53 protein-coding genes and 2 pseudogenes (1 of these 55 running past the window's edge) are annotated in these 56,300 nt (G+C 60.6%); 31 read left to right on the forward strand and 24 right to left on the reverse strand.

All coding sequences use genetic code 11. The features are described 5' to 3' along the window. Positions 1–1,317: pseudogene (locus AC1RO0_RS28265) on the forward strand (hypothetical protein); the annotation flags it as partial. A 135-nt stretch (positions 1,318–1,452) separates the two neighbouring features. Here AC1RO0_RS28265 and AC1RO0_RS28270 read toward each other — a convergent pair. After that, positions 1,453–2,169 (reverse strand): annotated as a pseudogene (locus AC1RO0_RS28270) (IS6 family transposase). 368 nt (positions 2,170–2,537) lie between these two features. Between AC1RO0_RS28270 and AC1RO0_RS28275 the strand changes: the two are divergent. Further along, positions 2,538–3,617, forward strand: a complete 1,080-nt coding sequence (locus tag AC1RO0_RS28275) for a LacI family DNA-binding transcriptional regulator (protein WP_498595870.1) — start codon at positions 2,538–2,540, stop codon at positions 3,615–3,617. Between the two features lie 70 nt (positions 3,618–3,687). Here AC1RO0_RS28275 and AC1RO0_RS28280 read toward each other — a convergent pair whose 3' ends face one another. Next, on the reverse strand, positions 3,688–3,939 hold the full coding sequence (locus AC1RO0_RS28280) for a DUF1127 domain-containing protein (RefSeq protein WP_498595871.1): 252 nt from the start codon (positions 3,937–3,939) through the stop codon (positions 3,688–3,690). Positions 3,940–4,456: 517 nt separating this feature from the next. On the opposite strand from AC1RO0_RS28280, the gene AC1RO0_RS28285 reads away from it, so the two are divergent. After that, a complete protein-coding gene (locus AC1RO0_RS28285; protein WP_498595872.1) occupies positions 4,457–5,347 on the forward strand; it encodes a DUF6528 family protein in 891 nt (296 codons plus the stop codon). A gap of 25 nt (positions 5,348–5,372) precedes the next feature. Here AC1RO0_RS28285 and AC1RO0_RS28290 read toward each other — a convergent pair whose 3' ends face one another. Together AC1RO0_RS28290 and alr are read right to left on the reverse strand one after the other, a co-directional pair. After that, positions 5,373–6,623: a D-amino acid dehydrogenase gene (locus AC1RO0_RS28290; RefSeq protein ID WP_498595873.1), complete on the reverse strand. Its 1,251-nt coding sequence runs from the start codon at positions 6,621–6,623 to the stop codon at positions 5,373–5,375. Between the two features lie 28 nt (positions 6,624–6,651). After that, positions 6,652–7,785: an alanine racemase gene (alr, locus tag AC1RO0_RS28295; protein ID WP_498595874.1), complete on the reverse strand. Its 1,134-nt coding sequence runs from the start codon at positions 7,783–7,785 to the stop codon at positions 6,652–6,654. Positions 7,786–7,918: 133 nt separating this feature from the next. Here alr and AC1RO0_RS28300 point away from each other — a divergent pair, with 133 nt between their 5' ends. Further along, the gene (locus tag AC1RO0_RS28300) at positions 7,919–8,383 is read left to right on the forward strand and encodes an Lrp/AsnC family transcriptional regulator (RefSeq protein WP_153368418.1); all 465 of its coding nucleotides are present in this window, start codon (positions 7,919–7,921) and stop codon (positions 8,381–8,383) included. Between the two features lie 149 nt (positions 8,384–8,532). On the opposite strand, the gene aptA is transcribed toward AC1RO0_RS28300, so the two are convergent. Beyond that, positions 8,533–9,867: an omega-aminotransferase AptA gene (aptA, locus tag AC1RO0_RS28305; RefSeq protein ID WP_498595875.1), complete on the reverse strand. Its 1,335-nt coding sequence runs from the start codon at positions 9,865–9,867 to the stop codon at positions 8,533–8,535. Between the two features lie 146 nt (positions 9,868–10,013). On the opposite strand from aptA, the gene AC1RO0_RS28310 reads away from it, so the two are divergent. Continuing rightward, positions 10,014–10,562: a cupin domain-containing protein gene (locus AC1RO0_RS28310; protein ID WP_007698406.1), complete on the forward strand. Its 549-nt coding sequence runs from the start codon at positions 10,014–10,016 to the stop codon at positions 10,560–10,562. A 94-nt stretch (positions 10,563–10,656) separates the two neighbouring features. Here the strand turns inward: AC1RO0_RS28310 and AC1RO0_RS28315 are convergent, their stop codons facing one another. The 4 genes from AC1RO0_RS28315 to AC1RO0_RS28330 all read right to left on the reverse strand — a co-directional run bounded on the left by AC1RO0_RS28315 (position 10,657) and on the right by AC1RO0_RS28330 (position 15,587). After that, positions 10,657–11,736, reverse strand: coding sequence for a porin (locus tag AC1RO0_RS28315; RefSeq protein WP_498595876.1), 1,080 nt, complete (start codon positions 11,734–11,736; stop codon positions 10,657–10,659). Between the two features lie 603 nt (positions 11,737–12,339). Continuing rightward, positions 12,340–13,875, reverse strand: a complete 1,536-nt coding sequence (locus tag AC1RO0_RS28320) for an ArnT family glycosyltransferase (RefSeq protein ID WP_498595877.1) — start codon at positions 13,873–13,875, stop codon at positions 12,340–12,342. Positions 13,876–13,975: 100 nt separating this feature from the next. After that, a complete protein-coding gene (locus AC1RO0_RS28325) occupies positions 13,976–14,953 on the reverse strand; it encodes a glycosyltransferase (protein ID WP_498595878.1) in 978 nt (325 codons plus the stop codon). Positions 14,954–15,146: 193 nt separating this feature from the next. Beyond that, positions 15,147–15,587: an SDR family NAD(P)-dependent oxidoreductase gene (locus AC1RO0_RS28330; protein WP_498595879.1), complete on the reverse strand. Its 441-nt coding sequence runs from the start codon at positions 15,585–15,587 to the stop codon at positions 15,147–15,149. A gap of 3 nt (positions 15,588–15,590) precedes the next feature. Here AC1RO0_RS28330 and AC1RO0_RS28335 point away from each other — a divergent pair, with 3 nt between their 5' ends. The 5 genes from AC1RO0_RS28335 (at position 15,591) to AC1RO0_RS28355 (ending at position 20,135) form a co-directional block, all read left to right on the forward strand. Continuing rightward, positions 15,591–16,280 carry a LysR substrate-binding domain-containing protein gene (locus AC1RO0_RS28335; protein ID WP_498595880.1) on the forward strand — a complete coding sequence of 230 codons (690 nt, stop codon included), beginning with the start codon at positions 15,591–15,593 and terminating at the stop codon, positions 16,278–16,280. Positions 16,281–16,670: 390 nt separating this feature from the next. Further along, positions 16,671–17,600, forward strand: a complete 930-nt coding sequence (locus AC1RO0_RS28340) for a metal ABC transporter substrate-binding protein (RefSeq protein ID WP_498595881.1) — start codon at positions 16,671–16,673, stop codon at positions 17,598–17,600. Next, positions 17,597–18,436, forward strand: coding sequence for a manganese/iron ABC transporter ATP-binding protein (locus AC1RO0_RS28345; protein WP_498595882.1), 840 nt, complete (start codon positions 17,597–17,599; stop codon positions 18,434–18,436). Before AC1RO0_RS28340 ends, AC1RO0_RS28345 begins: the two co-directional genes overlap by 4 nt. Next, positions 18,433–19,293: a metal ABC transporter permease gene (locus tag AC1RO0_RS28350; RefSeq protein WP_498595957.1), complete on the forward strand. Its 861-nt coding sequence runs from the start codon at positions 18,433–18,435 to the stop codon at positions 19,291–19,293. The genes AC1RO0_RS28345 and AC1RO0_RS28350 overlap by 4 nt, the downstream gene beginning before the upstream one ends. Then, positions 19,290–20,135 (forward strand): metal ABC transporter permease, encoded by an 846-nt coding sequence (locus AC1RO0_RS28355; protein WP_498595883.1) that lies wholly within the window; start codon positions 19,290–19,292, stop codon positions 20,133–20,135. The genes AC1RO0_RS28350 and AC1RO0_RS28355 overlap by 4 nt, the downstream gene beginning before the upstream one ends. A 35-nt stretch (positions 20,136–20,170) precedes the next feature. On the opposite strand, the gene AC1RO0_RS28360 is transcribed toward AC1RO0_RS28355, so the two are convergent. Further along, entirely contained in the window at positions 20,171–20,620 is a 450-nt protein-coding gene (locus AC1RO0_RS28360; protein ID WP_498595884.1) for a Fur family transcriptional regulator, read from the reverse strand. Positions 20,621–20,936: 316 nt separating this feature from the next. Between AC1RO0_RS28360 and AC1RO0_RS28365 the strand changes: the two genes are divergently transcribed. The 4 genes from AC1RO0_RS28365 to AC1RO0_RS28380 are packed head-to-tail and all read left to right on the forward strand — an operon-like array spanning position 20,937 to position 25,610. Further along, complete coding sequence (locus AC1RO0_RS28365) at positions 20,937–22,460, forward strand: ABC transporter substrate-binding protein (protein ID WP_498595885.1); 1,524 nt, start codon at positions 20,937–20,939, stop codon at positions 22,458–22,460. Next, on the forward strand, positions 22,457–23,392 hold the full coding sequence (locus AC1RO0_RS28370) for an ABC transporter permease (RefSeq protein ID WP_498595886.1): 936 nt from the start codon (positions 22,457–22,459) through the stop codon (positions 23,390–23,392). The genes AC1RO0_RS28365 and AC1RO0_RS28370 overlap by 4 nt, the downstream gene beginning before the upstream one ends. Next, the gene (locus AC1RO0_RS28375; protein WP_498595887.1) at positions 23,389–24,207 is read left to right on the forward strand and encodes an ABC transporter permease; all 819 of its coding nucleotides are present in this window, start codon (positions 23,389–23,391) and stop codon (positions 24,205–24,207) included. Before AC1RO0_RS28370 ends, AC1RO0_RS28375 begins: the two co-directional genes overlap by 4 nt. Then, complete coding sequence (locus AC1RO0_RS28380) at positions 24,204–25,610, forward strand: ABC transporter ATP-binding protein (protein ID WP_498595888.1); 1,407 nt, start codon at positions 24,204–24,206, stop codon at positions 25,608–25,610. Before AC1RO0_RS28375 ends, AC1RO0_RS28380 begins: the two co-directional genes overlap by 4 nt. 16 nt (positions 25,611–25,626) lie before the next feature. Here the strand turns inward: AC1RO0_RS28380 and AC1RO0_RS28385 are convergent, their stop codons facing one another. Genes AC1RO0_RS28385 through AC1RO0_RS28400 form a run of 4 tightly spaced genes read right to left on the reverse strand, consistent with a single transcriptional unit; the run spans position 25,627 to position 30,654 of the window. After that, the gene (locus AC1RO0_RS28385) at positions 25,627–26,190 is read right to left on the reverse strand and encodes a sarcosine oxidase subunit gamma (protein WP_498595889.1); all 564 of its coding nucleotides are present in this window, start codon (positions 26,188–26,190) and stop codon (positions 25,627–25,629) included. Next, positions 26,183–29,116, reverse strand: a complete 2,934-nt coding sequence (locus AC1RO0_RS28390) for a sarcosine oxidase subunit alpha family protein (RefSeq protein ID WP_498595890.1) — start codon at positions 29,114–29,116, stop codon at positions 26,183–26,185. The genes AC1RO0_RS28385 and AC1RO0_RS28390 overlap by 8 nt, the downstream gene beginning before the upstream one ends. After that, positions 29,113–29,391, reverse strand: a complete 279-nt coding sequence (locus tag AC1RO0_RS28395) for a sarcosine oxidase subunit delta (protein WP_498595891.1) — start codon at positions 29,389–29,391, stop codon at positions 29,113–29,115. The genes AC1RO0_RS28390 and AC1RO0_RS28395 overlap by 4 nt, the downstream gene beginning before the upstream one ends. A 12-nt stretch (positions 29,392–29,403) precedes the next feature. After that, the gene (locus tag AC1RO0_RS28400; protein ID WP_498595892.1) at positions 29,404–30,654 is read right to left on the reverse strand and encodes a sarcosine oxidase subunit beta family protein; all 1,251 of its coding nucleotides are present in this window, start codon (positions 30,652–30,654) and stop codon (positions 29,404–29,406) included. Between the two features lie 86 nt (positions 30,655–30,740). On the opposite strand from AC1RO0_RS28400, the gene AC1RO0_RS28405 reads away from it, so the two are divergent. The 14 genes from AC1RO0_RS28405 (at position 30,741) to AC1RO0_RS28470 (ending at position 44,820) form a co-directional block, all read left to right on the forward strand. Next, a complete protein-coding gene (locus AC1RO0_RS28405) occupies positions 30,741–31,700 on the forward strand; it encodes a GlxA family transcriptional regulator (RefSeq protein ID WP_498595893.1) in 960 nt (319 codons plus the stop codon). 75 nt (positions 31,701–31,775) lie between these two features. Beyond that, positions 31,776–32,459, forward strand: coding sequence for a helix-turn-helix domain-containing protein (locus AC1RO0_RS28410; protein ID WP_498595894.1), 684 nt, complete (start codon positions 31,776–31,778; stop codon positions 32,457–32,459). A 91-nt stretch (positions 32,460–32,550) separates the two neighbouring features. Then, a complete protein-coding gene (locus tag AC1RO0_RS28415; RefSeq protein WP_498595895.1) occupies positions 32,551–33,459 on the forward strand; it encodes a class II glutamine amidotransferase in 909 nt (302 codons plus the stop codon). 32 nt (positions 33,460–33,491) lie between these two features. Beyond that, positions 33,492–34,178: a protein GlxC gene (locus AC1RO0_RS28420; RefSeq protein WP_498595896.1), complete on the forward strand. Its 687-nt coding sequence runs from the start codon at positions 33,492–33,494 to the stop codon at positions 34,176–34,178. A 15-nt stretch (positions 34,179–34,193) separates the two neighbouring features. Then, positions 34,194–35,522: an FMN-binding glutamate synthase family protein gene (locus AC1RO0_RS28425; protein ID WP_007698458.1), complete on the forward strand. Its 1,329-nt coding sequence runs from the start codon at positions 34,194–34,196 to the stop codon at positions 35,520–35,522. A gap of 79 nt (positions 35,523–35,601) precedes the next feature. Further along, complete coding sequence (glnT, locus tag AC1RO0_RS28430; RefSeq protein WP_498595897.1) at positions 35,602–36,909, forward strand: type III glutamate--ammonia ligase; 1,308 nt, start codon at positions 35,602–35,604, stop codon at positions 36,907–36,909. Positions 36,910–37,007: 98 nt separating this feature from the next. Beyond that, positions 37,008–37,892 carry a formyltetrahydrofolate deformylase gene (gene purU / locus AC1RO0_RS28435; protein WP_498595898.1) on the forward strand — a complete coding sequence of 295 codons (885 nt, stop codon included), beginning with the start codon at positions 37,008–37,010 and terminating at the stop codon, positions 37,890–37,892. 3 nt (positions 37,893–37,895) lie between these two features. After that, positions 37,896–38,801 carry a bifunctional methylenetetrahydrofolate dehydrogenase/methenyltetrahydrofolate cyclohydrolase FolD gene (folD, locus tag AC1RO0_RS28440; protein ID WP_498595899.1) on the forward strand — a complete coding sequence of 302 codons (906 nt, stop codon included), beginning with the start codon at positions 37,896–37,898 and terminating at the stop codon, positions 38,799–38,801. A gap of 114 nt (positions 38,802–38,915) precedes the next feature. Further along, the gene (locus AC1RO0_RS28445) at positions 38,916–40,049 is read left to right on the forward strand and encodes an aminomethyl transferase family protein (RefSeq protein WP_498595900.1); all 1,134 of its coding nucleotides are present in this window, start codon (positions 38,916–38,918) and stop codon (positions 40,047–40,049) included. A gap of 12 nt (positions 40,050–40,061) precedes the next feature. Continuing rightward, positions 40,062–40,667, forward strand: coding sequence for a dimethylamine monooxygenase subunit DmmA family protein (locus AC1RO0_RS28450; RefSeq protein WP_498595901.1), 606 nt, complete (start codon positions 40,062–40,064; stop codon positions 40,665–40,667). After that, positions 40,664–41,629, forward strand: a complete 966-nt coding sequence (locus tag AC1RO0_RS28455) for a PDR/VanB family oxidoreductase (protein WP_498595902.1) — start codon at positions 40,664–40,666, stop codon at positions 41,627–41,629. The genes AC1RO0_RS28450 and AC1RO0_RS28455 overlap by 4 nt, the downstream gene beginning before the upstream one ends. Positions 41,630–41,658: 29 nt before the next feature. Continuing rightward, positions 41,659–42,699, forward strand: coding sequence for a heme-dependent oxidative N-demethylase family protein (locus AC1RO0_RS28460; protein ID WP_498595903.1), 1,041 nt, complete (start codon positions 41,659–41,661; stop codon positions 42,697–42,699). Between the two features lie 66 nt (positions 42,700–42,765). Next, a complete protein-coding gene (locus tag AC1RO0_RS28465; protein ID WP_498595905.1) occupies positions 42,766–44,103 on the forward strand; it encodes a trimethylamine monooxygenase in 1,338 nt (445 codons plus the stop codon). Positions 44,104–44,220: 117 nt separating this feature from the next. After that, positions 44,221–44,820, forward strand: coding sequence for a PAS domain-containing protein (locus AC1RO0_RS28470; RefSeq protein WP_498595906.1), 600 nt, complete (start codon positions 44,221–44,223; stop codon positions 44,818–44,820). An 8-nt stretch (positions 44,821–44,828) separates the two neighbouring features. On the opposite strand, the gene AC1RO0_RS28475 is transcribed toward AC1RO0_RS28470, so the two are convergent. After that, positions 44,829–47,198 (reverse strand): trimethylamine N-oxide demethylase, encoded by a 2,370-nt coding sequence (locus AC1RO0_RS28475; RefSeq protein ID WP_498595907.1) that lies wholly within the window; start codon positions 47,196–47,198, stop codon positions 44,829–44,831. 245 nt (positions 47,199–47,443) lie between these two features. Between AC1RO0_RS28475 and AC1RO0_RS28480 the strand changes: the two genes are divergently transcribed. Continuing rightward, a complete protein-coding gene (locus tag AC1RO0_RS28480) occupies positions 47,444–49,228 on the forward strand; it encodes a trimethylamine N-oxide permease (RefSeq protein ID WP_371110864.1) in 1,785 nt (594 codons plus the stop codon). A gap of 141 nt (positions 49,229–49,369) precedes the next feature. On the opposite strand, the gene AC1RO0_RS28485 is transcribed toward AC1RO0_RS28480, so the two are convergent. Both AC1RO0_RS28485 and AC1RO0_RS28490 read right to left on the reverse strand, forming a co-directional pair. After that, positions 49,370–49,774 (reverse strand): type II toxin-antitoxin system VapC family toxin, encoded by a 405-nt coding sequence (locus AC1RO0_RS28485; protein ID WP_034517027.1) that lies wholly within the window; start codon positions 49,772–49,774, stop codon positions 49,370–49,372. Beyond that, positions 49,774–50,019 (reverse strand): type II toxin-antitoxin system VapB family antitoxin, encoded by a 246-nt coding sequence (locus AC1RO0_RS28490; RefSeq protein ID WP_498595908.1) that lies wholly within the window; start codon positions 50,017–50,019, stop codon positions 49,774–49,776. The genes AC1RO0_RS28485 and AC1RO0_RS28490 overlap by 1 nt, the downstream gene beginning before the upstream one ends. A 143-nt stretch (positions 50,020–50,162) precedes the next feature. Between AC1RO0_RS28490 and AC1RO0_RS28495 the strand changes: the two genes are divergently transcribed. Further along, positions 50,163–50,423: a type II toxin-antitoxin system ParD family antitoxin gene (locus AC1RO0_RS28495; protein WP_498595958.1), complete on the forward strand. Its 261-nt coding sequence runs from the start codon at positions 50,163–50,165 to the stop codon at positions 50,421–50,423. Further along, positions 50,416–50,706, forward strand: coding sequence for a type II toxin-antitoxin system RelE/ParE family toxin (locus AC1RO0_RS28500; RefSeq protein WP_498595909.1), 291 nt, complete (start codon positions 50,416–50,418; stop codon positions 50,704–50,706). Before AC1RO0_RS28495 ends, AC1RO0_RS28500 begins: the two co-directional genes overlap by 8 nt. Positions 50,707–50,768: 62 nt before the next feature. On the opposite strand, the gene AC1RO0_RS28505 is transcribed toward AC1RO0_RS28500, so the two are convergent. The 7 genes from AC1RO0_RS28505 to AC1RO0_RS28535 all read right to left on the reverse strand — a co-directional run. Then, positions 50,769–51,707 carry an ABC transporter ATP-binding protein gene (locus tag AC1RO0_RS28505; RefSeq protein ID WP_498595910.1) on the reverse strand — a complete coding sequence of 313 codons (939 nt, stop codon included), beginning with the start codon at positions 51,705–51,707 and terminating at the stop codon, positions 50,769–50,771. Positions 51,708–51,725: 18 nt separating this feature from the next. Beyond that, positions 51,726–52,361: an ABC transporter permease gene (locus AC1RO0_RS28510; protein ID WP_498595911.1), complete on the reverse strand. Its 636-nt coding sequence runs from the start codon at positions 52,359–52,361 to the stop codon at positions 51,726–51,728. Between the two features lie 4 nt (positions 52,362–52,365). Next, positions 52,366–52,989 carry an ABC transporter permease gene (locus AC1RO0_RS28515; protein WP_034517040.1) on the reverse strand — a complete coding sequence of 208 codons (624 nt, stop codon included), beginning with the start codon at positions 52,987–52,989 and terminating at the stop codon, positions 52,366–52,368. Positions 52,990–53,032: 43 nt separating this feature from the next. Beyond that, positions 53,033–53,812 carry a phosphate/phosphite/phosphonate ABC transporter substrate-binding protein gene (locus tag AC1RO0_RS28520; RefSeq protein WP_498595959.1) on the reverse strand — a complete coding sequence of 260 codons (780 nt, stop codon included), beginning with the start codon at positions 53,810–53,812 and terminating at the stop codon, positions 53,033–53,035. A gap of 45 nt (positions 53,813–53,857) precedes the next feature. Then, on the reverse strand, positions 53,858–54,862 hold the full coding sequence (locus AC1RO0_RS28525) for an ornithine cyclodeaminase family protein (RefSeq protein ID WP_498595912.1): 1,005 nt from the start codon (positions 54,860–54,862) through the stop codon (positions 53,858–53,860). Positions 54,863–54,973: 111 nt separating this feature from the next. Beyond that, complete coding sequence (locus AC1RO0_RS28530; protein WP_498595913.1) at positions 54,974–55,861, reverse strand: glycine betaine ABC transporter substrate-binding protein; 888 nt, start codon at positions 55,859–55,861, stop codon at positions 54,974–54,976. Between the two features lie 83 nt (positions 55,862–55,944). After that, positions 55,945–56,300 carry the 3' end of an HAL/PAL/TAL family ammonia-lyase gene (locus AC1RO0_RS28535; RefSeq protein WP_498595914.1) on the reverse strand. Its footprint extends 1,144 nt past the window's final position, so only the last 356 of its 1,500 coding nucleotides appear in the window; its start codon lies off the right edge, out of view; it ends in the stop codon at positions 55,945–55,947.

Below are 56,300 nucleotides of genomic sequence, written 5' to 3' on the forward strand. Positions count from 1 at the left end.
GGCACCGGCCTGGCCGGCAAGGGGATCGCCGCCAACGGCTCCGAGGGCGGGCGCTTCTTCGCAGGCAGCGGCGGCGACGCCTGGATCGCCGAGCGCATGTTCGGCACCAAGGACAATGGCTGGAGCAAGGCCATACAGGGTCTCGACCTGTCCTATATCGACAGCGAGTATCTCACATCGAGCCTCAAGAAGATGGGGCTTTCCATGTCGGGCCTGATGAAGACGCTGATGCCGGGCACGGATGTGGTTGATCCGATCATCATCGACGGCAAGACGGCCGAGGAAGCGGTCAAGAAGATCATCGCCCCAAGCCTGGATGCGCTGGCGGAAACCCTGTTCAAGGGCAATGCCGAAGCCATGGCACAATACAAGACCAATTTCACGACGATTTTCGCGGCCCTCTGGGCGACGATGCGTCCAGGCGGCAGCATCGAGACCATCAAGGCCGAACTTGGCAATCTGATCGACAAGACCGCCACCTCGACGCCGGCAGGGGTCGATCCAGTCAAATACAAGGCCGCATTATCCTCCGGCGTGATGTCGGTGCTCAATGCCTCCCGCTCCATCTATGCGGGACTTAACATGACCAACTCGACCTGGGACAGCGTCGGCATCGTCGTTCTGCATGCCCTTGGCGCATTGCTCCACATGAGCAATGCGCTAGGCTCAGCGATCAAGGCCTCTAATTTTTCGCTGCTGGACGGCATCGGCTCGCTAGCCGGCTTTTCCGATGAACTGGCGCGGGCACAGCGCAGTGTGCTCTCCGCCTTCTTCAAGAATACCGGGACGACCGTTGGCGCCATTGCCGGCGTCGGCTGGCTTCCGGTGGAATATTACCAATTCCTCCAAGGGCTTACGAGCGGCAAGGGCGACCCGGTTGATCTCGTCTTCATGGGGATTGGAACCGCAGCGGATACGGTTGGCGCAATAGAAGGCTTGGCCGGCGTTGCCAACATGCTGGTGAATTCCACCTTTCTCGGACGCACAGGCGCAACGGTAGCCTTGGTCTCCGGCGGCTTCTCGCTCGCCTTCGCGGTCGCAGGTGCGGTGTCCTGGGCGGCCTGGTCGGGCTTGACCATCTACCAGAGCATCAAGCAGGAAAAAGCCTTCCACAAGCAGACCGGTATGATGGACGACATGCTCAAGCGCACGGTCAACGACACGGTCGGCATCTATGCCAAGACCGGGCCGATCGTCGGCGCCAAGGGCGGTGTCAACCCCGCGCCGCGCCCCCCGGAACAGCGCGAGATGACTCCTGAAAACTGGGACGCAATCATCTCCAGTATCGAGAAGCGTCGCGGCACGCAGGTTACCTGAGGCAGCCCCTCGCTGCCGGAGCACAGCAGTTGAATGATACTAGCAGACATGTGAAGATCATGGTCAACAGCACCGGCCATGTGAGCACTGTAAACTTAACGCTCTGAAAACAAGATCTTGGAGTGAGACCTTGGTTCACGCGGTGTGAAGACGTGCGATTTGGCGCCAAGTACCCAAGGCTGCCGCTCGCAGTTCGCGATGGTGGGCAGATGGAATATCGTGGCGGGAAACGTGAAAGAGGTTGACGATCGGGTCGTGGATGGAAACGAAAAGCTGAAGCTGTCGCGCTGATTTAAAGCGCTTCATGATCCTCTCCCGTCGTCGGATCGGCTGATGAGAGTTTTCCGCCGGATTGTTCAGGCCTTTGTGCGAGCGGTGTTCGACACCGGGCATGATATCGCGTTTTGCTGCGCCATAGGACCGGAGCTTGTCGGTGATCATCACACGCGGCGAACGGCTTTGCCCTTTGAGAGGCTTTCGCACCAAACGTTTTGCAGCCTTGGCATTGCGACGGCTTTGCACCAGCACATCGAGAACAAAGCCGTTCTGATCAACGTCGCGCCAAAGCCAGTGTTTCTTTCCACCGACGGTGATGACAACCTCATCGGGGTGCCATTTGTCGCCGAAGCTGCCGGCTGATCACTTCCGGATATCATTGGCAAAGTGCCTGCCGAACTTCCCAACCCAGAGCCGCAAGGTCTGGTGAGAGACGATGACGCCACGAGCTGCCAGCATATCCTCGACCATCCGCAGGCTGAGCGAAAACCGGAAATAGAGCCAAACGGCCTGGGCGATCACCTCCGCAGGAAATCGGTGGCGACGATAAAGAGGATCACGGATAAATCTGGTCATCCCACCAGATCCCACATTTTGATCGATGCGCGGTTAACGTTGCGATGCCGCTGTCGGCTATTGTGATCAGAACGGACCTCCGCTACCACGGGCACCGGTATTCAGTGTGAGTTTTGAAAGCAGAAACAAACAGAAAAGTGGTTTCGTTGCCAGACGTAATATTGGAAGAACAGCGACAGGCTTTGGCAACTTCTGCGTAATGCATATTCCGTGGTGTCCTGGTGGTGTCTCGGGTGCAAATCATCCGTTCATCCTATTTAGATATTGCTATAACATATTGAATATCATAGGAAAAAATACTGCATTTAAGGAGGTTACAGTCTCGTTCTTATCCTTCAATAGGGCAGGCATCGGGGAGAAAGTAAAAAATGAAAAATAACAAGGATATCCCCGTGGAGGAGCAATCAGGACCCTTGATGGCCGACGTTGCGCGATTGGCCGGGGTGGCGATCTCGACGGTCAGCCGCGCGCTCGCCAATCCGGGGCGGGTAAACGAGAAGACGCGCCTCAAGATCGATGCCGCCGCCAAGCAGCTGGGCTATACGCCGAACGCCATGGCCCGCAGCCTGAGGGTCGGCAAGTCCAACATCATCATGATCATCCTGCCGGGGTCGCTCTATTACGGCGTATCGCAGATCATTCCGCAGGTTCTGCAAAGTATCAATAAGGCCCTGATCCAGAACGGCTACCATCTGATGATCGCCAACCTCGATCGTGACGAGATGTCGGAGCGTCACATCCTGGATCTGGCATTTAGCGGCACCGTTCGCGGCGCCATCATCCTGTCGTCAAAGCTGCCGGAGGTGGACGGGCGGTCTCTTGCCAATGCCGGTCTGCCGATCGTCTCAATGCTGCTCGATATGAGCGAGGCCGGCCTGCCGAGCGTCGTCACGAACGATCGCGAAGCGGTGCGTGAGGTGACGGCTGAGCTGATCCGCCTGGGCCATCGACGCTTTCTCTACATAGCCGGTCCGGAGGGGAATTATCATGACGTGGAACGCTATGCCGGTGTGCTCGAGGCTTTTCGTGCGGCGGGACTTACCGAAGAGGCGGTGACGCGATCGGGCGGTCAGCTCGGCTACCAGGAGGGTTTCGAGATCGGCGTTCAGGCGGCTGCCGACTTCGCGCGCTTGGCGGATAGGCCGACGGCGGTGATTGCAACCAGCGACGACATGGCCATTTCGTTCATCAGCCGCGTGCAGGGGGTGGGCCTGAATGTTCCTGGCGATCTCTCCATTGTCTCGTTCGATGGTTCGCCGGTCTGTGCATTCTCCTCGCCACCGCTATCGACGATCGAGCAGCCGGTGGACGAGATGGGGCAGGCCGCCGTCGATATGCTGATGGAGCGTATCGATGCGACGGACAAAGGCATGGCGCCGCGCCATGTCATCCCGAGCAAACTCATTCGACGGGGGAGCTTCGCTCTCGCTCCGTCGAATTCTGGTTGAGATCCCGCCATATCAGGAAGACGTTGGAGCGGTCTTTGAAACCAGCTCCAACGCTTTTTGCACCGGCGATCTAGCCGAAGGGTCGGATATTCCGAAACAGGAAATTGGGTTGTGCAAACATATCTTCCTTTTCCGGCAGGCCGATATCCCGCAGCTGGTAGTTTGAAAGCTCCGAGATATGCGTGTGCGTTTGATGCCGTCTCCAGGCTACGAGCAACAGCGCACGCGCGGTCCTCCAGGCACCGAATTTTTGGCACAGTTCGTCAACTGCCGAACTCAAGGAGTCGGCAACCAGTAATTGTGAATCTGTCATCTTCATCATCCCGGCGTCTTCCAGACGACCGGGTCCTCTCGCGGGGCGACAAGGCTGACGGATGCGGACGCAAGAATGCGTACGCCCGCTCGATCAGCCGGTCACATCAGTTTCTATGGAAAACGCCAAAAAGGCAGAAAATCTAGGCTACTAGCGCCGAAGATAGCGATGATGCAGTGGTCGGACCAAAGTCATCGCGAACATTCCGCCAGAGGCGCATGTAAATACGGGTGCAATTTGCATTTAACGCCTCCTATGTTTGATTTGCGGATGGCGGTAATGATACGCAACAATGAAGCATAGACAAGCCCGCAATTTCGAATTGCACGCATAACATGCGGTCTGTTGCTGAACGGCAACACTGCTTTCGCTGTGCCTCAATCGGCATTTAAGACGACATCGAGATCCCGGCGAAGCGAAGGGTTGCCGTGAACTTAATCCACTCGAGCTGACATACAGGTGTCAAACTCGGTGATGTATGGGTCGCGCGGCCGCGCCTCGCGGATGATCTGATTGGAAGCCATGAATGACCAAACCCTTCACGATAATGCTCACTGCCGCAATCGTCGCATTCGCTGCGGCGCAGCCGACGCTAGCAGCCGACCGGCTCTATGCATGCGGTGACGATCAGATCCGTGAGTACCGGATCGAGGGCGGGGCTGCCACGGAGACCTGGCGTTGGCGCGCCGCCGATGCCAACGACCTTCCCGAGGCCTATCGCCTCAAACTTCTCCGGCACATTGACGATTGCAAGCCCGTCGATGACGGCCGTTCGATCCTGGCGACGGCGTCGACCGGTGGGGCGGTGCTGATTGACCGCGAGACCGGTCGTGTCTCGTTCCACGCCAAGACACCGATGGCGCATTCGGCCGATCTTCTGCCTGGCGGCTGGGTCGCTGTGGCGCTGTCCATCCATGCGGAAGGCGACCGGCTCGAAATCTACGGCCGCGACCGCAGCGAGGCGCCGCTGCTCAACCTGCCGCTTCCTTCCGGCCATGGTGCGGTCTGGGACGCGGTGCGTGCACGGTTGTTCGTTCTGTCGCACGATCTGATCCAGGCCTATAAGATCGAAGGGACTGAGGCTATGCCGACGCTCACCGAGACGGCGCGATGGACACTTCCCGGTCGTCATGACGGACACGACCTGTCGAGCAGGCCGGGCGGCGGCTATTTCGTGACCACGGATGACGGCGTCTGGACCTTCGATCCGGATGCCGGCAGCTTTTTGCCCTTTTCCGCGCTCAATCCCAAACTACAAGTCAAGGCGGTGAGCGCCCTGGGCGACCGGCTTGCCTGGGTGCAGGCTGAGGAAAGCTGGTGGGCGAACGGCTTCACCGTTGCCGGGGCCGATGGCAGCGATCAGAAACGCATCCCGATCGAAGGCATGCATCTCTACAAGGTTCGCTGGATCCGGTGACGCCGCGCCGGATCTCGGGATGTTGTTATCCGTAGCGCGCGACTGACAGGTCGGCGGTATCGATATCGGCCTTGCGTCCGCTGACGAGATCGCTGATCACGCGTGCCGAGCCGCAGCTCATGGTCCAGCCGAGTGTGCCATGGCCTGTGTTGAGGAAGAGGCCGCGGATTTTCGTCGCGCCGATGACCGGGGTTCCGTCTGGCGTCATCGGGCGCAGGCCGGACCAGAAGGCCGCCTTGCTGACGTCACCGCCGGGGAACAGATCCATGACGGAATGTTCGAGGGTGTTGCGGCGCGCAAGCCCGAGGTCGTTGGTATAGCCGGAGATTTCCGCCATGCCGCCGACGCGAATACGGTCCCCAAGACGGGTAATCGCGATCTTGTAGGTCTCGTCCATCACGGTCGATTCGGGGGCGAGCGCCGGATCGACGATCGGGATCGTCAGCGAATAGCCCTTTACAGGATAGACGGGTAGCCCGATGCCGACCTGCTTGAGGAGGAGCGGCGAATAGCTACCCAAGGCGACGACAACAGCATCGGATAGTATCGATCCTTGATCGGTAACGACACCGCGTATCTGGCCGCCCTCGACCTGAAGTGTCTTGATCGTGTGTCCGTAGAGGAACTGGACGCCGAGCTCCACGGCCTTTGCCGCTAAGGCATTGGTGAACTTGAAGCAGTCGCCGGTTTCGTCCTTCGGGGTCAGCAGGCCGCCGACGATCTTGTGGCGGGCGCGGCTGAGCGCGGGCTCGACACGGATGCATCCGTCGCGATCGAGAACCTCGTAAGGAACGCCGTCAGCGGCCAGCGCCTTCACATCCTTTGCCGAGGCATCGAGCTGCTGTTGGGTTCTGAAGAGCTGCAAAGTGCCCTGCATTCGTTCGTCATAGGCTATGCCGGTTTCGGTTCTGACGTCGGCGAGCGCAATCCGGCTGTAGTCGGCAAGTCGCAGCATCCGGCTCTTGTTGACCGCGTAACGCTCCGAGGTGCAGTTCGATAGCATCTTGACGAGCCAAGACAGCATTGCCGTGTCGATCTTCGGGCGCAGGATCAGGGGAGCGTGCTTCATGAAGAGCCACTTCAGCGCCTTTTGCGGGATCCCCGGGGCGGCCCAGGGCGAGCAATAGCCGAAGGAAACCTCGCCGGCATTTGCGAAGCTGGTTTCAAGCGCAGGTCCTGCCTGCCGGTCGACGACCGTGACCTCGTGTCCCGCCTTGGCAAGCTGATAGGCGGTCGTGACGCCGATAACCCCGGCGCCGAGAATGGTGACTTTCATGGTGTCCTCGATAATGGCGGTGAGAGCGTCAGAGATAGTCGCGGTGGTAGCGGTGGCCGAGGCCGGTCAGGATCTCATACGAGATGGTTCCAGCCGATTTGGCAAGGTCTTCCAGCGTCTGGTGCGGCCCAATTACCTCCACGAGGCTGCCGAGCGTAAGCGTGCCCGGCGGCAGGGCTGTGACATCGACCGTAATGCTGTCCATGGAAACGCGGCCGACGATGGGCAATCGCACGCCGTCGTAGTAGACCGCGCCCCGATCACCGAGGCAGCGCGGAAGTCCGTCCGCATAGCCGGCGGCAAGTGTGGCGAGGCGCATCTCCGCTTTTGCCGCATGGGTGCCGCCATATCCGATGAGGGTTCCCGGCGGCACGGTTCTCGTCTGCACGACGGCGACGTCAAGACGAACGACCGGCCGCATGGGATTGGACTTGCCCGCCGCCAGTGCACCGCCATAGACCGCGATGCCTGCCCGGGTGAGGACGCCGTGATAATCTGGCCCGAGGAATACGCCGCCGGAATTGGCGAAGCTCACGCTGAACTGGGGAAATTCGGCGGCGATCTTTTGCATCTCGGCGAGTTGCTGGGCATTCTGCCCGTTGTCCGTCTCGTCGGCGGAGGCCAGATGGCTCATGATGAAGAGGATCTCGACAGCGCCGGTGTGTGCAAGTTCCGTGGAGAACGTCGCCCGGTCTTCCGGCGGGATCCCCAGCCTCGACATTCCCGTGTCGAATTGCAGGACCGCCGGCAGGATACGACCCTGTGCCAGCGCGGTGGATTTCCACCGCTTGTATTGCTCCATCGAGTTCAGCACCGGAATGATCCCGGCCTCCGCGCAGGCGATCTCGGCGCCCGGCTGCAGGCCGTTCAGCACGTAAATGCGGCTGTCGGCTTCAAGCTGCTGCCGTAAACCCTCTGCTTCCCCGAATTGGGCGACGAAAAAATCGCGACATCCAGAGCGATACAATGCCGGAGCCACTCGATCCGCACCGAGCCCGTAGGCATCGGCCTTGACCACGGCGGCGGCTTTTACCGGCGCCACGGTGGCTGCGATCGCTTCATAGTTCCCGCTTATCGCAGCGAGGTCGATCGTCAGATAGCCCGTTGCCCCGGCTTGCCTTTGCCGTGCCGGAGCAGGGCTCATTCTCGCGACGCCATCCATGGCAAACCAAACCCCTCTTTATTATTCAGAGCAGGATATTGAAATGATCGATGAATTTCTCTTTGATTGCTGCTTGATTATTCGATGAATGCATGATTTTCAGAATAATCAGCGATAAATTGAAAGAATGTGCATGTCGGGAATTGATGCGATCGACCGGAACATCATTCGGCTGCTCCGGCTGAATGCGCGCATGAGCAATGCGAAGCTTGCGGCCGAGGTGGGGCTGTCGCCTTCCGCCTGCCTGAGGCGCATCAATCTTCTGGAAAAGGCCGGCGTGATCCGTGGCTATACGGCGCTGATCGACAGCGTTTCAGGCGAGAGCGCCATCGCTGTGATCATCAACATCACGCTGGAGCGGCAGACCGAGGATCATCTCAATCGCTTCGAGGCGGCCGTTCGAAAACACCCGGAAATCCAGGAGTGCTTCCTGATGACGGGCGGGTCGGATTATCTTTTGAAGGTGGAGGTTGCCGGTGCCGGTGAGTTCGAGCGGATCCACAAGGAGATCCTGTCGACCTTGCCGGGCGTGCTGCGGATCCATTCGAGCTTTTCGATCAGAAACGTGCTTGCAACCCGGGCAAAGGGACGCCGCTGAAGGGGGCTTCGCGCCTTTTGCGAAAGACGAAAAAGCCCGGCATCGGTGACGCCGGGCGAGGTACAGGCCAGCTGTCCGGCCTGGGGGAATCTATATCGAAGATTGCAGGCGCAGATTATGCCGGCAATCTTCAGGGTCGATCGAACGGCCTATGCCGCGCGCTTCAGCGCATCGCCAAGGATCGAGACGATCTTGCCGATCTCGTTCTTCTCGATGATCAGCGGCGGCGACAGGGCGATGACGTCGCCAGTGACCCGGATCAGCAGGCCCTTCTGGAAGCAGTCGACGAAGATGTCGTAGGCGCGCGCGCCGGGCGCGCCGTCGCGCGAGGCAAGCTCGATAGCGCCGACGATGCCCAAGTTACGGATGTCGATGACGTTGGGCAGGCCATTCAGCGAGTGAAGCGCGTCCTGCCAGGTCTCGGCCAGTTCGGCACCGCGGGTCAACAGGCCCTCTTCCTGATAGATTTCCAGGGTGGCAATACCGGCGGCGCAGGCGACGGGGTGGCCGGAATAGGTGTAGCCGTGGAAGAGCTCGATCTGGTTTTCCGGACCGGTCATCAGGCCATCATGCACCTTGCGGCTTGCAAAAACAGCGCCCATCGGGATTGCGCCGTTGGTGATGCCCTTGGCGGTGGTAACGAGGTCGGGCACGACGCCGAAATAATCGGTGGCAAACGGCGTGCCCAGGCGACCGAAGCCGGTGATGACTTCGTCGAAGATCAAGAGGATGCCGTATTTGTCGGCAATGGCGCGCAGGCGCTCCAGATAGCCCTTCGGCGGCATGATGACACCGGCGGAACCGGACATCGGTTCGACGATCACGGCGGCGATCGTTTCCGCGCCGTGCAGCGCCACCAGGCGCTCGAGATCCTCGGCGAGCTCGATGCCGTGCTGCGGCAGGCCCTTGGAGAAGGCATTGCGCTCGACGTCGAGCGTGTGGCGCATATGGTCGGCGGGGATCTGCGGGAAGACGCGGCGGTTGTTGACAAGGCCACCGACGGAAATGCCACCGAAGCCGACGCCATGATAGCCCTTCTCACGGCCGATAATGCGTGACCGGGTGCCCTGGCCGATCGCCCGCTGATAGGCGATGGCGATCTTGAGGGCGGTGTCGACGGATTCGGAGCCGGATCCGGTGAAGAATACGCGGTCGAGCTTCGCAGCTGGTCCGCCTGGCGCGATCGCTGCCAGCTTTTCCGCAAACTCGAATGCAATCGGATGGCCCATCTGGAACGTCGGAGCGAAGTCGAGAGTGCGCAGCTGCCGTTCGACTGCCTGGGTGATACGCTCCCGGCCATGGCCAACGTTGACGCACCAGAGACCGGCTGTCCCGTCGAGAACCTTATTGCCGTCCACGTCGGTGTAATACATGCCCTCTGCCGAGGCCAGCAGGCGAGGAGCCGTCTTGAACTGGCGGTTTGCGGTAAACGGCATCCAGAAGTTTTCGAGGCTGGGGCTGTTCGGCTTGCTGATCTGATCCATGGCTCTCTCCATTGAGGTGATACATCAAATCAGGCATTTTCCGTTTCCGAACAAGTCCTTTTCTCACTCTTGCTAACCCATTGAAAAATAGAATACGAATTGCATGATATTTCCATATATCGAACAACTGAAAACATGAGGAATCCATGTCCGTCGATATTGGCAACCGGCTGCGGCATCTGCGTCTTGCGCATAATCTGTCCCAGCGCGAACTTGCGAAGCGCGCGGGCGTGACGAACTCGACGATTTCGCTGATCGAGTCGAACTCCGCCAATCCATCGGTGGGTGCTCTGAAGCGCATCCTTGACGGCATTCCGATAGGGCTTGCGGAATTCTTCGCGTTCGAGCCTGAGAAATCCCGCAGGGCTTTCTACGCGGCCGAAGAGCTTGTCGAAATTGGCAAGGGGCCGATCTCCTATCGCCAGATCGGCGACAACCTGTTTGGCCGCAGCCTTCAGATCCTGAAGGAATGCTATCAGCCGGGATCAGACACCGGCAAGGTGCCGCTCGTCCATGAAGGCGAGGAGGGAGGGATCGTGCTGTCGGGGCGGCTCGAGGTGACGGTGGACGAGGAGCGGCGGATCCTTGGGCCGGGAGATGCCTATTATTTCGAGAGCCGACGACCGCATCGCTTCCGGTGTGTTGGGCCGGTCCCGTGCGAGGTCATCAGCGCCTGTACGCCGCCAAGCTTCTAGGCCGTGTAAAGAAACACATCTGGTCATAAATAGAAAAAGACCCGGCAGGGAACCGGGTCTTCCTCTTCTCTGATCGGAGGTCAATCAAATCAGATTAGAAGCTGCGCTCGAAACGGAGGATACCAGCCCACTGATCTTCGTTGATCGAATCCCAGTTGGTGTAGGAGACTTCCGGCTCGATCAGGAGGTTCTTGACCGGGTTGAACTTGACGTTCGTGGTCGCGGCAAAAACCTTCGAGTCGGTATAGGCGAGCTGGAGGTTCCACTTCAGCTTTTCGTTGATCGGAACGCCAACGCCGCCCCAGACGGCCCAGTCGCCCCAGCCGATACCAGAAACACTACCCGCGCCAGCATACTTGTTCAGCTTGCTGCCATCGGTGTTGTAGCCGCCCATGACGAAGGCAGAGAGAACACCGAAGTCGGCGTCGACACGAGCCTTGACAGCGCCTTCTTCGACGATGGAGTCATAACCGCCGACGACCTTGAAGGACCATGCGCCAGCCTTGTAGCCAACACCGGCGACAACGTCAGGAGCGTAATGATCGGAGCTGTCTTCGCCGTTGGAGCCCGTTACAGCAATAGTGTTGCCAGCGCTGTCCTTGGTGAAGCCCGAATTGGTGTCTTCGAGCGAGATGACAGCCGTAAAGCCGTTGCCGGCGTCGTAGTTGTAGGTGATCTGGTTGAGTTCGTACGGGCCGTCATAGACAACGTCGTCGTTGATGACGTCGCCGGCGTAGCCGGTGAAGACGTTGTACTGCGAGTCTTCCTTACCGATGGTGAAGCCGCCGAGGCTGATGCTGCCATGCAGGAAATTGGTAGACGTCGAACCGCCTTCCTGCCAATCCCAACGCAGTTCGGTGTTGGTCTTCAGCGGGCCATATTCGGTATCGGTCGCCGTCTGCAGCTGCAGCTCAGCACGGGTGTGCCAGAGTGTGCCGACGCGAGTGTCCGGGCTGTAAGCATCGTACCACTTGCCTTCGGTACGAACCTTGCCGCCGATCTTGAGGCAGGTTTCGCTGCCCGGAATGAAGAAGTAACCGGCGCCGTATGCGTCGCAGATGCGAACGTATTCCAGCGGCTCCGGCTCAGCAGCAACGATAGCGTCAGCGGCGTGAGCACCGGATACTGCTGCAAGCGCAGCAGCGGAGCCGAGAAGAAGGCTCTTGATGTTCATTTTAATTCCAATCCACTAAGTCGAACTGAGAAATCGCGCACGAACGATGTCCGCCGTGCCTCACTCCCCATTTCGAACGTTTCCCCTTTTAGAAGCCATCTGACTTCTCGGAAAAGAGCTAACAGGAACGGAAAAGAGTGAGAACGGCCTCAGTGGATATAAATGGAAATCCCGATAATGAGACGGAGTTGTTGTTGTACAAAAGCAACAAAAAAGGCGTAATTAAAAACGTCTAGCAACATACAGAAATAAAATACACTAAATGATTTATACAGAGAATACTTATTCAATTAATAAATCCGGAATCATTTGATTGTAAGTGAAAATTACTATTAAAGCAAGCTTGTATTACTATTAACACGCTAATTGTCTTTTGCGTCGCCTATCTAGCCTCGGATCTGAGCCGGCCGACACGAAACGAGCTAGAGCGTGACGTTCTCAACGATGCCGACCGGGCGGCGCGGAACATTGATCATCAGTCATCCAGAAGGAGCCGCGATCAGCCAATGGAGGAGATGGCGCTTCGAGTCTCGCCAGTCCGCTCGACCGCAAGTATTATTCCAGATGATCCAGACGTTGGCCGTCCATCCCCCGGCGCCTATACTAGAGATGTCGGAAAAGACGATAGTTCGACAGCTTCGCATCGACCTCATAATAGTCGGTCGAAGAGGGAGTAGGGCAGTCCTGGCTCACCAAGAGAAGGGATGCGTCATCCGCCGTCGACAGCTCGTCGTTTTTCTCTAGGCTGATGTGATAATAGCGTTCGAGATAGGCATGGAGTTGCCAATCTTCCCCACCGCTGCCGCAGGCAGTGACAATTCGCTGACAGTGGCCAGCGGTCGGGCAGATATGTTCCGCGATCTTTTGTGCGTCCTCGATCTTGATCCTGTCCGAGCCCGGTTTTCCAATAGCGAGAGCCACCGAGAGGGTGGCGGCGACCAGACCGGCAAGCAGCGCGAGATTCAGCCGCCGAAGCCAGCCCTCGTTGAGCGAGCGGATCTGAGACTGCAATGCAGGGGCCGAGATCATTGCCGCCGCTGCGGCGAAATAGAGGATCGAAGGGTTGAAATAGAAACTGTTAAGGCGGGGACTGACGAGAAGCGGCAATGAGGCCGAGAGGCCGATGGTGAAAAGGAAGGCGGCATTGCGGTATCGTTGCCGGTGCAGCTTCGGCGAGATGCATCCTGTTGTCGGGCTCCCGCGTCTGCCGTACAGGCGGGCCGAGAGGATGAGCGCCGCAAGAAGCAGCGGAAAGAAATTGACCCGGAAAAGCGACCAGAGCCCATGCACTCCGCCGCTTGTACCGCCGCGATCGCCGGTGAGGCTGGCGAAGAGCTGATAGTGCAGATAGCGATCGGCATATGCGCGTGCCTCGGGATCGAGCAAGAGCAAGGCCAACATGCCGGCCGCGACTGCGACTACAATCGCCGTATCGACGGCGGCGGTCCTGACCGACGGACGACCGAAGCAGATGCTGAAAAGCATGGGAGCGGCGAGCGGGAACAGGCCGACCGGCCCCTTCGTCATGATTGCCAGGAATGTCAGAACGCCTGCTCCGACCATATAGGGCAGCCTCGACGCAAACTTCGAAGCGCTGGGCGAGCTATAGGGCTCGACGACGAGCCAGATCGCGGCCGAGGTGAACACGATCAAGGTGTTTTCGAGCATATTGTTGGCATATGCCCAGCTCAGGCGTCCCGCAATCAGGCTGAAGATGAGAGCAAGGACCCCGGCGCCATGCAGCGTCGGATCCTTCTCGGTCAACCGGCGCCATATGCCGAGCATGATCAGGCCGCTGAGCAGTGCGGTGAGCAGGGAATAACCCTTCTCGACCCAGGCCGTGTCGCCGAATGCACGGAACGCGACAGCCTGGAGCCACATGGTAAGAGGAGGATGTTCAGTGAAGAGCGGAAACAGGGTTTGCGAAAAGGCGGGCCGCCACGGCGATCCGATGCCGTCGGCCATGTTGCGCGCCACGCTCGCGTAGATAAGCCCGTCGAAGAACATGGTCCGCGTGACGATCGGGTGCAGAAGCTTCAGGCAGAGAATGATGGCCAGGATTTTCCACAATATGCCGACACCGGACGTTTGTTCGGAGGGCGGCGCTAGGACTTCCTGTGTCGGTGATCCGGTGCTCATTTCCATACGAGGTGCTTGACCACGACAAATTTCCAGATCGTGTCGATGGCGATGCCGGCAAGCGTGGCCAGCAGGACAACATGCACGATACGCTCATAGGTTATGGCAGCCGCCGAGACACATTGGCGAGGATGCCGACCGAGGAGATGAGCAGAAATTTGACGTACCCGTAAAATTGCGCCCGGCCCCGCAGGCGCTTGTCGCGAAACGTCAGGAAGTTGTTGAGTAGGAAATTGCTGCTGGCCGCCACGAGAGCGGCGGCGACCTGTGCCGCGGTGAACGGCAAGCCACACATCAGGGCACAGTATAGGACGCTCAGATGCACGAGAACGCCCGAGGCGCCGACACAGAGGAATGAAATGAGGTTTGCCGGGAGAATGCCACCCGTCATCTTGCTCATCAGGAAGGTTGCAAACCGCCATAGCACGCAGGCATCGAGCTTGGATTCGCCATTCATCCTGACGCCGAAGTCAAAGGGCACCTCGGCATGCCGGAGCGATTTCTTCGAGTGAAGGATATCGAGTAGCAGCTTGAAGCCGGGATCGCCAAGACGAGGCGCAATTTCCAGGAAGGCATCGCGGCGGATGACGAAGAAGCCTGTCAGGGGATCGCTCATGCGCCGACCGATGACGAAGCTGCTCAACGCATTACCACAGTCTGAGATTCGGCGCCGCAAGGCAGACAGGGCGGCTGGGTTCACACCCTCATCCAACCGTCGTGCCGCGCTGACAACGTCCAGCCGACCGTTTTGCAGTCGTTGCAGCAGCTGCGGAACGACGGCCGGATCGTGCTGCCCGTCGCCGTCCATGATGCATAGCAGATGTCCCTTGGCCGAAAGCATCCCCTGGATGCTTGATTTGGCCAATCCGCGATCGGCCAATCGAAGGATCACGCGGATGCGGGGATCCTGCTGAGAGAGCGTATAGGCTGCGGAAGCGGTTCCGTCCGAGGAGTTGTCATCGACGAAGATCAACTCCCAATCGAAGCTGGAAAGCGCGGTTTTGATCCGCTCCAGAAAGGGAACGATGTTGTCGATCTCGTTGTATGTCGGAACAACGATGGAGAGAGTTTGATGCAAATCTGCACTTCCGGAAATATAATTCGAGGTTCGTCGATCGACATTTCTGGAATGAAGACCATGATCCTGTTTTAGACCGTGCAGTGCGTCTGAATATTTCCGGCGGTGTCCGAAGTAAGAAGAATTCTGGGATTTTTGTTTCCGAATGGATGACGTCCAAGTCTATTTCCATTGGGGCAGGGACCTCACCATTTCACCAGGGAACGGTGCGGCCGAGGTAGTCGAGATATTCCAGACCCGGTTTTCCCTGCTTGGTGAGAAGAACGTTCACCAGGCTCGGAATGCTCTCCTCGATGGTAAGCCGTGCATCCGGTCCGCCCATCTCGGTGCGGACCCAGCCGGGCGCCATTATCACCATGGCGCGCGATGTCCCGGAGTGGCGGGCTGCGAAGCTCCGCATGAACATGTTGAGGGCGACTTTGCTGCCGCGATATACCTCACGTTGGCCGGTCTCGTTGTTGGAGATGCTGCCTTGCCCGGATGACATCACGCCTATCAGGCCGGTCGCCGGGACGTATCGCTCCAGGCTCTCGACAACACGCATCGGGCTCAGCGAATTTGTGACCATGACCCTTATGAACTCGTCGGTCGTCACGTCCGCGATCGTGTCCATGACCTGACGCGGGACGCGCAAGCGGTGCTCCGGCCACAGATCAAGCAGGTCGATGTTACGTCGCTCGAACAGACATTCACCATACGGGTTAGCGAAGCATTCCTGGAATTTCTGTCTGGCCCTGTCGTGGCGGCTGTCATGCAAGCAGCGCCGCGCATCTGCCTTCGTTTTGCTCCCAAGCCCGACAAGGATGCGCGACCGCTGAGGGAAGGGCTGATCGATCTGGAGATCGGCGTGCTTGGAACATCCGCGCCGGAGATACGCACCCAATTGCTGTTTTATGACAGGCTTATCGGCGTCGCTCGGCTTGGGCATCCCCTTCTGGGAAGCGCGGTGGTAACGGCTCAGAGATACGCGGCCTGCGATCATGTCGTGGCGTCCAAGGAAGGGGATGCGATCGAGCCGATCGATATCGCCCTGGAGAGACTCGGGCTTCAACGGACAATAAGGGTTGTCGTGCCCGGATATCCGGATGCGATGCGGATCGTGCGCCAATCGGATCTGATCGCGCTCGTGCCGCGTTCGTGCTTTGTCAACAGCTTGACGACCGATCACGCCGCCACGTCGGGTCTTGCGACCTTCGAACCTCCGGTCTCCACGCCGGAGTTCAAGGTGTCGGCAATATGGCATCCCCGAATGGATGCGGACCCGGCACATCGCTGGCTGCGCGACATGGTGATGTCCGTGTGCCGGGCAGCCTATCCGCGCCGATAAGGTTACGTCGAGGTTGAGAACCTCACCTTTTGTGGCGTGCTCTCGTCTCGGGTCGCGTTCACCGCCAGCAACCGTACGGGGTCTATCGCGCTTATTTCGCCAGAAAGTTTGCGAGCACTTATTGCAATTCAGTCGCAATTGCATAATTAATAACGTGTGGGGTATGAAGGACAATTTTGCAAATGAGTTGCATTTGCAAAATTACGACCAGGTGTTGCGAATAATTCGCAATAGGGGCGGGGCTGATCCGGCAAGTGATTCAAACTTCACCGGCTGCGGATGCCTGCAGCGGAACGGTATTGCGCGCTCTTGAGGTCCGACGGGCAGGCCTGGCTGTCGGGGTGAGGCGAATGTTCAGGTCAGAGCAAAGAAAGAAGGAGAGGCAATTTCATGTTTGATCGCGCCCGACGCAGGGTCCTTGTGGGATTAGCAGGTTTCGCGGTACTCGGCTTGATGGCCGGCGGTGCGGCCGCCGAGGAGGCCGCCAGTCAGAAATTCAAGGCGGTGACGACCTTCACTGTCATCGCCGACATGGCGAAGAATGTGGCAGGCGATGCCGCGATCGTCGAATCGATCACTAAGCCCGGCGCCGAAATCCATGAGTATCAGCCGACGCCCGGCGACATTCAGCGGGCGCAGGGTGCCCAGCTTCTCTTCTCGAACGGCCTCAACCTCGAGCTCTGGTTTCAGAAGTTCTATCAGCACCTAAAGGACGTTCCCGATGTCGTGGTCTCGACCGGCATCGAGCCGATGGGTATCACGGAAGGCCCTTATAACGGCAAGCCCAATCCGCATGCCTGGATGTCGCCGAAGAATGCGATCGTCTATGTCGACAACATCCGCGATGCCTTCGTCAAATATGATCCGAAGAATGCCGAGATCTACAAGGCCAATGCGGAGGCCTACAAAACGAAGATCGAGGCGACCATCGCGCCGATCCGCGAGAAACTTGACACCATTCCGGAAAACAAGCGCTGGCTGGTTTCGAGCGAAGGCGCCTTTTCTTATCTGGCCCGCGATTTCGGTCTGAAGGAACTCTATCTCTGGCCGATCAATGCCGATCAGCAGGGCACCCCGCAGCAGGTGCGCAAGGTGGTTGATGCCGTCCGCGCCAACAAGATCAGCGCGGTCTTCAGCGAAAGCACTATCTCCGACAAGCCGGCCCGGCAGGTCGCACGCGAGACCGGCACCCATTATGGCGGCGTGCTCTATGTCGACTCGTTGAGCGAGGCCGATGGCCCAGTGCCGACCTATGTCGACCTCCTGCGCGTTACCTCCGATACCGTGGCGAAGGGTCTGGCTGAGGGTCTTTCGCAATGAATGCGGTCGTCACCCGCATCTCCCCCGCACCTGCGGATGCGGGGGACGGCATTTTCGTGAAGGATGCCACCGTCACCTATCGCAATGGCCACACGGCGCTGCGCGATGCCAGCTTCAAGGTGCCGGCGGGCACCATCACGGCGCTGGTCGGCGTCAATGGCTCCGGCAAGTCGACGCTCTTTAAGGCGATCATGGGTTTCGTGCGCCTGGCAAAGGGCGAGATCTCGATCTTGGGATTGCCGGTCAAACAGGCGCTGCGGCAAAATCTGGTCGCCTATGTGCCGCAGGCGGAAGAGGTCGATTGGAACTTCCCGGTCCTGGTCGAGGATGTCGTCATGATGGGCCGCTACGGCCATATGGGCATGATGCGGATTGCAAAGGTGGCCGATCATGAAGCCGTATCCAGGGCACTGGCGCGCGTCGACATGAGCGAGTTCCGCAAGCGCCAGATCGGCGAATTGTCCGGCGGGCAGAAGAAGCGCGTTTTCCTGGCCCGAGCTCTGGCGCAGGACAGCCGCGTCATCCTGCTCGACGAGCCCTTTACCGGCGTCGACGTCAAGACCGAGGAGGCCATTGTCAAATTGCTGCGTTCGTTGCGCGACGATGGCCGAGTGATGCTGGTCTCGACGCATAATCTTGGTTCCGTGCCGGAGTTCTGCGATCGCACCGTGCTCATCAAGGGCACCGTGGTCGCCTATGGACCGACCGGCGAGACCTTCACGCAAGAGAACCTCGAAAAGACCTTCGGCGGCGTGCTTCGTCATTTCGTGCTCAACGGCCCGGCCGGCAAGCCACCGGCGCATGCCGCCGCAAACGAACACGGAGAGCATGTCTGATGGCCCCCCTTCTGGAACCCTTCGGCTATAATTACATGCTCAACGCCATGTGGGTTTCGGCGCTTGTGGGTGCGGTCTGCGCGTTTCTCTCCTGCTTCCTGATGCTGAAGGGCTGGTCGCTGATTGGCGATGCGCTGTCTCACTCCATCGTGCCGGGCGTTGCCGGCGCCTATATGCTCGGACTTCCCTTCTCGATCGGCGCCTTCTTCTCCGGCGGGCTTGCGGCGGCGGCCATGCTGTTCCTGAACCAGCGTACGAAACTGAAAGAGGACGCCATTATCGGGCTGATCTTCTCCTCCTTTTTCGGTCTCGGCCTGTTCATCGTTTCGTTGAAACCCGCAGCGGTGAATATTCAGACCATCGTGCTCGGCAATATCCTCGCCATCACGCCGGAAGACACGCTTCAGCTCGCCATTATCGGCTTCGTCTCGCTCGCCATCCTGTTGGTGAAGTGGAAGGATCTGATGGTGACCTTCTTCGACGAGACCCATGCCCGGTCGATCGGTCTTAATCCGACAGCACTCAAGATCCTGTTCTTCACGCTGCTCTCGGCTTCGACGGTCGCGGCACTCCAGACCGTCGGCGCCTTTCTCGTCATCTGCATGGTGGTGACACCCGGAGCGACGGCCTATCTGCTGACGGACCGCTTCCCGCGTCTGCTCGTCATTGCGGTCACGATCGGCGCCGTGACCAGCTTCGTCGGCGCCTATGCGAGCTATTTCCTCGACGGTGCCACCGGCGGCATCATTATCGTGCTCCAGACGCTGGTCTTCCTCGTCGCCTTCTTCCTCGCGCCGAAGCACGGCATGCTGGCGGCCCGGCGCAGGGCGGCGGAAGGGAGGGAGGTGACACCATGAATGCTCTATCCATCCTGCTGGCGCCGTTCCAGTTCGACTTCATGGTCAACGCCTTGATCATCTCGGTGCTGATTGCGGTGCCGACGGCGTTGCTGTCCTGCTTCCTGGTGCTCAAGGGCTGGGCTCTCATGGGGGATGCCATGAGCCATGCGGTGTTTCCGGGCGTGGTCATCGCCTATATCGTCGGCTTTCCCTTGGCGGTCGGCGCTTTTGCCGCGGGCATGGTCTGTGCGCTTGCCACCGGCTTCCTCAAAGACAACAGCCGCATCAAGCAGGATACGGTGATGGGTATCGTCTTCTCGGGCATGTTCGGGTTCGGACTGGTCCTCTATGTGAAAATCCAGTCGGAGGTGCATCTCGACCATATCCTGTTCGGCGACATGCTTGGCATTGGATGGCAGGACATTGTGCAGACTGCGGCCATTGCCGTGCTGGCGGCGGGCGTCATTGCGGTCAAGTGGCGCGACCTGCTGCTGCATGCCTTTGATCCGGCTCAGGCAAGGGCTGTCGGTTTGAAGGTCAACCTGCTGCATTATGGTCTGCTCTGCCTGCTGTCGCTGACGATCGTGGCGACGCTGCAGTCGGTCGGCATCATTCTCGCCATCTCCCTGCTGATCGCGCCGGGTGCCATCGCCTATCTGCTGGCGCGCAAATTCAGCATCATGCTCGTGTTGTCAGTGGTGATTGCGGTGACGGCGGCATTTTCCGGTGTCTATCTGTCCTTCTTCATCGACAGTGCGCCTGCGCCCACCATCGTGCTGCTGCTCGCCATCACTTTCGTCGGCGCCTTCCTCTATGCCTCTCGCAAGGCGGTGCGGACGGAATCGCAAGAAATGGCATAGGGAGATTTTAGCGGAGGTGCCTCGGAGACGGTTTACTAGACCGTCTCCTTGCCCTTCCTCGGCGAGCGCTTCTTGTCGATCGGCTTGACGTAGATTTCCAGCCGGTGGCTGACGATCGTGAAGCCGTGCTGGCGGGCGATCTCTTCCTGCAGCCGCTCGATCTCGTCGGAGCGGAATTCGATCACATCGCCGGTTTCGACGTTGATCAGATGGTCATGGTGCTCCTGATCGGCGCTCTCGAAGCGCGCCCGGCCATCACCGAAGGTATGCTTTTCCAGCACGCCCTTTTCCTGCAGCAAATTGACGGTGCGATAGACGGTGGCGATCGCAATGCCCGGATCAATCTCGCTGACGCGCCGATGCAGTTCCACCGCGTCGGGATGATCCGATGACGCCGACAGAACCTGCATGATGATCTTCCGCGGCCCGGTCAGCCGGAGCCCGTTTTCCTTGCAGAGTGCCGCTATATCTTTCTTGAAGTGCATGAGTATGTCGGCCGGATCAGGTTCGATTGGGGGTGAACCGCTCTATCCCAATTGCGTTGCATTTGCAAAACGACAATGGGACGAGGTGAAAATGGTCGGGTTTGGCCCGCCCTTGCCATACTTTTCGGAGTATCTGCATCCGGAGCGAACCAGTCATTTGAAGCTCTTCGCATGCCAGATCAATATTCCCCGGGTGCCGCTATCGCCAGGGGGAAGTCATGGCGAGCACCGATCGGCAGATCCTCCATCGGGGCACTGGACAGCAAAACAAAATCCCTTTAGGTGCATGTTACTTTATAACATATTGGTGACTCGCATGCTCAAGAAATACCTGGTCGTGACACTCGCAGCCCTATCGATCTCCGGTAGCTCGCCGGTCTTTGCGGCGGAGGACGGCGTGGTGGATATCGCCGCGCCCTTCGAGATCTCCGGTCTCGACCCGGCCAAGTCCGGCGACATCTTCCTGCGAATGGGTATCGTCGAGACCCTGATCGGAGCCGATCGCGACGGCAAGCCGATACCGGGCCTCGCAAAGAGCTGGACCGTCTCGGAAGATGGCAAGACATGGCGCTTCCTGCTGCGATCCAACGTGAAATTTCATGACGGCACGACCCTCAATGCCGAAGCAGTGGCCAGCGCACTGAACATCGCCCGCGCCAAACCGGGCCTGCTAGGCAAGGCGCCGGTGGAGGCCATTGCCGCCGAGGGCGCCGATACGGTGGTCGTGACGCTGAGCAAGCCCTTCGTGCCGTTGCTTGCCTTCCTCGCCGAAAGCCGGACGGAAATCCTTGCGCCCAGCGCCTATGAAGGCGCCGACGTCAAGGCGATCATCGGCAGTGGGCCTTTCAAGCTCACTCGGCTGGAAGCGCCGCAGTCCCTGTCGGTCGAGCGGTTCGCCGATTATTGGGGCGAAAAACCTGCGATTGAAAAAGCACGTTATCTGTCGGTCGGCCGCGCCGAAACCCGCGCCTTGATGGCGGAGAGCGGCGACGCCGACTATGTCCTCAATCTCGATCCGGCAAGCCGCACCCGGTTGGCGAAGAGCGACAAGGTCAAGCTCCTGTCGGTCTCCATTCCGCGCAGCGTACTGATCAAGGTCAATTCCGGCCACGATTTCCTCAAGGACGTAAAGGCGCGCGAAGCCCTGAGCCTTGCCATCGACCGCGACGGTCTGGCGGTTGCCATTCTTCGTTATCCGGCAGCGGCCGGTCAGCTTTTCCCGCCAAGTCTCGGCATCTGGCATGACAAGGATCTGGCGCCTCTCGCCCATGATCCGGAAAAGGCAAAGGCACTTTTGTCCGAACTCGGCTGGAAGCCCGGCGCCGACGGCATTCTGGAAAAGGATGGCAAGCGTTTTGCTCTCACCCTGACCACCTATCCCGACCGGCCCGAACTGCCGCTGGTTGCCGCCGTTCTGCAGGATCAGTTCAAAGAAATCGGCGTTGAACTCTCCATCAACTCGACCAATTCCAGCGAGATCCCGGCCAAGCACCAGGATGGCAGCCTGGAACTCGGGTTGATGGCCCGCAATTTCGCCCTGGTGCCCGATCCGATCGGCACCATGCTCTCGGATTATGGCCCGCAAGGAGGCGATTGGGGCGCGATGAACTGGTCCAACCCGGACTTCAACACGGCGCTCGATGAACTGACCCGGATCACCGACCCCACCGCCAGCGAAGCGTTGCGCCACAAGGCGGTTACGATCATCCAGGCCGAGCTGCCGGTGATCCCGATCGCCTGGTATCAGCAGACCGTAGCCGTTTCGCCAAAGCTCGAAGGCGCGAGCATCGATCCTTTCGAGCGTAGCTTCGGCCTCGAAACCATGCGGTGGGCAAAATGATCAGGGCGATTCTTAGCCGTCTTCTGCAAGCGGTTCTGGTTGCGCTGCTGGTCGGCCTGCTGACCTTCCTGATGACGCGGTCGCTGCCTGGCGACCTTGCCTATCGCATCGCGGCCGGACGCTACGGCTACGATCTGGTCGACAGTGCCGCCGCCGCCAAGGTCAGTGCCGAAATCAACCTCGGCCAATCCGCATTTGCCGCGCTCGGCCCGTGGTTCCTTGATCTCGCGCGGCTGGATCTCGGCACGTCGCTTGTGACCGGAGCGCCGGTCATGGAGGAAATCGGTCATCAGCTCGGCCATACGCTGGAGCTTTCCCTTGCCGCGATCGGCTTGTCGCTGCTCATCGGCCCGCCGCTCGGCATCCTCGCCGGCTTGCGGCCGGGCGGCGTGCTGGATCGCGGCCTGATGCTGGTTTCGACGGCGCTTCGAGCCTTGCCGCAATTCGTGGTAGGCCTCGGCCTGATCATCCTCTTCGCTCTGACGCTGCAGATCTTGCCGACGGCTGGTCATGACCATGGCGGCCATCTGATCCTGCCGGCGCTGACGCTGGCGCTGGGGCTTGCCGCCGTCTCCAACCGGGTGGCGCGGGATACCATGATCGCCGTGTTGCGATCCCCCTATTATACCTTCGGCCGGACTAAGGGACTGAGCGAATGGCAAGTCTTCCTGCGCCATGGCCTGCGCAATGTCAGCGTGCCGATCATCACCTATCTCGGCATCCAGTTCGTTTATCTGGTCGAGGGTGTCGTGGTGGTGGAAACCCTGTTTGCCTGGCCCGGCATCGGCCATGCGCTGGTGCACGCCGTCTTCGGCCGTGACGTGCCGATGATTCAGGGCACGGCACTCGTCATGGGGCTGATGTTCGTTGCGCTGAACGCGTTCGTCGACGCCCTATGTCATGTCGTCGATCCACGGAGGCGCGCTGCATGAGCCTGATAGACTATGCTCGCCCGCGTGAGCGGCATTTCACCCCGCGCCGCGTCATCGGGCTCACGATCCTTGCCGGGCTGCTGGCTTTCGCTTTCCTTCCGCTTGTCGTCGGCGGACCCGATCCGCTCAAGCAGACGCTCCGGTTGACGCTCCAGGCCCCGGGCGCATCGGATTGGTTCGGCTACGACCATCTCGGCCGTTCTATGCATGCGCGGCTGACGGCCGCGCTGCGGCTCTCGCTTGGCCTGGCCGCCCTCTCCGTGATGACGGCGATGATACCGGGCGTCCTGCTCGGCGTGCTTGCCGCATGGCGCGGCGGCCTGACTGATCGGGCCGTTTCCACCCTGTCGGAGGCATTCCTCGCTTTGCCTGGCCTGCTTCTGGTGCTGATGCTGACTGCGATCCTGCCCGACAATGCGGCGATGCTTTACCTCGGCATTTCGCTGGTGCTCTGGGTCGAGTATTTCCGTATCACCCGCGTGCTTGCCCGGCCGCTGCTGGCCTCGCCCGCCGTCGAAGCCTCCCGCATGCTCGGCTTCGGCCCCTTTTATATCATCCGCCGCCATCTCTGGCCGGAGATCGCTCCGATGCTCCTGACTGTGGGTGCCTATGGCGCCGCGACGGTGATCATGGCGATTGCGGCCCTCGGGTTCGTGAGTGTCGGCGTTCGCCCACCGACGCCCGAACTCGGGGCGATGATGATCGAGCTTCTTCCCTATTATGAAGAGGCGCCGCACGCATTGCTTCAGCCGATCGCCGTCATCTTCCTGATGGTGCTGGCCCTGCAACTGGTCGCCGGAACGGACAAGCCATGACGATCCTGTTCTCGGTCGAAAATGCAGCCATTCGAACCTCCACAGGCCAACTGGTCGCGCCGACGTCACTTGCGCTACGGGCTGGCCGGCCCTTTACCATTCTCGGTGAAACCGGTTCGGGCAAAAGCCTGCTCGCCCAGGCTATGATCGGCCTGTTGCCGGAGGGGCTGAAAGCCAACGGCACCGCAACCATCGACGGCGTCTCCATCGACCTTGCAGAACCATCTAGGCACCGGACGCTCTGGGGCCGGCGGGTCGGCGTGCTGCCGCAGGAACCATGGCTGTCGCTGGACCCCACCATGCAAGCTCTGGATCAGGTGGCCGAAGGGCATCTTTACGTGCGCGGCCTGTCCAAAGCCGCAGCGCGGCGGTCGGCCAAGCGCGACTTGACGGAACTGGGGCTGGATGACGCCGGCCGGAAACTGCCGGGCCAGCTTTCCGGCGGCATGGCCCAGCGCGTCGCCTTTGCTGCCGCGCGCGCCGGCGGCGCAAAAATCGTGATCGCCGATGAGCCGACCAAGGGCCTCGATGCCATCAGGCGCGACGAGGTGATCGCATTGCTCATGCGGGAAATCGAGGCCGGCGGAAGCGTGCTGACCATCACCCATGATCTGGCGCTGGCCCGTCAGATGGGCGGCGATCTCGCTATCATGCTCGAGGGCAAGATCATCGAACGCGGCGATGCCGCGCGGATATTCGCCAATCCCCAACAGGATTATACCCGCCGCCTGATCGCTGCCGATCCGGAAAACTGGCCGTCGCGATCGCCTGCGATCCCGACAAACAGCGAAATTGTACTCTCAGCCACGGACCTCTCCAAATCGCGGGGCGGACGGCAACTGTTTTCAAGACAGTCCCTTTGCGTGAAGAGGGGCGAGATCATTGGCGTGACGGGTCCGAGTGGTTCAGGCAAGAGCTCTTTCGGCGACGTGCTGTTGGGGCTTTTGTCCCCCGACAACGGGATGGTCGAACGGGCAAAGTCACTGGCGCGCGTCCGCTATCAGAAACTCTATCAGAACCCGCCATCGGCCTTCCCGCGCAAAATCGCTCTCGGCGCGGCGCTGATGGATCTTGTCCGTCTCCACAAGCTCGATGCCGGCAAGATCGAACCGCTGCTCCGGCGGCTTCGTCTCTCTCCTGATCTGCTGCGGCGCCTGCCGGATGAAGTGTCCGGGGGCGAGTTGCAGCGTTTCGCCCTGTTGCGTGGGCTGCTGCTTGATCCGGTTTTCCTGTTCGCGGATGAACCGACGTCGCGGCTCGATCCTATAACTCAGCAGGAAACCATCGAGCTTCTCGTGGAACTTGCCCGTGAGTGCGACTGCGCCGTCCTGATCGTCAGTCATGACGAGGCCCTGATCGAGAAGACCTGTGACCGGCGGATCAGGATCGCTGACGGGGTTTAGGCGCCCTGATCCCGGCTCATTTTGCTGACCGGTTTGCTGTGGGAACATGCGAAGCACCGAGCGAAGCCGCCAAGGCTTCAAGCTCCTCGTAGAGGGCTTCGGCAAAGCTGCGGAGCACCGTCAGCTCGAAACTGTCCGCACCAATGCGCGTCAGTTGCAGGGTAATATGGCCGAACAGCGTGACGGTCGAGCGTCCCTCCGGAAACGCCGAGGGATGCAGATCGACGGCTGTGCCTTTGGCGAGCAGTTCGGCTGCCTGTGGGCCGGAGAGGCCGATACGGATGCGGCCATGGCTCTGGTCGGAGACGAAGGCGCTTCCCTGCAGGGCCGAGGAGAGGGCTGCGATGCGCGACGATGGAAGCGCATCATCGCCGGCGATGAACCATTGCCGGTATCCGGCCGAACGGATCGTGCTTCCTTCCAGCCCTGCGGTGGAAAGCTGGCTGGCGAGGCCATCGGCGTCGATTGTCCCCATGACATGCAGCAGATGGCCTTCCGGCAGGGCTTCCAGCCGGATGCCCAGACCTTGCAAGATGGTCTTGCCGGCAAGCACCGGTCTATGTTCGGGATGGTCAGGCATGGAGCTTCTCGTTTTCGGGATCGATGAAGACCGGGCTGCAGAGCTGCCCCTCGGTGAATTCGTTTCTAAGGCCGTTCCAGATCATGACCTTTTCGCCGATGCGCTCCGGGCCACGCTTGACCAGCGCTAGGCCGATCGTATGGCCGAGGGTCGGCGAGAAGGCACTGGAGGTGACATAGCCCTGGTCGTTTTCGAGCGTCGCTGCCGCGCCATCCGCCAGGATATGAGCGCCGGTACGGAAGCTTGTCGCCGGATCGAGCGGCTTGACGCCGACGAGGCGGGGACGGTCTGATGACTGCAGGCCTTCGCGGGCGAGCATGGCCTTGCCGATGAAATCCGCCTTGGTCGCCGAGACCATGCGGGCAAAGCCGAGATCGCCAGGCGTTACCGTGCCGTTGATCTCGGCATGGGTGACATGGCCCTTCTCGATGCGCATGACGCCGAGCGCTTCCGCGCCGTAAGGGCAGATGCCGTGTTTCTCGCCGGCCTGCATGATGGCATCGGCCACCCATTCGCCATAGCCAGCGGGCACGGCGAGTTCATAGGCGAGTTCGCCGGAGAAAGAGATGCGGAACAGCCGGCCTTCGAGCTTGCCGCCGAAGAGCGTGACCGGGCGGGCGCTCATGAAGGGGAATGCGGCATCCGACAGATCCTCATCGACGATCTCGGAAAGGATCGCGCGGGATTTCGGGCCGGCGACCGCCATCTGTGCCCATTGATCGGTCGAGGAGGCGAAATAGACATCGAGTTCGGGCCAGAGCGTCTGGGCGCAGAATTCCAGATGGGTGAGCACGCCGGCGGCGAGCGCCGTTGTCGTCGTCATGAAGAAATGCTCTTCGCCAAGCCGGCTGGTGGTGCCGTCGTCATAGATCATACCGTCTTCGCGCAGCATGATGCCGTAGCGTGCCCTGCCGACGGCAAGCTTGGCAAAGCCGTTGCAATAGATGCGGTCGAGGAAGGCTGCTGCATCCTTGCCGTAGATCTCGATCTTGCCGAGCGTCGAGACATCGCAAATGCCGGCATTGCTCCGGATGTTCAGCACTTCCCTATCGACGCTTTCGCGCCATGTCGTCTCGCCTTGGCGAGGGAACCAGGAGGACCGATACCAGAGGCCCGTCTCGACAAAGATTGCGCCGTTCTTGCTTGCCCAGTTGTGCAGCGGTGACTTGCGGGCCGGCTGGAAATGTTTGCCGCGCGAAGCGCCGGTGAGCGCGCCGAAGGAGACCGGCGTGTAGAAGGGCCGGAACGTGGTGGTGCCGACTTCACCCGGGGAGACGCCGCGCGCTTCGGCGAGAATGCCAATGGCGTTGATGTTGGAGAGCTTGCCCTGATCCGTCGCCATGCCGTTGGTCGTATAGCGCTTGGCGAGTTCGACATGCCCATAGCCTTCGCGTACGGCAAGGCCGAGATCTTTCAAGTTCACGTCGTTCTGGTAATCGACGAAAGCCTTGCCCTTGCCGCCCTTGACATACCAGAGCGGGGTGTGGACGGAAGAGGCCTCTTCGGCTACGGCGAAGGCCGGCGTGATCTTGCCGAAACCGATCGCTTCCAGAGCCTCGGCGGCTTTGCGCGCACCATCGCCAAGGCAGGCTTCCGTGGTGGTGATGCCGGCAGCAGAACCGGCGATCAGCAAGCCTTCCTGTCGTTCCGGCGCCAGGAAGGCGGCTTTCTCATCGGACCAGACGGGCCTTGCGCCGCGATGGCAGGCGAGGTGAATGATCGGGCTCCAGCCGCCCGACATGGCCAGCGCGTCGGCCTCGATGTCCTGCATGCCGGACGCCGTTGCAATGGTTACGTGGCGCAATTGCTTGCCGCCATGCGCGTCGATGATGCATCCCCCAGCGAGGACAGGCGCCTTGCCGCTCCAGCTTTCGCCGCCGCTGCTGCGGTTGTCGACAATGGCGGCAACCTCGATGCCGGCCGCTTCAAGATCGGCGGCGGTGTGGTAGCCGGATTGGTTGGTGGTGAAGATGACGGTGCGGGCGCCGGGCGCGACGGCCTGGCGGTTGAGGTAGCTGCGCATGGCGCCGGCCATCATGACGCCGGGAATATCATTGCCGCCGAAGACGAGGGGGCGTTCTTCCGCGCCGGTGGCAAGGATCGCTTGCTTGGCGATGATGCGCCAGAGGCGTTCGACCGGGCGCCGCGGATCGGGTAACGCCACATGTTTCTGCACGCGCTCGACCGCGCCGAAGACGTTGTCGTCGTACCAGCCAATGACGGTGGTGCGCGGCAGGAGCTGCACGTTCGGCAGCGTCGTGAGTTCGTCAAGAATGCTTTGCAGGGCGGAATCGGTCTCGCACAGCAGGCTGCCGCCGAGGGCGAAATTCTCGTCGGCAAGCAGGACGCGGGCGCCGGCACGTCCGGCGGTCAGCGCTGCGGCAAGGCCTGTCGGTCCGGCACCGATCACCAGCAGGTCGCAATGCGCCCAGCATTTCTCATAGGAATCGGGGTCGGCTTCATAGGATGCCCTGCCGAGGCCGGCGGCCTTGCGGATGATCGGCTCGTAGACTTTCTCCCAGAAGGCCGCTGGCCACATGAAGGTCTTGTAGTAGAAACCGGCGCCGAGGAAGGGTGAGAGCAGACTGTTGACTGCGCCGACATCGAAGCCGAGCGAAGGCCAGCGGTTCTGGCTGCGCGCGATCAGCCCATCATAGAGATCGATCATCGTGGCGCGGCTATTGGCTTCCGTCCGGCCGCCGGTGCCGGTGGTCATCAGCGCATTGGGTTCGGCCGCACCCGCCGTCAGGATGCCGCGCGGCCGATGATATTTGAAGCTGCGGCCGACGAGCTGGGTGCCGTTGGCAAGCAGGGCAGATGCCAGCGTATCGCCGGGATGGCCGCTCAGAACCTTGCCGTCGAAGGTGAAGTTGATGGTGTTGGAGCGGTCGATCCGGCCGCCAGAGGGAAGGCGGTAGCTGGTCATGCCTGGCCTCCGAGCTTGGCAAGCGCCGCGTCGCTGACCTCATGAACGGCATGGGTGACGGTATCGCGCTCGACGATCAGCCAGCGGCGGCAGCCGGACGAGTGATGCCAATATTCCTTGTGGACACCCTTCGGATTATCGCGCAAGTAGACATAGTCGTACCACGCATCCGCGCCGGCATCGGGAGCAGGGCGCGTGAGGCTCGCGTCGCCCTTGATGGTGAATTCCTCCTTGGGACGCAGGCCGCAGTGAGGGCAGGTAATCAGGCTTGCCATGTCGTCATGTCCTCAATGCAGGTTCGGCTGGGCGCCGACGCCCTTTTCGTCCAGCTGATAGCCGCGCCGGAAGCGGTCGAGGCGCAGCTCGCGCGCCGTCTCATGCGGCTCGTTGCGGGCGATCAGATGGGCGTAGCAATAGCCGGAGGCCGGCGTTGCCTTGAAGCCGCCGTAACACCAGCCGGCGTTCAGATAGAGATTGTCGACATGGGTGCGGTCGATGATCGGCGAGCCGTCCATGCTCATGTCCATCACGCCGCCCCAGCTGCGCAGGTAGCGCACGCGGGTCAGCGACGGGATCAGCGCGACGCCGGCCTCGGCGACATGCTCGACGGTGGCGAGATTGCCGCGCTGCGCGTAGGAGTTATAGCCGTCGATGTCGCCGCCGAAGACCAGGCCGCCCTTGTCCGATTGCGAGACATAGAAATGGCCGGCGCCGAAGGTGACGACCGTATCTATAAAGGGCTTCAGCCCCTCGGAGACGAAGGCTTGCAGCACATGGCTTTCGATCGGCAGGCGAAGGCCGGCCATATCGGCAACGACTGTGGAATTGCCGGCGGCCGCCAGCGCCAGCTTGCCGCAGCCGATGAAGCCCTTGCTGGTCTCGACGCCGGTCACCCGGCCGTTCTCGGAGCGGATGCCGGTCACTTCACAGCCGGTGATGATATCGACGCCGTGGCTGTCGGCGCCGCGCGCATACCCCCAGGCGACGGCATCGTGGCGCACCGTGCCGCCGCGCGGCTGGAACAGGCCGCCCATGATCGGGAAACGGGCATTGTCGAAATCGAGGAAGGGCAACTTCCGGCGCACCGCCGCCTTGTCGAGGAATTCGGCATCGACGCCATGCAGGCGCATGGCATTGCCGCGCCGCGTATAGGCGTCGCGCTGTGCATCGGAATGAAAGAGATTGAGCACGCCGCGCTGCGAGACCATGGCGTTGAAATTGAAATCCTGCTCCAGTCCTTCCCAGAGCTTCATCGACAGCTCGTAGAAGGGGTTATTGCCTTGTAGCAGGTAGTTCGAACGGATGATCGTCGTGTTGCGGCCGATGTTACCGGAGCCGAGATAGCCCTTTTCCAAGACGGCGACATTGGTGATGCCGAAGGTCTTGGCAAGGTAATAGGCCGTCGCAAGACCATGGCCGCCGCCGCCAACGATGATCACGTCATAATGCGGCTTTGGCTCGGGCTGACGCCAGGCAGGCGCCCAGCCGGCATTGCCGCGTAGGCCGTTGAGGAAAATGGATAAAGCGGAATAGCGCATGAATTACTCCGAAAGAACCGTCTTATGATGACAGAAGGTCCGCTATCCACTTGCCCATTTAGGACCTTTATGAATAGAAAAAGGACATGTCATCGTTTGATGCGAAAAATGTCCAGCACATCGGCTTTATCCTGATCCCGGGATTTGCCCTGATGTCCTATGCCTCTGCGACCGAGCCGCTGCGGGCCGCCAATCTGCTGGCGGGGCGGGAGATCTATCGTCTCTCGAGCTTCTCGCCGGATGGCGCGCCGGCCCTGTCCTCCGGCGGTGTGCCAGTGCCGGCCGATCCGCTTCCGGGCCGCGGGTCCGGGCTCGGCACGGTTTTCGTCTGCGCTGGCGGTTCGCCGCGTGACTGGCATTATCCGGCCGTGTTCGCCTGTCTCAGGCAATTGGCGCGCGAGGGTGTGCGTATCGGCGGCATCTCCGGCGGCCCCTATCTGCTGGCCGAAGCCGGGCTGCTTTCAGAGCGCGACTTCACCATCCACTGGGAGCATGCGCCGGCGCTGCTCGAGGCGTTTCCCGCGCTTTCGCCGCGTCAGGCCCGCTTCGTGGTCGACGGCAATCGCATCACCTGCGGCGGCGGCATCGCGCCGCTCGACATGATGCATGTGTTGATTTCCGAGCGCATGGGACCGGATTTCGCCCGCCGTGTCAGCGACTGGTATCTGCATACAGAGGTCGGTGAGCCGACAGCGCCACAGCGGGGCTCGCTTGCCGAGCGCTACGGGGTGCATCATCCGGGCCTTCTGAGCGTGCTGGAGAAAATGGAGGAGACGATCGAGATGCCGCTTGGCCGCACTGCCATGGCCCGGATCGCCGGGGTTACGCCGCGCCACCTCGACCGGCTGTTTGCGGCACATCTCGGCTCGACCTTTCTCGATCAATATCGCCGAATCCGGCTTCAACATGCCCGGCGACTGCTGGAGCAGAGCCCGCTTTCGATCTCCGAAATCGCCATCGCCACCGGCTTTTCCAGTGGCGCGCATTTCTCCCGCGTCTATCGCAGCGCCTATGGCGCGGCACCCAGCAATATTCGTAAGCCCTGACTTTCTTCATGGTTGAGGAAATTTCACTGCGACGATAGGGTGGCTGCGATGACGCGTTGCAGCAAAGGATCGTGAATGAAGACGAAGCCGGAGAAGACATCGAGTGAGGAGCATCCCCACGGCGCGCGGCCGGCCTTGTTGCAGGACCCGCATGCGGTTCGCGAGCCGAAGGAAAACAATCTGGAGATGGCGATCGGCCATGAGGTGCGCGCCTATCGCAAGAAGCTCGGCATCACGGTGACCGACCTCGCGGCGTCGACCGGGATTTCGCTTGGCATGCTGTCGAAGATTGAAAACGGCAATATCTCGCCGTCGCTGACGACGTTGCAGTCGCTCTCGCGCGCCCTCGGCGTGCCGCTGACAGCCTTCTTCCGCCGCTACGAGGAACCGCGCAACGCCGTCTTCGTCAAGGCGGGACAAGGCATAGAGCTCGAGCGACGCGGCACGCGCGCCGGCCACCAGTATAATCTGCTCGGCCACATCGACAACAATTCGAGCGGCGTCATCGTTGAGCCCTACCTCATCACGCTGACGACCGATTCCGACGTCTTCCCGACCTTCCAGCACGAGGGCATGGAGTTCCTCTATATGCTCGAAGGCGAGGTGGTCTATCGCCACGGTGACCAGCTTTTCCAGATGCAGCCGGGTGATAGCCTGTTCTTCGACGCCGATGCGCCACATGGGCCGGAAGTGCTGGTGAAACTGCCCAGCCGCTATCTCTCGATCATCAGCTATCCACAGCGCGGCAAGAGCGACTGACTTGCTTTAAAAGAAAATATTATTCTTACCAGTTGAAATCCAAAATTGGACCTGCTAGTCATTTTGCAGACGCGAAATGGAGGGTCTGATCATGTGCGGAATTGTGGGTCTCTTCCTGAAGGATAAAAGCCTGGAGCCGGAACTCGGTTCGCTTCTCTCGTCCATGCTGGTGACGATGACGGACCGTGGCCCCGACAGCGCCGGCATCGCGATTTACGGCGGCGCGAACGGCAACAAAGCAAAAATTACCATCCAGTCCGCCCATCCGGCAAAGGACTTCGGCGGCCTCGAGCAGGATCTTCGGCGAGCGCTCGACGCACCGGTGTCGATCGAGGTGAAGAGCACGCATGCCGTTATTGCGCTTGCGAAGGATAAGCTCGACGAGGGCCGCGCCGCGATCGCGTCGCTGCGGCCGGATGTCCGGGTGATGAGCAGTGGCGACGCCATCGAGATCTACAAGGAAACGGGCCTGCCGAAGGACGTTGTCTCCCGTTTCGGCGTTGCCTCCATGTCCGGAACGCACGGCATCGGTCATACCCGCATGGCAACCGAATCCGCCGTAACGACGCTCGGCGCTCATCCGTTTTCGACCGGCTCGGATCAATGCCTGGTCCATAACGGCTCGCTGTCGAACCACAACAATCTGCGCCGCGAGCTGGTGCGCGAAGGCATGACCTTCGAGACCCAGAACGACACGGAGGTTGCCGCCGCCTATCTGACGGCCGAGATGGCCAAGGGCAAGGATCTGGGCGAGGCGCTGACCGGCGCATTGGACGATCTCGACGGTTTCTTCACCTTCGTCGTCGGCACCAAATCCGGCTTCGGCGTCGTGCGTGATCCGATCGCCTGCAAGCCGGCGGTTATGGCCGAGACCGATCGTTATGTCGCTTTCGGCTCCGAGTATCGCGCGCTCGTCAATCTGCCGGGTATCGAGGATGCCCGCATATGGGAGCCGGAGCCGGCCACCGTCTATTTCTGGGATCACGAAAAGGCTGCCTAGTTCTAGGTCGGCGCAATCGAGAGAGTTCTTTTATGCCAGTTTTCGATCTTTCCGTCACGCCGCTGCGTGACCTCAATAGCGCTCTCCACGGCCTTGCGGCAGGCGCCAATGATACTGCCTTCGAAGTTGTCAATCCGCGTGGGCATCATGCCGTTGCTGTCGGTATCGATGCTCCCGTGACTGTCGATGTTAAAGGCTCCGTCGGCTATTATTGTGCTGGCATGAACGATGGCGGCAACGTCACGGTGCATGGCTCGGCCGGCCCCGGCGTTGCCGAGAATATGATGTCCGGCACCGTTGTCATCGAAGGCGATGCGAGCCAGTATGCGGGTGCGACGGGTCAGGGCGGCCTGCTGGTCATCAAGGGCAATGCGGCTTCGCGTTGCGGCATCTCGATGAAGGGTATCGATATCGTCGTGCATGGCAATATCGGCCATATGTCCGCTTTCATGGGACAGTCCGGCCATCTGGTCGTCCTTGGCGATGCCGGCGATGCGCTTGGCGACAGCCTCTACGAAGCCAAGCTTTTCGTCCGCGGTGTAGTCAAGAGCCTCGGCTCGGACTGCATCGAAAAGGAGATGCGCCCGGAGCATCTCGAAAAGCTTTCCGAGCTTCTTGAAAAAGCGGGCGTCAGCGGCGTCAAGCCGGAAGAGTTCAAGCGCTACGGATCGGCGCGCAAGCTCTATAATTTCAACATCGACAATGCCGACGCGTACTGAGGCGAAAGGAATATCATGAGCTATCACAATCCTCTGACGCCGCCGCGCAAGTCCGCCACCTTCGACGACCATACGCTGGCCGAGATCCGCCGTGCGGCGGCGACCGGCATCTACGACATTCGCGGCGCCGGCACGAAGCGCAAGGTTCCGCATTTCGATGACCTTCTGTTTCTCGGCGCGTCGATCTCGCGCTATCCGCTCGAAGGCTACCGCGAGAAGTGCGACACGACGGTCGTTCTCGGTAGCCGCTTCGCCAAGAAGCCCATTACGTTGAAAACCCCGATCACCATCGCCGGCATGAGCTTCGGCGCCCTCTCTGGCAATGCCAAGGAAGCGCTCGGTCGCGGTGCCACGCTTGCGGGCACATCGACCACGACCGGCGACGGCGGCATGACCAATGAGGAACGCGGCCATTCGCAGACCCTCGTCTATCAGTATCTTCCCTCGCGCTACGGCATGAACCCGAAAGACCTGCGTCGCGCGGATGCGATCGAAGTGGTGGTCGGCCAGGGCGCAAAGCCCGGCGGCGGCGGCATGCTGCTCGGCCAGAAGATTTCCGATCGTGTCGCCCATATGCGCAATTTGCCGAAGGGCATCGACCAGCGCTCGGCCTGCCGTCATCCGGATTGGACCGGTCCCGACGATCTTGAAATCAAGATCATGGAGCTGCGTGAGATCACCGATTGGGAAAAGCCGATTTACGTCAAGGTTGGCGGCGCGCGTCCCTATTACGACACGGCCTTGGCCGTGAAGGCCGGCGCCGATGTCGTCGTCCTCGACGGCATGCAGGGTGGCACGGCCGCAACCCAGGACGTCTTCATCGAGAATGTCGGCATGCCGACGCTCGCCTGCATTCGTCCTGCCGTTCAGGCGCTGCAGGATCTCGGGATGCACCGCAAGGTGCAGCTGATCATCTCCGGCGGCATTCGCTCCGGTGCGGATGTGGCTAAGGCGCTTGCGCTTGGTGCCGATGCCGTCGCCATCGGCACGGCGGCGCTGGTCGCGATCGGCGACAATGATCCGCGCTGGGAAGAAGAGTACCAGAAGCTCGGCACCACCGCCGGCGCCTATGACGACTGGCATGAAGGCAAGGATCCGGCTGGCATCACCACCCAGGATCCGGAACTCGCCGCGCGGCTCGACCCGGTTGCGGCCGGCCGTCGTCTCGCCAACTATCTGAAGGTCATGACGCTCGAAGCGCAGACGATCGCGCGCGCCTGCGGCAAAAACCACCTCCACAATCTGGAGCCGGAAGACCTGTGCGCGCTGACGATGGAAGCCGCCGCCATGGCGCAAATCCCGCTTGCCGGCACGAGCTGGTATCCGGGCAAAGGGGGCTACTGAATTTCACCGCCGGGCTAAAGAGCCCGGCGGCATCCCATCCAAATCGAAGTGTCTCTAAGAAATCCAAAGGGGAACGAGAATGACACTGGACCTTGCTGCTTTTGCCAAAGACAAAGGCATCAAATATTTCATGATCAGCTATACGGATCTGTTTTCCGGCCAGCGCGCCAAGCTGGTGCCGGCGCAGGCGATTGCCGCGATGCAGGAAGAGGGCGCCGGTTTTGCCGGTTTCGCCACCTGGCTCGACATGACGCCCGCCCATCCGGACCTGTTTGCCGTACCGGATCCATCCTCCGTCATCCAGCTTCCCTGGAAGAAAGAGGTCGCCTGGGTTGCTGCCGATTTGTGGATGGATGGCAAACTTGTCGCCCAGGCACCGCGCAACGTACTGAAAAAGCTTGTGAAGTCGGCTGAGGCCGAGGGCATGCGGGTGAAGACCGGCGTCGAAGCCGAATTCTTCCTGATCACTGCTGATGGCTCGAAAATCTCGGACGAATACGACACCGCCGAAAAGCCCTGCTACGACCAGCAGGCCGTCATGCGCCGCTATGATGTCATCGCTGAGATCTGCGACTACATGCTGGAACTCGGCTGGGGCGCCTATCAGAACGACCACGAGGATGCCAACGGCCAGTTCGAGATGAACTGGGAGTTCGACGACGCGCTCAAGACCGCCGACAAACACTCCTTCTTCAAGTTCATGGTCAAGTCGATTGCCGAAAAGCACGGGCTGCGCGCGACCTTCATGCCGAAGCCCTTCAAGGGCCTGACCGGCAATGGTTGCCATTGCCATATCTCGGTGTGGAGCAATGACGGCAAGACCAATGTCTTTGCCGACAGGGAAGCGGAATTCGGTCTCTCGGCGCAGGGCAAGCAGTTCCTCGGCGGCATCATGAAACATGCCTCGTCGCTGGCCGCGATCACCAATCCGACTGTCAATTCCTACAAGCGCATCAATGCGCCGCGCACCACTTCGGGCGCCACCTGGTCGCCGAACACGGTGACCTGGACCGGCAACAACCGCACCCATATGGTGCGTGTGCCCGGCCCCGGCCGCTTCGAACTGCGGCTGCCGGACGGTGCCGTCAATCCCTATCTGCTCCAGGCGATCATCATCGCCGCCGGCCTCGACGGCATCCGCAACAAGGCCGATCCCGGCCCGCATCACGATATCGACATGTATGCCGAGGGGCATCTGGTGAAGGACGCGCCGCGCCTGCCGCTCAACCTGCTGGATGCGCTTCGCGCCTATGACGAGGACGAGGGCCTGAAGGAAGCGATCGGCTCGGAATTCTCTGCCGCTTACCTGAAGCTCAAGCATCAAGAGTGGAATTCCTATTGCTCGCACTTCACACAATGGGAACGCGACAGCACGCTCGATATCTGAGCGTAGGCACCGCATTCCATAGGATGAGCGCATGGGCCGGAGCCTGAAACTCCGGCCTGACGTGGATATTCTGCCTGGGACGGCGAAGGAAAATGGACATGGAGAAGTTCGTACTCACGGTATCGTGTCAATCGACACGGGGGATTGTTGCTGCGATCGCCAACTATCTGGCCGACCAGGGCTGCAACATCGTCGACTCCAGCCAGTTCGACGATCTCGATACCGGCAAGTTCTTCATGCGGGTGAGCTTCATCTCCGAGCAAGGGGTCGGACAGGAGGCGCTGGTCGAAGGCTTCAAGCCGATCGCGGGCAAGTTCGAGATGGAGGCCGAGATCCATGACACCCAGAAGCGCATGAAGGTGCTGCTGATGGTGTCGCGCTTCGGCCATTGTCTCAACGACCTGCTCTATCGCTGGAAGATCGGGGCACTGCCGATCGACATCGTCGGTGTCGTCTCCAATCATTTCGAATACCAGAAGGTGGTGGTCAACCACGACATTCCCTTCCACCATATTCCGGTGACCAAGGCCAACAAACCGCAGGCGGAAGCCCGGATCATGGATGTGGTCGAACAGACCGGCACGGAACTGATCGTGCTCGCCCGCTACATGCAGATCCTGTCGGATTCCATGTGCCAAAAAATGTCCGGCCGGATCATCAACATCCACCATTCGTTCCTGCCGAGCTTCAAGGGCGCCAACCCCTACAAACAGGCCTATGAGCGTGGTGTAAAACTGATCGGAGCGACGGCGCATTATGTCACTGCCGATCTGGACGAAGGTCCGATCATCGAGCAGGACACGGCACGCATCACCCATGCGCAGTCGGCCGACGATTACGTCTCGATCGGTCGGGATGTCGAGAGCCAGGTGCTGGCGCGGGCCATCCATGCGCATATCCACTACCGCACCTTCCTCAACGGCAACCGCACCATCGTCTTCCCGGCAAGCCCGGGAAGCTATGCTTCGGAGAGGATGGGGTAAATCATGACTGCGGCAACCGTGATCGACGGCAAGCAGGTGGCGGCTTCGGTGATCGAGGCGGTGAAGACGGCAACGTTAGCTCTGGAGACGGAGACGGGCGTGAAGGCCGGTCTTGCGGTGGTGATCGTCGGTGACGATCCGGCCAGCCATAGCTATGTGACTTCCAAGAGCAGGATGGCCAAGGAATGCGGCTTCAAGTCCATCCAGCACACGCTGCCGGCCGAGACGACGCAGGAAGAGCTGGCAAAGCTCATCCAGTCGCTGAACGAAGACCCATCCATCCACGGCATCCTGGTGCAATTGCCGCTGCCCAAGCACCTGAACTCGGAGCCGATCATCCAGTCGATCTGGCCTCAGAAGGATGTCGACGGTCTGCATGTGGTCAATGCCGGCAAGCTTGCCACTGGCGATCTTGCAACCGGTCTGATCTCCTGCACCCCGGCCGGCGCCCTGCTGCTGGTACGCCGTATCCACGGTGAGGATCTGTCGGGGTTGAATGCGGTTGTGATCGGCCGCTCCAACCTGTTCGGCAAGCCGATGGCGCAATTGCTACTCAACGCCAATGCGACGGTGACGACGGCACACTCGCGCACGAAGGATCTGCCGACCGTTGCTCGCACGGCCGATATTCTGGTGGCGGCCGTCGGCCAACCGCAGATGGTGAAGGCCGACTGGATCAAGCCGGGTGCCACGGTGATCGATGTCGGTGTCAACCGCATTGCGGCACCTGAGCGCGGCGAGGGCAGGACGCGGCTGGTCGGTGATGTCGCCTTTGCCGAGGCTTCCGATGTTGCCGCCGTGATCACGCCGGTTCCGGGCGGTGTCGGGCCGATGACCATCGCCATGCTGATGGCCAATACCGTCATTGCCGCTCATCGGGCTGTGGGGAAGACGGTGCCGAAGTTCTGACTGCGAATGTTGCCGGATAGGCCGACAAAAAACTTGAGGATCGGCTTGCCACGGCGCGAAAGACGAATATAGTCAGGAAATAAATATTCCATAGAAGAAAATGAGGGAACGGAAATGGCATTATCATGGCGTTTCTCCGCCTTGGCGGATCGGCATCGTGCCCTGGGATCGAAACTCGAGGACTGGAGCGGCATGGGAACCGCCTGGACCTATGAGAAGGACATGTCGGAAGAGCATGTCGCGATCCGCACCAAGGCCGGTATCATGGATGTTTCGGGCCTGAAGAAGGTGCATCTGGTCGGCCCGCATGCGATCGCCATCCTTGACGCTATCACCACCCGCGACATGTCGAAGATCTATCCCGGCCGCTCGGTCTATGCCGCGATGCTGAACGATCGCGGCTATTTCACCGACGACTGCATCGTCTACCGCACCGGGCCGAATTCCTGGATGCTGGTTCACGGCTCCGGCTCCGGTCACGAGGAACTCGTCAAGCAGGCAGCGGGCCGCAACTGCGCTATCCTCTTCGATGACGACCTGCATGATCTGTCGCTGCAGGGGCCGGTCGCGGTCGATTATCTCGCCAAATATGTGCCCGGCATCCGCGATCTCAAATATTTCCATCACATGCAGACGACGTTGTTCGGCGCACCGGTGATGATCTCGCGCACCGGCTATACCGGCGAGCGTGGCTACGAGATTTTCGTGCGTGGTCAGGATGCCCCGATGGTCTGGGATCGCATCGTCGCCGAAGGCAAGGAGATGGGCATCATTCCCTGCTGCTTCAGCGTTCTCGACATGCTGCGCGTCGAAAGCTACCTGCTCTTCTATCCCTACGACAATTCGCAGATGTATCCCTTCGCTGACCAGCCGCCTGGCGACAGCCTCTGGGAACTCGGGCTCGATTTCACCGTCAGCCCCGGCAAGACAGGCTTCCGGGGTGCCGAGGAGCATGCCCGTCTCAAGGGCAAGGAACGCTTCAAGATCTTCGGCATGCTGATCGATGCCGATGGCCCGGCCGATCTCGGCGACGAGGTCTTTGCTGACGGCAAAAAGGTCGGCGTCATCACCTGCCCGTGCTATTCTGCGCTGACGAAGAAATCCATGGCCATCGCTCGCCTCGATGTCGACAAGGCGGTGCAGGGCACTAAGCTTGAGGTGCGCGGCAAGACGCTCACGGCAAGTGCGATTGCCCATACGCTGCCCTTCGACGATCCGGAAAAGAAGAAGAGGACGGCCGTGGGTTAAGGAGGCGCGCCTATGCTCGTCGAAGGCATCAAGAGCCGGCCGGTCTACAAGGGCCTCTCCATCCAGCCGCACGCCCGGCGGCATATCTTTGCGCTCGAAGGCGAGGGGGGCAATGCCCTCCTCGACCAGAAGTCCTCACTTGACGATACCGCCCTGTCGCGCAGCGAGATCCTCTATGTCGCGCGTGGCTCGCAGGGCAAGGGTCACGACGAGACCCTGCGCCGGCTCGGCGCCGACATGTTCTTCACGGCGCCAACCATCGCGACGCTGCTCTTTCGCCTGAAGGGGTCGCTTGCAACCGCCCATATGGGCACGCGGCTTTATATCGCCGGCACGGAAGGCTTTATCGGCCAGGCGATGATGGTGGCGCTCGACTACGGCATGGACCATGCCTCGATTATCACCGAACATCGCGGCTCACTGGCGCGCCGCGTGCAGTGCGTCCATTGCAAAGGCATTACCGAGGATGTCACCCACAGTCCCTTTGCCTGTGGCCATTGCGGCCTTCCACTCTTGGTACGAGATCATTATTCGCGTCGCCTCGGTGCCTTCCAGGGTGTCAATATCGATGCGGAAGAGCCCGGTAGCGCGCCTGATCCCGAGGAGTTGTTCCTGTGAGCGGTGGTACTGAAATTCCCGTCCGCGTGGCAAAGGTGACACCCGTCGCCCATCGCATCAAGCGCTTCCGCTTCGAACGCCTCGACGGCAAGCCGATGCCTTATTTTTCCGGCGGCGCCCATGTCATCGTCTCGATGAATGACGCTGGCCATATCAGGCGCAATGCCTATTCGCTGATGTCGCCGCCGCATGATTGTTCGGCCTATGAGATCAGCGTGCTGCATGTCGAGGATTCGCGCGGCGGCTCCACTTTCATGCATGAGAAGGTGAGCGAAGGTGACGAGCTGAAGGTCAGCTATCCGGTCAACCTCTTCCAGCCGGACTGGCGGGGCCGCAAACATCTGCTGATCGCCGGGGGCATCGGCATCACGCCCTTCATCGCCATGATGGAGCAGTTTTCCCGCGAGGGTGCCAATTTCGAGCTGCATTATGCGGTACGCTCGCTCGATCGCGGTGCCTATTGCCAGGATCTCGTCGCGCGTTACGGCCCGCATCGGGTGAAGATCTATTGCGATGCGGAAAAGAACTACATTCCGCTCGCCCGCCTGCTCGAAAGCCAGCCGCTCGGCACGCATCTCTATGTCTGTGGCCCCTCGGGCATGATCGATGGCGTGCTGAAAACAGGTGTGGAGGCCGGCTGGCCGGAGCAAAACCTGCATTCCGAGCGCTTCCTCTCCTCGCAGCCGGGCAAGCCTTTCTCGATCGAGCTGACGCGCTCTGCCAAGACGGTGCATGTCGGCCATCACGAGAGCATGCTGGAGGCGATCGAGGCGGCAGGTGTCGATGCGCCCTTCCTCTGTCGTGGCGGTGCCTGCGGCCAGTGCGAGACAGCGGTTGCCGCCTGCGAGGGCAAGCTTCTGCACCACGACGTCTATCTGACCGACGAAGAAAAAGCTTCCGGCCGCAAGGTGATGATCTGTGTCTCCCGCTTCGAGGGAAACACGCTGCATCTCGACCTCTAGGCACCGAACCGATACCCAGGAGAACGGACATGGCAATCGCCTTCAAGCAGGAAACGTTCCGGGACGATTTCAGCTATCGCAACAGTCCGGAAAACATCCGGCGTTTTCCGTTCCCGTTCGATCGTGACGAGTACATGTATTCCGTCAACATGGAACCGCATGTGAAGGGGCAGGCGGGCTCGGTCTATGAAAGCCTGATCGACGTCGACGAGCATTACGTCGCCGAGATGCGCGACCGGGCGCTGGTGCTGAAGGAGGATCCGCTGCGCTACCAGGCGTTGCCGCATATGATGTCGGCGCAATGGGATACGCTGGAACTGCTGATGGAGGAACAGGCAGCCGGCTACCCCGAGCATTTCACGCTGATCAAGAACGGCGACCAGTGGCGCTGGATCAACCGGCCGCTCGGCATCGACGACAGCTTCACCTTCGGCGACGCATCGACGCTGCCCTATGAGCCCTTCGAATACATCACCCGCCAGGCCCAGGGAGATTTCTGCATCGTCGACCAGCGCGACAACAATCTCTGGATGGACGCCGGCATGGTCACGACCCAGGCCGACTGGTCGCTCGATTTCGATATCGGCATGAATTTCATGGAATGGCATGGGCCTGTGCCGCTCGCCCACCAGATCGGGGTCTTCGACCGCGCGCTAAAATTCCTTCTGAACCTGCAGCAGGGCAAGCCGACGCGCCGTTTCAACTGGACGATGACGATCAATCCTCGCCTCGACACCAGCCCGGAGAACTATCCGAAATGGGGTCCGGACCGCTTGACGGTGACGCCGCAGAATATCGGCGAGAAGGTGCATTTGCGTGTCGAGCTGCAGAGCCTCTGGCGCCTGCCGCGCTCGAACGCCATCCTCTTCGTCATCCGCTGCTATCTGATGAATATGGACGAGCTCGTGACCGTGCCAAAATGGGCGCGTCGCTTCCCGCGCGTGCTGCGCACGCTGCCGCCGGAGCTCATCGACTACAAGGGCCTGACGCGGTTTCGCGAAATGACGATCGACTGGCTTTCAAAGTATGACGATGGGGCGCCGACCAGCCCCGGCACTTTCCCGGATTGACGCCAACGACGCGCCAAGACGACCGCATGCGATAAGAATTCGATACAATCGAAAGGGGAATGCTTCATGACAAGAGTTGCCGTCATCGGCGCCGGTCCTTCCGGCCTGGCCCAGTTGCGGGCCTTCCAGTCGGCGGCCCAGAAGGGCGCCCAGATCCCGGAGGTCGTCTGCTACGAAAAGCAGTCCGACTGGGGCGGGCTTTGGAACTACACCTGGCGCACCGGCCTCGACGAATATGGCGAGCCGGTCCACGGCAGCATGTATCGCTACCTCTGGTCGAACGGCCCAAAGGAATGCCTGGAATTTGCCGACTATACGTTCGAGGAGCATTTCGGCAAGCCGATCGCCTCCTATCCGCCGCGCGCCGTGCTCTGGGACTATATCAAGGGCCGCGTCGAAAAAGCCGATGTGCGCAAATGGGTGCGCTTCAGCACGCCGGTTCGCATGGTGCGCTTCGACGAAGAGACGAAGAAGTTCACGGTGACGGCGCATGATCGTGTCGAGGACCGGATGTATGACGAGGAATTCGACTATGTCGTCGTCGCCAACGGCCACTTCTCGACGCCGAACGTGCCCTATTTTGAGGGTGTGAATACCTTCAACGGCCGTGTGCTGCATGCCCATGACTTTCGCGATGCGCTGGAATTCAAGGACAAGAACGTGTTGATCGTCGGCCGCAGCTATTCGGCCGAGGATATCGGCTCGCAGTGCTGGAAATACGGCGCGAAATCGGTGACGACGAGCTACCGCTCGAAGCCGATGGGCTTCAAATGGCCGGAGAATTTTGAGGAGCGGCCGCTGCTGACCAAGCTTGAAAACAAGACGGCGTACTTCCTCGACGGCTCGAAAAAGGAAGTGGATGCGCTGATCCTGTGCACCGGATACCAGCACCATTTCCCCTTCCTGCCCGACGAACTGCGCCTGAAGACCGCCAACCGTCTCTGGGCCGATCACCTCTACAAGGGCGTGGTCTTCGACACGAACCCGCAGCTCTTCTACATAGGCATGCAGGACCAGTTCTATACCTTCAACATGTTCGATGTGCAGGCCTGGTGGGCGCGCGACGTCATGATGGGACGCATCAAGCTGCCCCCGGAAGACGAGCTGAAGGCGAATTTCGACATGTGGCGCGCCCGCGAGGAGACGCTGGAAGATGCCGAGCAGATGATCTGGTATCAGGGCGACTATGTGAAGGAGCTGCTCGCCGAAACCGACTACCCAAACTTCGATATCGAAGGCACGAACAAGACCTTCATGGAGTGGGAGCATCACAAGGCGGAGAACGTCATGGGCTTCCGCGATCATGCCTATCGCTCGCTGATGACCGGCAACATGTCGCCGACGCATCATACGCCTTGGGTCGAGGCGCTTGACGATTCCATGGAGGAGTATCTGCGCAATTGATGCCTTCCCAAGCGTTGCGTAACTGGCAAGGGTCGCTCATCGCGGCCCCTGCCGGCGTGTTTGAGATGAGACGAAGCAATTTGATCCGCAACTCCTTTTTCTTCGGGCATGGTCGTCATGGATTTCCAAACAAGCATTCTCGGCCGCATGAATGGCTTTCTCTATCGCTGCCGCGCGGATGAAAATTATACGATGCTGGAGATGACCAACGGTATCGAACGCGTCTTCGGTTATCCTGCCGATGAGATCATCGGCAACCGGACACGAACCTTCACCTCCATCATGTGCGAAGACGATGTGCCGGTCATGGACGAGGTCGTCGGCAAGGCGCTGGAAAGCCGTACCGACTGGACGATGGAATATCGCATTCGCCACCACGAAGGCCATTTCATATGGGTGACGGAGACCGGTGGCGGCGTGTGGGACGAGGGTGGAGAACTGCTCTATCTCGAAGGCAGCATCATCAATATCGAGTCGCTCTATCAGCGTATCGACGAACAGACCGCCGACATGCGGGTGACGGCCTCGAAGACTGGCGAGATATTGCAGTCGCTACGCTACCTGAAACTGCTCGCCGTCAATGCCGGCATCGAAGCGGCGAGAGCCGGAACGGCGGGGTCCGGTTTTGCGGTGCTGGCTGCGGAAATGCGGACGCTCGCCAATTCCTCGGAAGAGGCGGCGCGCGCGATCTCGAATGCTCAGCGTAAGGCGGAGTAAGTGATAGATTACGAACGCGGCCGCGTCTTCTGCGGGTCGTAATGCGATAGCGGCACGATCACAGCCGGTAGACGCTTCTGATGGCCATCGAGCTTGCCGATCTCGACTTTAGTGCCGACGCCCGCATGTTGAACGTCGATGCGGGCGAGAGCGATGGTCTTGCCGAGGATCGGCGAGCGCGTGGCACTGGTGATGACGCCGACCTGCGCGCGGCCGATATGGATGCAATCGCCGTGGCCGACCGCTTCATTGGCCTGGACGTCGAGCCCGACCATCAGGTGGCGCGGGTTTTCCTTGCGGCGGATCAGCGCCTCGCGGCCGATGAAATCATCCTGCTTGGATTTCAGCGGCACGGTAAAGCCGATGCCGGCCTCGAAGGGGTCGGTCTGGTCGGTGAACTCGTGGTGGGCAAAGATCAGACCCGCTTCGATGCGGACCATATCCAGCGCCTCCAACCCCATTGGCTTCAGCCCATAGGGCTCCCCGGCCTTCCAGACGGCGTCGAAGACGGTGAGTGCATCCTTCGGATGACAGAAGATTTCATAGCCGAGTTCGCCGGTATAGCCCGTGCGCGAGACGACGACGGGCGCGCCCTCGAAGCCACCGATGCGGCCGACGGCGAAGCGGAACCATTCGAGCTCGCCGATCGTCGGCTGGCGTGGCGCCGTCCAGATGATCTCCTTGAGGATATCGCGGCTTTTCGGCCCCTGAAGAGCGATATTGTGCATCTGATCGGTCGATGAGCGGACCCAGGCCTTGAAGCCCTTCTTCTCCGCCTGTTCGCGCAGCCAGATGCCGCTATAATCATCACCGCCGATCCAGCGGAAATTCTTGTCGCCGAGGCGAAACAGTGTGCCATCGTCGATCATGCCGCCATTCTCGTAACACATGGCGGAATAGACGACCTGGCCGGTCGACAGCTTGCGGACGTCGCGCGTCAGGCAATATTGCAGTAATTCCTCGGCGTCCGGTCCCGTCACCTCGAACTTGCGAAGCGGCGAGAGGTCGATGACGACGGCCTTTTCTCGGCAGGCCCAATATTCCTCGACCGGCCCTTCGGAGGAAAAGCGGTTCGGCAGCCAAAAGCCGCGATATTCGGTGTAGTCCCGCGTGAGGGCAGAGAGGCGAGGGTGGAACGCGGTTTCACGCGTCAGTTCGGCGTCGGCGTCAGGGGTCATGCGATAGGCTACCGCTCGTGTGAATTTCTCTTTTCCGGAAAAGGTGCGGACGTGGATATCCGTCGGGTCCCAGCCGTTCGCCGCGTCGATGTCGTCGGGGCAGGAGGAGGAGACACAGACGAGATCGGTCAGCGCCCGCATCAACACATAGTCACCTGGCCGCGACCAGGGTTCATCGAGATAGAGCTGATTACTGTGGTCGATATTGGTGTTGTAGAAATAGTTGAGCGCTTCCCAGCCCTTGCGGCCGGCTATGCCATAGGGCGCCAGCGCCGCGTTGAAATTGTCGGTGCAGTTCACATGGCCGGGATAGCCCATGTCGTCGTAATAGCGTGAATTGCAGGCGGTCGCGAAGGCGTCGTGGCGTCCGACCGTATCCTGCACGATCTCCACCAGCGGCTCGAAATCGCGGTCGAAGGCTTTCGAGGGCAGGCCGGGCGTGGGATAGCTGCGGCCGAGCAGGGTGCGGGTGACGGTGGAATCGAGCGCGAGATCGAGCCCCTTGTCCACCTTGCGGGCGGCAAAGGCCTGGAAGTCGGTGCATTGCCGGCCATAGACGTCGATGATCTGGATGAATTCTCCGGCGCGGACGAAGTAGGCGGAGGCGGCTCCAGCCCTGATACGGACATCCTCGATCGGATCTGCCAAAGGCTCCGGCAGGGCGGAGGCATAATCGCGAATAAGTTGACTGCGCCGGATCCTGACTTCGATCGGCGTGACGGTCTCCTGTGCCTCCGGCGACATGGCGGCGCCCGGAGCGGCGACAATCAACAGGCCCTTCAGCGCGATGGTGAACTCAGCCGTACTGCCGGGCGTCGATGCAGCTCCGAAGAGGCTGACAGCGCCGGCCTTGGCGAGATCGGCACCACGCCGCTGCAAGGCCGCGCGCGTGCGTTGGACGCCTTCCTCCTTGGAGGACAGAATGGATTTGAGGCCATCCGCATGACCGGTGAATGCCGTCCCGAGGCCTGCCGATTGAAACCGGCCCTTTTCATCAAGGAAGGACAGCTCACAGGCCTGCCCGCCCTCACTGTCGGTCACCGTGACATGGTCGCCCGGCTCGACGCGCACAACCAGCGATCCGCCGCCCTTGCAACGGTAGCGCTCGGTATTCGGCGGCAGCACCGGAATGCCGGGATAGTGAATGATGCTGGCCGAAACGGGCCGCACTCCGGCAGTCGTCGGATGAAGATCTCGCATGCAGCCCTCTCGGGGAGTGATGTGCCTCCCGGCACTCGAATCATGCTGACAAAATGCCTTCCGAAAGTAAAGTGATATTGACTAAAAAGAAAATATCTTCACTATCTATAAAGGGCCTAGACTCGGAAATCCGTGCAGGAAACACGGATCTTCAAAACCACCGGCGGGCCTGAAATGCCATGGGAGGCACGTTCAGGGAGACGTACGACAGATACGTCCGGAACAATAAATGGGGAACTGCACCGATGACGGATATTGTGGACGCCAGCGCTCCTGCTGGCACCGAAGGTAAGCTTATACGCGCGCTCGACTGGAAGGGCGCATTCTGGGTGGCTGCGGGCGTGCCGCCGCTTGTTCTTTTTTCCATCGGCGGTATTGCCGGCACGACGGGTAAGCTTGCTTTCGCCGTCTGGATCATTTCGATGGTCATGGGGTTCCTGCAATCCTTCACCTACGCGGAAATCGCCGGTATGTTCGGCAACAAGTCCGGTGGCGCCTCGGTCTATGGCGCGACCGCGTGGCTGCGTTATTCGAAGTTCATCGCGCCGCTCTCCGTCTGGTGCAACTGGTTTGCCTGGTCGCCGGTGCTCTCGCTTGGCTGCGCCATCGCGGCCGGCTATATTCTCAACGCCTTTTATCCGATCCCGGCGGCGGATTCGCAGGCTGTCGTCGCCTGGATCAGCGCCCATGCCACATCCATCGCGGCCGATAGCCCCCGCGTTGCCGAATATATTGCCGCTCATGCCGGCACGGCTCCGGCGGATGCCGTTACCGCGCTGCTGAGTGCCGACGGCGTTGCCGCACTGACGCCGGCGATCCGCAGCTGGTCGCTCGTCAGCTTCAACATTCCCTTCCTTGCCACCGCCAACGTCAATGCCACCTTCTTCATCGGCGGCATCCTGATGCTGATCATTTTCGCGATCCAGCATCGTGGCATCTCGGAAACGGCAAGCGTCCAGAAATGGCTGGCGATCATCGTCCTCGTGCCGCTGTTGATTATCGGCCTCTATCCGATCGTCAGCGGCCAGATCCTCGCCTCCAACGTCACCGGCCTCGTGCCACCGACAGCCGCCTATGCCGGCTCAGACGGCACCTGGAGCAATGGCGGCTGGACGCTCTTCCTCGGCGGTCTCTATATCGCGGCCTGGTCGACCTACGGCTTTGAAACCGCCGTCTGCTATACGCGCGAGCTTAAGAACCCGAAGACCGACACCTTCAAGGCGATCTTCTATTCCGGCCTCGTTTGCTGCCTGTTCTTCTTCCTCGTGCCCTTCGCCTTCCAAGGCGTGCTTGGCCATGCCGGCATGCTGGCGCCGGGCATCGTTGACGGCACCGGTGTGGCGGAAGCGCTCGGCGGCCTGATCGGTGCTGGCCGCATCGTCACCCAGCTTCTCGTTATCCTGATGATCCTGGCGCTCTTCCTCGCCATCATGACGGCGATGGCCGGTTCCTCGCGCACGCTCTACCAGGGTTCGAAGGACGGCTGGTTGCCGAAATATCTCGACCATGTGAACGAGAACGGCGCCCCAACTAGGGCGATGTGGACGGACTTCGCTTTCAATCTCTGCCTTCTGGCGATCGCCTCGGATGCAAGCGGCTACTTCTTCGTGCTCGCCGTCTCCAACGTCGGCTATATCATCTTCAACTTCCTGAACCTCAACTCCGGCTGGATCCACCGCATGGACTCCGGCCATATCGAGCGTCCGTGGAAGGCGCCGACCTGGCTGATCGGCCTCAACACTATCCTCGCCTTCGTCAACGCCCTCTTCCTCGGTGCCGGCGCCAAGGTCTGGGGCTACGCCAACGCGCTCTGGGTCGGCTTCGCCTTTGCGGCCCTGATCCTGCCGGTCTTCGCCTATCGGCATTATGTCCGCGATGGCGGCAAGTTCCCGGCCGGCGCCATGGACGACCTCGGCCTGGTCGGCCAGGATCTCGGCGTCAAGAAGGCAGGCATCCTGCCCTATCTGGCAATCGCTGGCGGCCTTGCCATCGTGCTGTTCGCCAACTGGTTCTTCCAGCTGCCGGCATAGGGAAGGGTTTGGTGAAATAGTGACAATCCCCGTTGTGGTGAGCCACGGCGGGGATTTCCTTTTTTACTGCTTCCGGGCGACTCTATCGCGAGCCGTACAGGACAGAATTCCAATCATGATGGGTGTAGAATCTGGCTCCCGTCAGGGGACGGTTTCGACGTCGGTTCGCCGGAATTCATCCGCCGTTGCGAGGATCGGAACGCCATAATATTTGGCGCAAGCATAATGCAGGCAATCGCCGAGATTGAGCCCATGACGTCCCGAGCGATAGCGGTGTGCGGCCGAAAGAGCGAGACGGGTCGTTTCCCGTGCCGGCGGCAGATCGCGGATTTCAATGCCGCGCTCGTCGATGAACTCCAGAAGCAGAGCCTCGACCGCTTCCACCGAAAGATCGAATTTATCCGGACGGGCAAGACCGAGCGCTGCTTCCAGAACAGCGACCGGCGAGGTCATCGGGCTTTTCGCCGATGCGATCGCCTTCGAAACTCTCTCCGCCTCTGGCTCGTCAGAGAGAAGGGCGATGATGGCGCAGGCATCGACGAACACTAGCTTTCATCCCACATGGCATCGAATATTTCACGCGGAAGCGGTTTCTGGGTCCGGTTGTTTAGGGCAATCCCGTGCTTTTCGCGGAGCCGCATCGCTGTTTGATGCGGAGTCTCCGCATTACTACGCTTTGCGATGGCTTCTTTCATCGCAATGACAATGGCATCGGAGATACTGACGCCGGCCATATGCGCGAATTTGCGTGTCAGCGCATCTGCTTCACGATTGTTGACATTGATGGCCATGATCACCTCCATGTAGATGGATTTTGATTTTAATGTAGATCATGTGCGCGCTGATTCCAAGAGCGCGCGCCAACGACTGCACCTTATGCGATATTGTTAGTTCTTGTTAGGATTGCTATAAATAGCTGATGAAAACCGAACCCATGAAAACCCTTACCATATCCCTCTCGCCTCAGCAGGTGGCGCGTCTGCAGGGCGCTGTTGAATCCGGAGCCTATGCCTCCAATAGCGAGGTGGTTCGGGATGCCCTGCGTTTATGGGAGCAGCGTGAAGAAATTCGTCTCTTGGAAATCAACCGTCTCAAGAGAGCATATGACGAAGGCATGGCAAGCGGCGAAGGCCGTGAGGTCGATGCCAAAACGCTTCTGGCGGAGTTGAAGGCGGAAATCCGTCGCGGTGGCTAAATACATTCTAAGCCCCAAGGCAGAGGAAGATCTGCGCCAAATATGGCGTACGATCGTGCCGGACAATGAACGGGCAGCGGATGCCCTTCTCACGCGGATTATGGACAAGGCCGAGCTTGCGGCAGGACAACCTCTCATGGGATCTCCTCGGCCGGAATTGAGTCCCACAGCACGAATCCTCATTGAGGGTCGTTATGTCGTCATCTACGAGCCGATGACTTACGGCATCTTTGTCGTTGCGATCGTCTATGGACCGCGTGATATTGAAAACTGGTTGAGCTGAGACGGGCTCGGGGCGTGATTGTCCTGACTAAGAGCAAGTTCGTGCAGCCAGAAAACTCCATCCTACCGATGCGCGGAAAGCACAGCCTCGCGCGACAGATATCCAACCCTATCGCCGCCCTCTATCCTGACGTCCAGCCCCTGCAGATCATCGGCCAGGATCAGCGCCAGGGCGTCATGAAGACTGGCATTCGGCCTGATGGAGACAGCGGAAACCTCAGTTGCAGGCGGCGCCATGACGCTTGCCACTTCGATCAGGCTCAGGCGCTTGATTACCCGGTCCGGCCCAAGGAAGCTTTCGACGAAGTCGTTGGCCGGACGGGAGAGGATCGCTTCCGGCGTATCATATTGCAGCAGGCGCCCGTCGCGCATGATGGCGATGCGGTCGCCCATCTTGATCGCCTCATCGATATCGTGGGTGACGATGACCACGGTCTTGCTGACCTTTTTCAGGATCTGCCGGAATTCGTCCTGCAACCGCACGCGGGTGATGGGATCGATCGCGCCGAAAGGCTCGTCCATCAGCATGATGGCGGGATCGGCGGCCAGCGCCCGGGCAAAGCCGACCCGCTGCCGCTGCCCGCCCGAAAGCTCATGCGGCAGGCGGCGGCGCATGATGGCGGGATCGAGGCCGACCAGGTCGAGAAGCTCGTCGATGCGGCGGTCTATCCTTGCCTTGTCCCAGCCGAGCAGGCGCGGCACCGTCGCGACATTGCGGGCGATCGTCATATGCGGGAAAAGCCCGACCTGCTGGATGACGTAGCCGATGCTGCGGCGAAGCTGCTTCTGATCGGTCTCCGCCACATCCCGTCCATTTACCAGCACGCGACCTCGCGTCGGCGTTTCCAGCCGGTTGATCATCCGCATTGTCGTCGTCTTGCCGCAGCCGGAAGGGCCGATCAGTGCGACGGTCGTGCCCGTTTCGATCTCAAGCTCGAGGGTATCGACGGCGTGGCGCTCGCTTCCCTCATAGTTCTTGGTGACATGGTCGAGTCGTATCATGGCAATGGCCTTCCGCGGTCATCGTCTTTGAGTGAAAAATCGCTCCAGCCAGCCGAAGGTCAGTTCGGCGAGGATGGCGAGAAGGGCGATGGGAAGCGCACCGACCAGCAGGCGCGGCATGTTCATGATGGCGATGCCGGCATTGATGAAGTCGCCGAGCCCGCCGCCGCCGATGAAGGAGGCAAGGGCCGCGCCACCGATCACCTGAATGGCGCTGGTGCGAACGCCGGCAAGGATCGAGGGTACGGAAAGCGGGGCTTCGATCTGCCAGAGGATATCGCGGCGTCCCATGCCCATGCCGCTGGCGGCATCGAGAAGGGCAGGGTCGATTTCGCGGATACCGACGATGGTGTTGAGCAGGAGCGGCGGCACCGCCAGTACGATGAGGGCAATGACCGAGGGCAGGAGGCCGATGCCGAGGAAGGGCATGGCCGCCGAGAGGATCGCCAGGCTTGGAATAGAGCGCAGCGAACCGGCTGTGTTGACGGCGACGAAGGCGGCGCGTGGCATTCTGGCGACGAGAAAGCCAAGCGGGATCGCGATGACCAGCGCAATCCCGAGGGAGATCGCGCACATCAGCATATGGCGGTTGAAGGCGCTGAAGAAGGTGCCGGGATTGCTGGCGATCCAGTGGAAGGCGTCGATCAAGATCATTCTTCTACCTCCCGCTGCGTCGGCGGAGCATCTTTTCGATCGCCGCGAAGAGGTAGTCGGTGAAAAGCGCCAGTGCCGAGGTGAGCAGGCCACCAGCGAGGATCTTTTCTGGGAAGCGTTGGTCGATGCCCTCGAAGATGATCACGCCGAGGCCGCCGGCATTGATGTAGGCGGCGACGGTGGCGATCCCGATTACCGTAACCATGGCAATGCGGATGCCGCCGACAATGAACGGCATGGCGAGCGGTAGCTCGATCTCCCAGATGCGCCGGATGGTCCCGTATCCCATGCCGTGCGCGGCATCCAGCACGTCACGCGGGATGGCCTGGAAGCCAAGCCCGATGTTGCGGATGAGGATCATCAGCGAATAGGCCGCAAGGCCGGTGATGGCGGGTGCCGCGCCGATGCCGAGGGTCGGAATGAGCAGGGCGAAAAGCGCAAGGCTCGGCACGGCGAAGAGGACACCGGCCACGATGACGATGGCGCTGAAGGTGCGGGGCTTGCGCGCCGCCCATATGCCGACGATCAGCGAGATGATCAGCGCGATCCCGACGGACGAGAAGACGAGGTAGAGATGTTCCAGCAGGGCTTCAGCCAGCCGATCGATATTCTTCGGGACCCACTTCATCGACAGGGTCCTTTGCTGGAGCGATGGCGGATCTGTCGCGGTTTCACCATGACGCTCCCAGGGTTTCGTCCGTGTCTTTGGCTCTGGCCGGCATCCGATCGTACGCCGCTACATCTGGCTCCGAGAAAGCGGCGAGACCGAGGGAGGCAAGGATGGTTTGCCCCTCGTCGCTCCGATGCGCGTGAAGAAGCGTATGCTTGAGCGCCAGAACCGTGTCCGACGGCAACTGACGGGAGGCTACGAGCAGCGGGAAGGGTGCGGGCTTGGTCGTCGCGACGATGCGAAGCGGCGCGATCATATCCGGCTCGTGCATGTCCAGCAGTTGATAGGCATAGGCATCGATCGCCCCGACATCGATCGTCCCGCTGCGGATCGCTTCCACGACGCCGCGCGGGTTGAGAAGCGGGCCGACCGTATCGCGCACTTCTTTCGCATAGGGTTGTGTGGCAAGAAATTCTCGCGGCGCATTATAGCCGGACTGCGAATCCCGCACCGTCCAGCCCCATCGCGCCTTTGCAAGGTCGGCACTTTCAAAGGCCGTATTCCTGGCGGCGACGATATGGCTCGCATAGACCGGTTGCTCGCCGGCCCAGTTCGCGAGCGAAATCGGGGCTACGAGCGGTATCGGCCGCAGGTCGGCGGCAAGCTTCGAGAACGGGAAGCCGCACATGAAGACGACGCCCATATCCGGCCGTTCCCAGAGCGTGGAAAGAGGTGCGGGAGCAGCGTGGGGAATCACCTCAAGCCTGACGCCGGATTGCGCACTGAGCCACGTAAAAAAGCCGTCCCAGAGCCCGGTTATCTTCGGGCTGAGATTATACATTCTCGAGCAGGCGATCGGCGCGGAGGCGGTCCTGGTCATGGCCGGTCACGCAAACCGCAGGCGCTGGCCGATATTCATTCGCTTGGCCTTGTCGACCATGGCGGCTCCGAGCGCGACATCGGTCGTGCTGAGGCCGCGATGCCAGAAGAGGATGGTTTCGTCGTCACTCTGGCGGCCGGGCTTCATGCCGGAGACGATTTGACCGATTTCGGCATGAAGCGTTTCTGCCGTCACCTTGCCCTCGTCCACATGCCGGCGCAACGCGCCATAGGGCCGGCCGGGGCCGCATTGGCCCCAATCGTCAACGACGACCTTGTCCATAATGTCGGTGAGGTCGAATTCCAGCGCGCTCATCGTGCCGTAGGGAACGACGAAGGCGCCCTTCTTGACCCAGGAAGTCTTGAAGAGCGGCGTCGGCTCCGGCAGGCGGCTCGCCTCGACCAGAATATCGGCGTCCTTCAGGCAGTCTTCCCAATTGTCCGTGACGATGATCTTCTTGCCGAGATCGTTTTCCAGCTTGGCGGCGAAGGCATCGCGGCTTTCCGGACGGCGGGAATGGATGCGGATTTCCTCGAAGTCGAAGAGATGGTCGAGCAGGCGGACATTCCAGTAGGACGTGCCGCGCGCGCCGATATGGCCGAGCACCTTGCTGTCCTTGCGGGCGAGATGGCGTGCGCCGATGGCGGTAACCGCGCCGGTGCGCATATCGGTGATCGCGGTGGCGTCGACGATCGCCTTCGGCACGCCGGTATGCGGATCGAATAGGTTGAGCACGGCCAGTTCCGACGGCAGGCCCTGCTTGTAGTTGTCGACGAAATCGCCGACCACTTTGACGCCGGCATAGCCGAGCGATTTCACATAGCCGCGCAGCACGTTGAAATGCCCCTTGTCGGAGCTTTCGGGCACGAGATGCACGCGCGGCTCGATTACCGTCTCGCCGCGTCCCTGTGCATCCAGCGCCTTGCTGACGGCATCGAGGATTTCGTCATTGGTCAGCGCCAGTGCCTTGGCATCGATGGCGTTCAGATAGTCGATCCAGATTTCCTGCATTCCCGTTCTCCAGGATACCGCCGCTGGCGGTCACGTCGATTGCTGCACATTGCCGGCGATGGTGCCGGAAGGGAGCGCGGCGGGCATGAGGCCCGTCGCGCTCCAAGACGATCAGGGAAGCAGGCCCTTTTCCTTCAGGAAGGCTTCCGCCACGTCCTTGGGTTCCTCGTGGTCGTTCTCGACCTTGGCATTGAGGACGCGCATCGTCGCATTGTCGAGATGGGAGCCGAGCGCTTCCAGCACGTCCTTCATCTTCGGATTGGCATCCAGCGCCTGTTGGCGGACGACGGGGGCGAGGTAATAGGGCGGGAAGAGCCCCTTGTCGTCGTCAAGGGCGACCAGTCCCTTTGCGCCGATCTGCCAGTCGGTGGCGGCGCCGTTGACGACGTCGATATCTTTCTGGGCAAGCGCATCATAGCGCAGGCCGAGCTTGGCGAACTGCTTGAATTCCTTGAATTCAGCACTGTAGACGCGCTTCAGGCCGGGCAAACCGTCCGCGCGGTCGGGAAATTCCGCGCCGCCGCCGAAGATCAGCGTGCCCGATACCTTGGCCAAGTCGGACAGCGTCTTCAGCTTGTCGGCATCGGCCGTTTCCTGGCGCACGACGATGACATAGCCATTGTTGATGCCGGTGGGCTTCAGCCAGGTAAGGTTGAACTGCTTGGTGTAGAAGTCCTTGACCTCATTGTAGACCTTGTCCGGATCGGTGGACATCGTTCCCTTGACGACGGCGGAAAGCGCCGTGCCGGTATATTCGGGATAAAGGTCGATCGCGCCGGTGGTGAGCGCCTGTTGCGCAATCATCGTACCGCCGAGATTGATCTTGCGCTCGACCTGGAAACCGGCCTTTTCGAGAAGGGCCGCATACATTTCGGCGAGGATATATTGCTCGGTGAAATTCTTGCTGCCGACCTTGATGGGCTCCGCTGCCGCGGCGGGCTGGAAGGCGGAGGTGGCCATCACGGCAGCGGCGATGGCGGACAGGATCGATAATTTCATCTTCATTCCCCTCTGGTTAAATCTGGTGGATCAATATTGATGCCGCTGCAAAATCAGTTTTGGTCTTTTCAATTCCGGCCCCGTCAGGCGGAGTTTCTGATGAGTTCGGATATACGTTGGAAGTCCGGACCCTGGGCGCGATCCTCGCTGAGCGGCGGCACCTGTTCGCGGACACGCCGATAGACCTCCTGCGTACCTGTCCCAAGTTCGTTTTCCACGCCACGCAGCTCCACGGCCTGGGCCGAGGCGATCAGCTCGATGGCGACGAGATAGCGCAGCCGCTCGATGATCGCTTCGGTCTTTGCAAGCACGCTTGGCGCCATTGATGCCTGGTCCTCGACGCCATCGGCCACTGGTATGGGGGTGAGGGAGATCGGTGCGGCGAAATGGCGAATTTCCGCTTCGAGCGCCGAGACGGTCTTCTGGACCGTGGCGAAGC

The organism is Rhizobium sp. GW821-FHT14E12 (assembly GCF_058803745.1).

Coding starts and splice junctions, on each gene's coding strand:
- AC1RO0_RS28275 (WP_498595870.1), top strand. CDS start 2,538: ATGAAAAATAACAAGGATATCCCCGTGGAGGAGCAATCAGGACCCTTG.
- AC1RO0_RS28280 (WP_498595871.1), bottom strand. CDS start 3,939: ATGATGAAGATGACAGATTCACAATTACTGGTTGCCGACTCCTTGAGT.
- AC1RO0_RS28285 (WP_498595872.1), top strand. CDS start 4,457: ATGACCAAACCCTTCACGATAATGCTCACTGCCGCAATCGTCGCATTC.
- AC1RO0_RS28290 (WP_498595873.1), bottom strand. CDS start 6,623: ATGAAAGTCACCATTCTCGGCGCCGGGGTTATCGGCGTCACGACCGCC.
- alr (WP_498595874.1), bottom strand. CDS start 7,785: ATGGATGGCGTCGCGAGAATGAGCCCTGCTCCGGCACGGCAAAGGCAA.
- AC1RO0_RS28300 (WP_153368418.1), top strand. CDS start 7,919: ATGTCGGGAATTGATGCGATCGACCGGAACATCATTCGGCTGCTCCGG.
- aptA (WP_498595875.1), bottom strand. CDS start 9,867: ATGGATCAGATCAGCAAGCCGAACAGCCCCAGCCTCGAAAACTTCTGG.
- AC1RO0_RS28310 (WP_007698406.1), top strand. CDS start 10,014: ATGTCCGTCGATATTGGCAACCGGCTGCGGCATCTGCGTCTTGCGCAT.
- AC1RO0_RS28315 (WP_498595876.1), bottom strand. CDS start 11,736: ATGAACATCAAGAGCCTTCTTCTCGGCTCCGCTGCTGCGCTTGCAGCA.
- AC1RO0_RS28320 (WP_498595877.1), bottom strand. CDS start 13,875: ATGAGCACCGGATCACCGACACAGGAAGTCCTAGCGCCGCCCTCCGAA.
- AC1RO0_RS28340 (WP_498595881.1), top strand. CDS start 16,671: ATGTTTGATCGCGCCCGACGCAGGGTCCTTGTGGGATTAGCAGGTTTC.
- AC1RO0_RS28345 (WP_498595882.1), top strand. CDS start 17,597: ATGAATGCGGTCGTCACCCGCATCTCCCCCGCACCTGCGGATGCGGGG.
- AC1RO0_RS28355 (WP_498595883.1), top strand. CDS start 19,290: ATGAATGCTCTATCCATCCTGCTGGCGCCGTTCCAGTTCGACTTCATG.
- AC1RO0_RS28360 (WP_498595884.1), bottom strand. CDS start 20,620: ATGCACTTCAAGAAAGATATAGCGGCACTCTGCAAGGAAAACGGGCTC.
- AC1RO0_RS28365 (WP_498595885.1), top strand. CDS start 20,937: ATGCTCAAGAAATACCTGGTCGTGACACTCGCAGCCCTATCGATCTCC.
- AC1RO0_RS28370 (WP_498595886.1), top strand. CDS start 22,457: ATGATCAGGGCGATTCTTAGCCGTCTTCTGCAAGCGGTTCTGGTTGCG.
- AC1RO0_RS28375 (WP_498595887.1), top strand. CDS start 23,389: ATGAGCCTGATAGACTATGCTCGCCCGCGTGAGCGGCATTTCACCCCG.
- AC1RO0_RS28380 (WP_498595888.1), top strand. CDS start 24,204: ATGACGATCCTGTTCTCGGTCGAAAATGCAGCCATTCGAACCTCCACA.
- AC1RO0_RS28385 (WP_498595889.1), bottom strand. CDS start 26,190: ATGCCTGACCATCCCGAACATAGACCGGTGCTTGCCGGCAAGACCATC.
- AC1RO0_RS28390 (WP_498595890.1), bottom strand. CDS start 29,116: ATGACCAGCTACCGCCTTCCCTCTGGCGGCCGGATCGACCGCTCCAAC.
- AC1RO0_RS28395 (WP_498595891.1), bottom strand. CDS start 29,391: ATGGCAAGCCTGATTACCTGCCCTCACTGCGGCCTGCGTCCCAAGGAG.
- AC1RO0_RS28400 (WP_498595892.1), bottom strand. CDS start 30,654: ATGCGCTATTCCGCTTTATCCATTTTCCTCAACGGCCTACGCGGCAAT.
- AC1RO0_RS28405 (WP_498595893.1), top strand. CDS start 30,741: ATGTCATCGTTTGATGCGAAAAATGTCCAGCACATCGGCTTTATCCTG.
- AC1RO0_RS28410 (WP_498595894.1), top strand. CDS start 31,776: ATGAAGACGAAGCCGGAGAAGACATCGAGTGAGGAGCATCCCCACGGC.
- AC1RO0_RS28415 (WP_498595895.1), top strand. CDS start 32,551: ATGTGCGGAATTGTGGGTCTCTTCCTGAAGGATAAAAGCCTGGAGCCG.
- AC1RO0_RS28420 (WP_498595896.1), top strand. CDS start 33,492: ATGCCAGTTTTCGATCTTTCCGTCACGCCGCTGCGTGACCTCAATAGC.
- AC1RO0_RS28425 (WP_007698458.1), top strand. CDS start 34,194: ATGAGCTATCACAATCCTCTGACGCCGCCGCGCAAGTCCGCCACCTTC.
- glnT (WP_498595897.1), top strand. CDS start 35,602: ATGACACTGGACCTTGCTGCTTTTGCCAAAGACAAAGGCATCAAATAT.
- purU (WP_498595898.1), top strand. CDS start 37,008: ATGGAGAAGTTCGTACTCACGGTATCGTGTCAATCGACACGGGGGATT.
- folD (WP_498595899.1), top strand. CDS start 37,896: ATGACTGCGGCAACCGTGATCGACGGCAAGCAGGTGGCGGCTTCGGTG.
- AC1RO0_RS28445 (WP_498595900.1), top strand. CDS start 38,916: ATGGCATTATCATGGCGTTTCTCCGCCTTGGCGGATCGGCATCGTGCC.
- AC1RO0_RS28450 (WP_498595901.1), top strand. CDS start 40,062: ATGCTCGTCGAAGGCATCAAGAGCCGGCCGGTCTACAAGGGCCTCTCC.
- AC1RO0_RS28460 (WP_498595903.1), top strand. CDS start 41,659: ATGGCAATCGCCTTCAAGCAGGAAACGTTCCGGGACGATTTCAGCTAT.
- AC1RO0_RS28465 (WP_498595905.1), top strand. CDS start 42,766: ATGACAAGAGTTGCCGTCATCGGCGCCGGTCCTTCCGGCCTGGCCCAG.
- AC1RO0_RS28470 (WP_498595906.1), top strand. CDS start 44,221: ATGGATTTCCAAACAAGCATTCTCGGCCGCATGAATGGCTTTCTCTAT.
- AC1RO0_RS28475 (WP_498595907.1), bottom strand. CDS start 47,198: ATGCGAGATCTTCATCCGACGACTGCCGGAGTGCGGCCCGTTTCGGCC.
- AC1RO0_RS28480 (WP_371110864.1), top strand. CDS start 47,444: ATGACGGATATTGTGGACGCCAGCGCTCCTGCTGGCACCGAAGGTAAG.
- AC1RO0_RS28490 (WP_498595908.1), bottom strand. CDS start 50,019: ATGGCCATCAATGTCAACAATCGTGAAGCAGATGCGCTGACACGCAAA.
- AC1RO0_RS28495 (WP_498595958.1), top strand. CDS start 50,163: ATGAAAACCCTTACCATATCCCTCTCGCCTCAGCAGGTGGCGCGTCTG.
- AC1RO0_RS28505 (WP_498595910.1), bottom strand. CDS start 51,707: ATGATACGACTCGACCATGTCACCAAGAACTATGAGGGAAGCGAGCGC.
- AC1RO0_RS28510 (WP_498595911.1), bottom strand. CDS start 52,361: ATGATCTTGATCGACGCCTTCCACTGGATCGCCAGCAATCCCGGCACC.
- AC1RO0_RS28515 (WP_034517040.1), bottom strand. CDS start 52,989: ATGAAGTGGGTCCCGAAGAATATCGATCGGCTGGCTGAAGCCCTGCTG.
- AC1RO0_RS28520 (WP_498595959.1), bottom strand. CDS start 53,812: ATGTATAATCTCAGCCCGAAGATAACCGGGCTCTGGGACGGCTTTTTT.
- AC1RO0_RS28525 (WP_498595912.1), bottom strand. CDS start 54,862: ATGCAGGAAATCTGGATCGACTATCTGAACGCCATCGATGCCAAGGCA.
- AC1RO0_RS28530 (WP_498595913.1), bottom strand. CDS start 55,861: ATGAAATTATCGATCCTGTCCGCCATCGCCGCTGCCGTGATGGCCACC.